The 50,492-nt window shown below is 46.1% G+C and carries 40 protein-coding genes, 2 pseudogenes and 1 CRISPR repeat array (1 of these 43 only partly in view); of the genes and pseudogenes, 26 read left to right on the top strand and 16 right to left on the bottom strand.

Annotated features, from left to right (window positions below):
- From QUB77_RS31800 to nrdJ, 8 genes and pseudogenes are all read left to right on the top strand, one after another.
- Positions 1-885 (top strand): annotated as a pseudogene (locus tag QUB77_RS31800) (leucine-rich repeat domain-containing protein); the annotation flags it as partial.
- Between the two features lie 468 nt (positions 886-1,353).
- Positions 1,354-1,923, top strand: a pseudogene (locus tag QUB77_RS31795) (DUF6745 domain-containing protein); the annotation flags it as partial.
- A gap of 366 nt (positions 1,924-2,289) precedes the next feature.
- Positions 2,290-3,243, top strand: coding sequence for an ABC transporter ATP-binding protein (locus QUB77_RS18160; protein WP_333175479.1), 954 nt, complete (start codon positions 2,290-2,292; stop codon positions 3,241-3,243).
- Between the two features lie 77 nt (positions 3,244-3,320).
- Positions 3,321-5,000: a hypothetical protein gene (locus QUB77_RS18155; protein ID WP_333175482.1), complete on the top strand. Its 1,680-nt coding sequence runs from the start codon at positions 3,321-3,323 to the stop codon at positions 4,998-5,000.
- A gap of 584 nt (positions 5,001-5,584) precedes the next feature.
- Positions 5,585-7,747: a DUF4394 domain-containing protein gene (locus QUB77_RS18150; RefSeq protein ID WP_333175484.1), complete on the top strand. Its 2,163-nt coding sequence runs from the start codon at positions 5,585-5,587 to the stop codon at positions 7,745-7,747.
- 191 nt (positions 7,748-7,938) lie between these two features.
- The gene (locus QUB77_RS18145) at positions 7,939-8,223 is read left to right on the top strand and encodes a hypothetical protein (RefSeq protein ID WP_332996423.1); all 285 of its coding nucleotides are present in this window, start codon (positions 7,939-7,941) and stop codon (positions 8,221-8,223) included.
- Positions 8,224-8,253: 30 nt separating this feature from the next.
- Complete coding sequence (locus QUB77_RS18140) at positions 8,254-8,946, top strand: hypothetical protein (RefSeq protein WP_333175487.1); 693 nt, start codon at positions 8,254-8,256, stop codon at positions 8,944-8,946.
- A 405-nt stretch (positions 8,947-9,351) separates the two neighbouring features.
- Positions 9,352-12,756, top strand: a complete 3,405-nt coding sequence (nrdJ, locus tag QUB77_RS18135) for a ribonucleoside-triphosphate reductase, adenosylcobalamin-dependent (RefSeq protein WP_333175490.1) — start codon at positions 9,352-9,354, stop codon at positions 12,754-12,756.
- A 268-nt stretch (positions 12,757-13,024) separates the two neighbouring features.
- Here the strand turns inward: nrdJ and QUB77_RS18130 are convergent, their stop codons facing one another.
- Entirely contained in the window at positions 13,025-14,503 is a 1,479-nt protein-coding gene (locus QUB77_RS18130; RefSeq protein ID WP_333175492.1) for a bifunctional orotidine-5'-phosphate decarboxylase/orotate phosphoribosyltransferase, read from the bottom strand.
- Positions 14,504-14,772: 269 nt separating this feature from the next.
- Here QUB77_RS18130 and QUB77_RS18125 point away from each other — a divergent pair, with 269 nt between their 5' ends.
- On the top strand, positions 14,773-15,006 hold the full coding sequence (locus QUB77_RS18125) for a pentapeptide repeat-containing protein (protein WP_333175694.1): 234 nt from the start codon (positions 14,773-14,775) through the stop codon (positions 15,004-15,006).
- A 47-nt stretch (positions 15,007-15,053) separates the two neighbouring features.
- Positions 15,054-15,764: a DUF547 domain-containing protein gene (locus QUB77_RS18120; protein WP_333175495.1), complete on the top strand. Its 711-nt coding sequence runs from the start codon at positions 15,054-15,056 to the stop codon at positions 15,762-15,764.
- A gap of 256 nt (positions 15,765-16,020) precedes the next feature.
- Positions 16,021-16,924: direct repeats of the CRISPR family, unit length 28 nt; unit sequence AACCTAAATCCCTATCAGGGATTGAAAC.
- Between the two features lie 86 nt (positions 16,925-17,010).
- Here the strand turns inward: QUB77_RS18120 and QUB77_RS18115 are convergent.
- Positions 17,011-17,604, bottom strand: a complete 594-nt coding sequence (locus QUB77_RS18115) for a Uma2 family endonuclease (RefSeq protein WP_333175498.1) — start codon at positions 17,602-17,604, stop codon at positions 17,011-17,013.
- 320 nt (positions 17,605-17,924) lie between these two features.
- Here QUB77_RS18115 and QUB77_RS18110 point away from each other — a divergent pair, with 320 nt between their 5' ends.
- From QUB77_RS18110 to QUB77_RS18100, 3 genes are all read left to right on the top strand, one after another.
- Complete coding sequence (locus QUB77_RS18110; RefSeq protein WP_333175500.1) at positions 17,925-19,325, top strand: DUF2157 domain-containing protein; 1,401 nt, start codon at positions 17,925-17,927, stop codon at positions 19,323-19,325.
- Between the two features lie 98 nt (positions 19,326-19,423).
- A complete protein-coding gene (locus QUB77_RS18105; RefSeq protein ID WP_333175503.1) occupies positions 19,424-20,122 on the top strand; it encodes a GDYXXLXY domain-containing protein in 699 nt (232 codons plus the stop codon).
- Positions 20,123-20,358: 236 nt separating this feature from the next.
- The gene (locus QUB77_RS18100) at positions 20,359-21,483 is read left to right on the top strand and encodes a hypothetical protein (protein WP_333175506.1); all 1,125 of its coding nucleotides are present in this window, start codon (positions 20,359-20,361) and stop codon (positions 21,481-21,483) included.
- Between the two features lie 218 nt (positions 21,484-21,701).
- Here QUB77_RS18100 and QUB77_RS31790 read toward each other — a convergent pair whose 3' ends face one another.
- Together QUB77_RS31790 and QUB77_RS31785 are read right to left on the bottom strand one after the other, a co-directional pair.
- Positions 21,702-21,983: a hypothetical protein gene (locus tag QUB77_RS31790; RefSeq protein WP_445251758.1), complete on the bottom strand. Its 282-nt coding sequence runs from the start codon at positions 21,981-21,983 to the stop codon at positions 21,702-21,704.
- Positions 21,976-22,200 (bottom strand): hypothetical protein, encoded by a 225-nt coding sequence (locus QUB77_RS31785; RefSeq protein ID WP_445251757.1) that lies wholly within the window; start codon positions 22,198-22,200, stop codon positions 21,976-21,978. The genes QUB77_RS31790 and QUB77_RS31785 overlap by 8 nt, the downstream gene beginning before the upstream one ends.
- A 173-nt stretch (positions 22,201-22,373) precedes the next feature.
- On the opposite strand from QUB77_RS31785, the gene hemH reads away from it, so the two are divergent.
- Complete coding sequence (gene hemH / locus QUB77_RS18090) at positions 22,374-23,537, top strand: ferrochelatase (RefSeq protein WP_333175509.1); 1,164 nt, start codon at positions 22,374-22,376, stop codon at positions 23,535-23,537.
- A gap of 194 nt (positions 23,538-23,731) precedes the next feature.
- On the opposite strand, the gene QUB77_RS18085 is transcribed toward hemH, so the two are convergent.
- Positions 23,732-24,343: a DUF4126 domain-containing protein gene (locus QUB77_RS18085; protein WP_333175512.1), complete on the bottom strand. Its 612-nt coding sequence runs from the start codon at positions 24,341-24,343 to the stop codon at positions 23,732-23,734.
- 408 nt (positions 24,344-24,751) lie between these two features.
- On the opposite strand from QUB77_RS18085, the gene QUB77_RS18080 reads away from it, so the two are divergent.
- Positions 24,752-26,038, top strand: a complete 1,287-nt coding sequence (locus tag QUB77_RS18080; protein WP_333175515.1) for a Glu/Leu/Phe/Val dehydrogenase — start codon at positions 24,752-24,754, stop codon at positions 26,036-26,038.
- Between the two features lie 393 nt (positions 26,039-26,431).
- On the opposite strand, the gene leuB is transcribed toward QUB77_RS18080, so the two are convergent.
- Positions 26,432-27,517, bottom strand: a complete 1,086-nt coding sequence (gene leuB / locus QUB77_RS18075; protein WP_333175517.1) for a 3-isopropylmalate dehydrogenase — start codon at positions 27,515-27,517, stop codon at positions 26,432-26,434.
- A 464-nt stretch (positions 27,518-27,981) separates the two neighbouring features.
- Between leuB and QUB77_RS18070 the strand changes: the two genes are divergently transcribed.
- Positions 27,982-28,803, top strand: a complete 822-nt coding sequence (locus tag QUB77_RS18070) for a Uma2 family endonuclease (RefSeq protein WP_333175520.1) — start codon at positions 27,982-27,984, stop codon at positions 28,801-28,803.
- A 126-nt stretch (positions 28,804-28,929) separates the two neighbouring features.
- Positions 28,930-30,135, top strand: coding sequence for a DUF4336 domain-containing protein (locus QUB77_RS18065; RefSeq protein ID WP_333175522.1), 1,206 nt, complete (start codon positions 28,930-28,932; stop codon positions 30,133-30,135).
- Positions 30,136-30,342: 207 nt separating this feature from the next.
- On the opposite strand, the gene QUB77_RS18060 is transcribed toward QUB77_RS18065, so the two are convergent.
- Positions 30,343-32,127 (bottom strand): metallophosphoesterase family protein, encoded by a 1,785-nt coding sequence (locus tag QUB77_RS18060; protein ID WP_333175525.1) that lies wholly within the window; start codon positions 32,125-32,127, stop codon positions 30,343-30,345.
- A 334-nt stretch (positions 32,128-32,461) separates the two neighbouring features.
- Between QUB77_RS18060 and QUB77_RS18055 the strand changes: the two genes are divergently transcribed.
- Both QUB77_RS18055 and QUB77_RS18050 read left to right on the top strand, forming a co-directional pair.
- Positions 32,462-33,439, top strand: coding sequence for an acetamidase/formamidase family protein (locus QUB77_RS18055; protein ID WP_333175528.1), 978 nt, complete (start codon positions 32,462-32,464; stop codon positions 33,437-33,439).
- A 156-nt stretch (positions 33,440-33,595) separates the two neighbouring features.
- Positions 33,596-33,880, top strand: a complete 285-nt coding sequence (locus tag QUB77_RS18050; RefSeq protein ID WP_333175531.1) for a hypothetical protein — start codon at positions 33,596-33,598, stop codon at positions 33,878-33,880.
- A gap of 236 nt (positions 33,881-34,116) precedes the next feature.
- On the opposite strand, the gene galT is transcribed toward QUB77_RS18050, so the two are convergent.
- Together galT and QUB77_RS18040 are read right to left on the bottom strand one after the other, a co-directional pair.
- Positions 34,117-35,163, bottom strand: coding sequence for a galactose-1-phosphate uridylyltransferase (galT, locus tag QUB77_RS18045; protein WP_333175532.1), 1,047 nt, complete (start codon positions 35,161-35,163; stop codon positions 34,117-34,119).
- Between the two features lie 244 nt (positions 35,164-35,407).
- Complete coding sequence (locus QUB77_RS18040) at positions 35,408-36,076, bottom strand: restriction endonuclease subunit R (RefSeq protein WP_333175534.1); 669 nt, start codon at positions 36,074-36,076, stop codon at positions 35,408-35,410.
- 286 nt (positions 36,077-36,362) lie between these two features.
- On the opposite strand from QUB77_RS18040, the gene acs reads away from it, so the two are divergent.
- From acs to QUB77_RS18025, 3 genes are all read left to right on the top strand, one after another.
- Positions 36,363-38,333: an acetate--CoA ligase gene (gene acs / locus QUB77_RS18035; protein WP_333175537.1), complete on the top strand. Its 1,971-nt coding sequence runs from the start codon at positions 36,363-36,365 to the stop codon at positions 38,331-38,333.
- Between the two features lie 307 nt (positions 38,334-38,640).
- Positions 38,641-38,847, top strand: coding sequence for a hypothetical protein (locus tag QUB77_RS18030; protein WP_333104262.1), 207 nt, complete (start codon positions 38,641-38,643; stop codon positions 38,845-38,847).
- Positions 38,844-39,098, top strand: coding sequence for a hypothetical protein (locus tag QUB77_RS18025; RefSeq protein ID WP_333104263.1), 255 nt, complete (start codon positions 38,844-38,846; stop codon positions 39,096-39,098). The genes QUB77_RS18030 and QUB77_RS18025 overlap by 4 nt, the downstream gene beginning before the upstream one ends.
- Positions 39,099-39,204: 106 nt before the next feature.
- Here QUB77_RS18025 and QUB77_RS18020 read toward each other — a convergent pair whose 3' ends face one another.
- A complete protein-coding gene (locus tag QUB77_RS18020) occupies positions 39,205-39,492 on the bottom strand; it encodes a hypothetical protein (RefSeq protein WP_333175541.1) in 288 nt (95 codons plus the stop codon).
- Positions 39,493-39,803: 311 nt separating this feature from the next.
- Between QUB77_RS18020 and QUB77_RS18015 the strand changes: the two genes are divergently transcribed.
- The 4 genes from QUB77_RS18015 (at position 39,804) to QUB77_RS18000 (ending at position 42,724) form a co-directional block, all read left to right on the top strand.
- Positions 39,804-39,962: a ribbon-helix-helix protein, CopG family gene (locus tag QUB77_RS18015; RefSeq protein WP_332952379.1), complete on the top strand. Its 159-nt coding sequence runs from the start codon at positions 39,804-39,806 to the stop codon at positions 39,960-39,962.
- A 10-nt stretch (positions 39,963-39,972) separates the two neighbouring features.
- Positions 39,973-40,551 carry an ACP phosphodiesterase gene (locus tag QUB77_RS18010; protein WP_333175544.1) on the top strand — a complete coding sequence of 193 codons (579 nt, stop codon included), beginning with the start codon at positions 39,973-39,975 and terminating at the stop codon, positions 40,549-40,551.
- Positions 40,552-40,748: 197 nt separating this feature from the next.
- Positions 40,749-41,645: a thermonuclease family protein gene (locus QUB77_RS18005; RefSeq protein WP_333175546.1), complete on the top strand. Its 897-nt coding sequence runs from the start codon at positions 40,749-40,751 to the stop codon at positions 41,643-41,645.
- A 290-nt stretch (positions 41,646-41,935) separates the two neighbouring features.
- Entirely contained in the window at positions 41,936-42,724 is a 789-nt protein-coding gene (locus QUB77_RS18000) for a class II glutamine amidotransferase (protein ID WP_333175548.1), read from the top strand.
- 23 nt (positions 42,725-42,747) lie between these two features.
- Here the strand turns inward: QUB77_RS18000 and QUB77_RS17995 are convergent, their stop codons facing one another.
- The 6 genes from QUB77_RS17995 to QUB77_RS17970 form a co-directional block, all read right to left on the bottom strand.
- Positions 42,748-42,924 (bottom strand): WG repeat-containing protein, encoded by a 177-nt coding sequence (locus tag QUB77_RS17995; protein WP_333175551.1) that lies wholly within the window; start codon positions 42,922-42,924, stop codon positions 42,748-42,750.
- 182 nt (positions 42,925-43,106) lie between these two features.
- Positions 43,107-46,724 (bottom strand): urea carboxylase, encoded by a 3,618-nt coding sequence (gene uca, locus QUB77_RS17990; RefSeq protein ID WP_333175553.1) that lies wholly within the window; start codon positions 46,722-46,724, stop codon positions 43,107-43,109.
- A 137-nt stretch (positions 46,725-46,861) separates the two neighbouring features.
- Positions 46,862-47,503: an urea amidolyase associated protein UAAP2 gene (locus QUB77_RS17985; protein ID WP_333175555.1), complete on the bottom strand. Its 642-nt coding sequence runs from the start codon at positions 47,501-47,503 to the stop codon at positions 46,862-46,864.
- Between the two features lie 193 nt (positions 47,504-47,696).
- Positions 47,697-48,428: an urea amidolyase associated protein UAAP1 gene (locus tag QUB77_RS17980; protein ID WP_333175558.1), complete on the bottom strand. Its 732-nt coding sequence runs from the start codon at positions 48,426-48,428 to the stop codon at positions 47,697-47,699.
- Positions 48,429-48,720: 292 nt separating this feature from the next.
- Positions 48,721-49,497, bottom strand: coding sequence for an ABC transporter ATP-binding protein (locus QUB77_RS17975; RefSeq protein ID WP_333175561.1), 777 nt, complete (start codon positions 49,495-49,497; stop codon positions 48,721-48,723).
- 177 nt (positions 49,498-49,674) lie between these two features.
- Positions 49,675-50,492, bottom strand: partial view of an ABC transporter permease gene (locus tag QUB77_RS17970; protein WP_333175563.1) — the 3' portion only. The gene runs 34 nt beyond the window's last position; the window shows 818 of its 852 coding nt (coding positions 35-852); the start codon falls outside the window, past its right edge — the gene reads right to left on this strand; its stop codon occupies positions 49,675-49,677.

The following is a 50,492-nucleotide window of genomic DNA, read 5'->3' as shown; positions in this document are numbered from 1 at the left end:
CTGACAACACTGCATCTGTGCAGCAATGAAATTACCGACTTCAGCTTCCTCGGCTCGCTCACCAATCTGACAACACTCGATCTGGGCGACTATCAAATTACCGACATCAGCTCCCTCGGCTCGCTCACCAATCTGACAACACTGCATCTGTGCAGCAATGAAATTACCGACTTCAGCTTCCTCGGCTCGCTCACCAATCTGACAACACTGCATCTTAAGAACAATCAAATTACCGATATCAGCTTCCTCGGCTCGCTTACCAATCTGACAACACTGGATCTGTGCATCAATGAAATTACCGACATCAGCTTCCTCGGCTGGCTCACCAATCTGACAAGACTGGATCTGTGCATCAATGAGATTAGCGACATCAGCTTTCTCGGCTGGCTCACCAACCTGACAACACTGAATCTGTGCAGCAATAGAATTACCGACATCAGCTTCCTCGGCTCGCTCACCAATCTGACAACACTCGATCTCAGCGACAATGAAATTACCGACTTCAACTTCCTCGGCTGGCTCACCAATCTGACAACACTGCATCTTAACAACAATCAAATTACCGATATCAGCTTCCTCGGCTGGCTCACCAATCTGACAACACTGCATCTTAACAACAATCAAATTACCGATATCAGCTTCCTCGGCTGGCTCACCAATCTGACAACACTGAATCTCAACAGCAATCAAATTACCGACATCAGCGCCTTGCGTAAGCTCACCAATCTGACAACACTGGATCTGTGCATCAATGAAATTACCGATATCAGCTTTCTCGGCTCGTTCACCAATCTGACAACACTAAATCTCAACTACAATCAAATTACCGACATCAGCGCCTTGCGTAAGCTCACCAATCTGACAACAGTCGAGCTCTGGGGCAATGAAATTGCCCCTCTGTGCGTGTTAGGCGAACTCGCAGAGAAACGTCTTACTCTCTCGACTAGGCCAATTGATGCTCAAAAAGCCACAGAAGCAGTCAAAGTTGCCTACGCCGCTATTGGCTTAGAAGAACCCTCCGTTATTATTTGCAGCAGTCCCCGCGACGTTTGTCTCCAAATCTTCAACTGGCTCAAACGCGACCATAATAGATTGGACAAAAATCTAGACCGGAAATGGATGTCCCCTGTGGGAGAATTTGCAAGTCCGGCGGTGTGGAAGTATGAGCTCCGTAGCATGACAATCGAGTCCGAAGCAGACAGCACACTGAGTTGGCTAATGAGCGAATTGGTTGACAGCTATGTGCGATCGGAACGAAGGAAGGGGAATGTTTTTCGCGCTCATTTGTTCGGCCTGAGATCCCCTGAAACGCCCACGACTTTGTTTAAAGAAATCTATTTGACCCAATTGTATATATCTTCATTAGGCGTCAATATTTCCCAAAAGGCACAAGAAATACTTCGCTGCCAAAAGCTGCTTTTCGAGCATTGTGGTTTGATAATCCCTTTTGAAAAGTTTTGTTATGTGTGCGATCGCCCCCGCCACCTGCGCTTTGACAGTCAAAACCGCCTGCACGCGGAAGGAGAACCTGCGATCGAGTTTGCGGACGGATGGAATTTTTACTATTATCACGGCGTCGAATTGCCTGAAGAATACGGCGAAGTCCACCCAAATCAATGGCAATCGCAATGGCTCTTAACAGAAGACAATGCCGAGCTGAGGCGAGTGTTAATTGAAGGAATTGGTTACGATCGCATAATTCAAGAGTTGTCAGCAAAACAAATAGATAGTTGGCAGGAATATGCACTATTACAAATAGATGAAGCCGATGATTTCGAGCCGATTTGTTTGTTAAAAATGACTTGTCCGAGTACGGGATTCATTCACGCTTTGAGAGTGCCGCCTTACCTGATATCAGCTAGGGAGGCAATTCGCTGGGTAAATTGGGATATCGATCCAGAGGAATTTTCCGTGCAGACTTAATCTATAACAACTCTCAATCATTCATGAAGATTTGTAGGCGTAGTGTCCCCGTGCCTACCCCATTGGGGGAATTTACGCACGGGCGATCGGAAACGCTTTTTTTTTGGGAATAGTTAGTTATAGCACCTAAAAGCGACAACAACCCGGTTTCTTTGGTGTTGATGCGTAATATCCTGTTCGGTAGATTAGCGATTTGTCGTCGAGCGGGGGCAGGTTTATGAGATTGTCGGTTTTCGGCAATTATTGTCGGTGAACCTGCCCCTACAAGACATGGCATCATGTAAAAAAGGATCGGATCGATCGGACTTGATATAACTTCTGTTCATGCCAGGAATGTACCGATAAAACTTCATTCACCCTCCAAACATGGCAAAACAACTAGCAATAGAAACTCGCGGACTCACAAAACAATTCGATCGCCATATAGCCGTCAATGACATCGATTTGCAAGTAGCAGCAGGCGAAGTATGCGGACTGATCGGCCCCAACGGTGCCGGCAAAACTACTTTGCTGCGGATGTTGGCGGCGGCTGAGGAACCGACTATAGGGGAAATTTACATCAACGGGGATAGGTTATTGCGCGATCGATCGCACCCAATTCTCAAACAGCGCATCGGCTTTCTTCCCGACGACTTTCCCCTCTACGACGACTTGACTGTTTGGGATTATTTAGACTATTTTGCCCGACTCTACAACCTCCAGCAACCGCGCCGCCGAGAGCGAATCAACTCCGTGTTAGAACTCGTGCAACTAACCAACAAGCGCAACAGCTTAATTTCCACCCTGTCGCGGGGGATGAAACAGCGCCTCAGTTTGGGGAGAACTATTATCCACGAACCGCTATTGTTGTTGTTAGACGAACCCGTTTCTGGCTTAGATCCGATCGCCCGAATGCAGTTCCGCGAAATTATCAAAGTTTTGCAAGAAGTCGGCATGACCGTAGTCATATCATCTCATGTTCTCAGCGACTTAGCCGAACTTTGTACCTGGGTAGGCATCATGGAACTCGGATATCTGGTCGAAAGCGCACCGTTACAAGAACTTTACAAACGCCTCAGCCGCCAGCAAATTTTCATGTCGGTTTTAGGAAATAAATTAGAAGCGCTAACATCGGCATTAAAAAACTTTCCTTGGGTGGAAAATTGGGCAATAATCCCGGAAACTCAACAGGTGTGCGTTGATTTTTCAGGAAGCCCGGAAGATGCAGCAAATTTATTACGGGAACTCGTCGCCGCCAACATTCCCCTAACCGAATTCCACTGCACTCAAGAAGACTTAGAAACCATCTTCCTCAAGATGGGACACCAGCAAGCATCCTAAGAAGCTTTTTCCCCCGTTACCAAGATGAACCGTGAGTTATAACTAACTCATCACCCATTCCTCATAACCAATAACCAATGACACTCAACTTACTAGACAAAATAGGCAACTGGAATCCCCAGTTATTTCGAGAAATCAAAGGCCGCTTGAAGATTGGCAATATGGCGATCGCCTCCGCCTTTTCCCTAAGCGGTCAACTGCTGCTATTCATGTATTACAGCGCCCAGATACCCGTTACCCCTGCTAAGGGGGAGTACAATTACCCCATCTTTAACAGATTTTGCGCTTTAGAGACTGGCAATTACTATGATACAAACTGCGTCAGAGATGCCTTGGGCAACTTTGCCATTGACTGGCCCAACTGGTGGCTGGAGATATTCATTTGGCTGAGCATATTGAGCGTGTTAGCTTTATTAGTAGCGGGGACTTATCTGCTGGTCAGCGACTTAGACAAAGAGGAACGCCGCGGCACCCTCAACTTTATTCGCCTCAGTCCCCAGTCAGCAAAAACAATTTTTCTGGGCAAAATTCTCGGCGTCCCAATTTTACTGTATCTAGCAGCAATTCTGACAGTACCGCTGCATTTGTACGCTGGATTAGCCGCTCAAATACCCCTGAATGAAATTTTATGTTTCTACACAGCGGTTGCAGCTAGCTGTGCTTTGTTTTACAGCAGTGCGATGCTATTTGGATTGACAACCAGTTGGTTGGGAGGATTTCAACCTTGGTTGGCTAGCGCTACGGTTTTTGTTGTGTTTGGGATTTCTTGGCTGCCACTCACGCGAGCTGCTTGGGATGTGTTACATTTTTTGTCTCCCGTTGCTATGCTGAGATATCAACTTTTTATAGTTGATAAAACTGATTTCGATTCGTTAATTGAAAACTTAGACAAGTTGCAATGGTTTTACTCGCCAGTGGGTACAAATATTGCGAGTGGTCTTGCTTTGTCTCTCTTGGTTTGTGGTACAGGAACCTACTGGATGTGGCAGGGATGGCAGCGCCGCTTTCCAAATCCCAGTGCTACAGTTTTGAGCAAGCGGCAAAGTTATTTGCTAGTTATCTGCTGTCAGGTAATATTTTTAGGGTTTGCACTCCAATCAGACCCCCCATACAACGCTAATCTCATCTGTTTACTTATCTTGAATTTGGTGATGTTCTTAGCTTTAATTGCAGCTTTAACATCTGACAGACAATCATTGTACGATTGGGCGAGGTATCGGAAACAAATCGTTCCCAGCAATCAGAAGCTGTGGCGGCGCTACCCACTACTCGATTTAATTTGGAGCGATAAAAGTCCGGCTGTAGTTGCGATCGCGATCAATTTCCTCAGCTCAGTAATAATTTTAACACCTTGGGCGCTGTTGGAAAAACCTGAGATAAACGGGTTTTGTGGTGTAATTGGCTGTCTGAATCTCATCCTAATTTACGCAGGGATCGCCCAAATATTCCTATTTACAAAAACCCGAAATCATGAAATTTGGGCCGTCGGGGCAGTCGGCAGCGCTATCTTGTTGCCACCTGCGATCTTATGTATGCTCTTATCTATGCCCTTGCTCACCCTAGTAGAAGCTCCTATTTTCTGGCTGTCTTCAGTATTTGGCGTTGGGTTTTCGTCGTCTCTGACAGCCGCGTCAGGAAATACGATTTTGCTCTCCATACTCAGTCAGTGGAGTGTCTTGGTCTTGTTGAATCTCAAATTGCGATCGCAACTGAGACTCGCAGGGCAATCAGCTTCTAAAGCACTGCTGAAAGCTTGAAAAAGCAGGGGAAGGGATCAAACGTGAAACTCCGATTCAGGCAGGGATTTAAACCCCTGCCTGAAACCTTAAGTCGTATGAAAACGACTGTTTAACTAACTTATTATACTAATTCCGCATTTATAATCCACTTTATATTGAGCGATGGTGGTCGCCGCTACACACACAAAGCCCACCTTCGGAGGCTTTAAGATTAAAGTTGAAAAATAATTTCTGACTGGACAGATCCAAAATTATAGAGTCAGCGTATATTACTAATGAACGCAGTACAAAATTTCATAGGTTCGCACCGCTAAAAATTTCAGCTTGCCTGTTTGCAGTTGAGCTGCGATCGCCCTTGCCGACACAGCAAACTATAAAATACTGCTAAGTGGTCTGTATTTAGGAGTGAGTTTATTTCAATCCGGGGGCGGGTTTATGTATCATTTGATCGACCTGTAATACTTTGATTACAACCCACCCCTACAGCCGAAAATAAGAAAAACTATCCTAAAAGTGCTAATTTGTGATATTTTGACTGAGAATACCGCCGCCGTTAGGCAACAGAAGTATCCAAAGTATCAAATTTAGAGGGTAATTAGATCGTGGCAGACATTAGAGGCAGCGCACAAGCAGACTTGCTAGCAGGAACTCCAGAAAATGACCTAATTTTTGGTTTGATCGGCAATGACACCATTACCGCCAACTCTGGTAATGACAGTATTTATGGAGGAAAACAAAGCGATTTAATTGATGGCAATTTAGGTCAAGATTCGCTGTTTGGAGATTTAGAGAACGACACTATTAACGGCGGAGACGGTAACGATTTTTTAGTGGGCGGAAAAGGCAGCGATTCCATATCGGGCAACTCCGGCAATGATGTTTTGTCGGGCGATCGAGATACTGATGTCCTGATAGGCGGAGACGGGGCAGACGTATTTGTTTTGAGGCGCTACGCGGAGGCAGATCCTGGTCGTACCAGCGGCGGTGTTAGTTTGGCAAATGCGGACGCGATCGCCGATTTTGTACCAGGTACAGATTTAATCGGTTTGGGGGAAGGTCTCAGTTTTAGCGACTTAAATATTCTCGAAGCTGGAAACAATACTGTTATCCAAGACCGCGTAACAGGAGAATTTATCGCTACCCTCCAAGGGGTGAGACAAAGTGCGATTAACCAGGCAAGTTTCACTAATAATATTAGCAGCGTTGTTCCCAATCCCCCGCCTCCAGCGCGGACAACGGCTTATGCTTTAACTCCTGCTAATCGGATTGTCGGTTTTAGTCTTTCCAATCCGGGAAGTGTGATCTCAGATTTGCCCGTGACTGGATTGCAAGCGGGAGAAAGTTTGCTGGGAATTGATTATCGCCCCGCTAACGGTTTGCTTTACGGTGTGGGTTCTAGCAATCGCTTGTATACTGTCAATCCGATGACTGGGGAAGCAAGTCCAGTCGGTAACGGGGAGTTTGCTGTTCCCCTAACTGCGGGGGCTGCGGGTTTTGATTTCAATCCGACAGTCGATCGAATTCGGTTTGTCAATGAAGCCGATCAAAACGCCCGCCTCAACCCAGATAACGGGGCACTTGTGGATTTTGACACGCTGGCGGGGGGAATTCAACTCGACGGGAATTTGACTTATGTTGCGGGCGATCGCAATTTTGGGTCAAATCCGGCTGCTGCTGGGGCTGCGTATGTGAATAATTTTGCAGGGGGAACTTCGACAACGCTGTTTGTAATTGACAGCGATTTGGATGTTTTGGTGCGACAAGATCCGCCGAATAATGGAGGGTTGAATACGATCGGATCTTTGGGAGTTGATGCTACTAGCGTTCTCGGCTTTGATGTCAGGAGTATTGGCGGCCGCGAGGTGGCAGTGGCGGCCCTGGAAGTTGGGGGCGTTTCGGGCTTGTACAATATCAATTTAAGTAGCGGTCAAGCTTCCTTTGTCGGTCAAATTGCCGACGGGAGACAGATTAACGGTTTGGCTTTGCCTTTGCCTACAGCTTACGCTTTAACTGTCAGAAATGGCGCTGAAACAATTGTCGGTTTTAACGAGGCGGCACCGCGGGCAATTCTCAGTGACGTGGCAGTTACAGGGTTGCAGCCGGGAGAAAGTTTGCTGGGAATTGATTTTCGCCCCGCTAACGGTTTGCTTTACGGCGTGGGTTCTAGCAATCGCTTGTACGCGATCAATCCCGTTACTGGGCAAGCAAGTGCAGTCGGTAGCGGACAGTTTGCTGTTCCCCTAACTCCGGGCGCTGCGGGTTTTGATTTCAATCCGACAGTCGATCGAATTCGGTTTGTCAATCAAGCCGGTCAAAACGCCCGCCTCAACCCTGATACTGGGGCACTTGTGGATTTTGACACGCTGACGGGGGGAGTTCAACTCGACGGGAATTTGGCTTATGCTGCGGGCGATCGCAATTTTGGCAATCCCGGCGCGGCTGCTGGGGCGGCGTATGTGAATAACTTTGCAGGGGCCAATTCGACGACACTATTTGCAATTGACACCAATTTAGACGTTTTGGTGCGCCAAGATCCGCCGAATAATGGAGTGTTGAATACGATCGGATCTTTGGGAATTGATGCTGGTACCGTTCTCGGCTTTGATATCAGGAGTGTTAACGGTAACGAGACGGCTTTGGCTGCGATCGAGGTTGGCGGAGTTTCCAGCCTATACAATATCAATTTGACGACCGGTCAAGCTTCGATCGTGGGTCAAATTGGCGACGGCAGGGGATTTAAAGGTTTGGCGCTAACTTTGATTTAGATTGTCGAGTCCGAGCGACGATCGAGTCCGGTTGAGCAGTTATAATTATTTCCCAGTGCAATTGCAGTGCGAGCTAGAAGTTCGCACTGCAATTCCCAATTCCCCATTCCCAATTCCCCATTCCCAATTCCCGATTCCCGATTCCCGATTCTCAATTTGAGTTAATCTATTATTTTGACGAAAAAGATAAAATGTTATCCCAAGTTTTTTACTTGCTGCGTTCTCGTGCTGACGGCAAATATATCAGCGCTTGTCCCAATCCAGATTCGGCGGTGAGTTACCTGCTGATGTTCCGCGAAGACTATGACGCTTTGAGTTATCTCAATGCCCACGCTGCTGATGTTGCCGATCGATTCGGGGTAGAATCGATTTCTGGTTCTTCTGTCAAAAAGCTGCTCGAACGTTGGGGATTTAACGGTGTGGGGGTTGTTCAAGACCCCCTGTTGCCAAATATTGAGTTTTTAACAACTCATTAAAGTTATTTTCCTTAAAATTGAACTCGAATCATGAATCTAAAAAAAAGGTTGCCACACTCTCCCCTTGCGATCGCCGGTTATTGCCTAATTATTGCGATCGGCATCATGTTTTGGGGCGGGCCGATTTCTGTAGCTGGATCAGTTGCAGAATTGAGAATTGGCGAAGGGTCTAGCTCTGAGTTAGCCCTTCGTGAAGGTCATCGAATCACGATCGTGTCCGGACATTCTTTTTCATGCGATTGGAAAGATGCCTCCAATAACATCAATCGATGTAGAACGAACCTGAAAGGTCGATCGCTTGAGATTGAATTTAAGGAAGGATGGATGGAAGTAGTACCGGAGTGTAATATTAGATACAGCGGACAATCGTTTCAATGCGGCGCTTTTTATGACATGCGCCACAAATCCAATCAAGCCGATCTCTGGATAGAAAATTCTCTGGGCTTAACAGACTTCGATCGAATTTGGCTTTTTTTAACCAATCCATTAGCCAATCTCTTCGGAAATATTACCGAAATGGATTGGAATAATATAACACCTATTTTGAGTTGGGTAGTAGCCATTCTAATTGCAGCGGCACTCGGTTTGCACTTTATGCAAACACCCAGGGTTGGGTCGAGATTTGCAGGTTTCATTCTAATCGTGCCGATATCAATATTAATCAGACCGATCGTTGGGTGGTTTACACTATTAGTCTTGATACTAACCAGACACGTTGATTGATAAAGTAATAATAAGTAATAGACATCTCCCATAATTATTGTGGAACAGGCCGTCCAGCCTGTTCTTCACAGCCTTTTTGGAAGATGTCTAATAAGTGATAAGTGATAAGTGATTAACTCTCGAATTATAATTTCCATTTTCAAGCGCGGAAGCAAAGAGAGTAGTCATGCGATAAAGCCGTTTCCCGAATTCTCGGATGAGATTCAAAATAGCGTTATCGATCGCCTCGCCTTAAACGGAACTTACACCGTGTAATGGCTGTAGCGATCGCCCGATCGACCTTCCCGAGTCCGAAGCCCCATATTTAGTGCAAATTGTCAAATTTATCAAGCTTTCACCCTAAATCTGAATCCTGTTGTATATTCATAGTCTGTTGATATATTCCGACACGTCAGTACACAACCTATGGTTCGAGAATTAGAGCGATCGAGTGCCAGCGAGAAACGCAACCCGTCCGATTTCCCCGAAACAGCACCCGCAGCCAATCCAGTATTTTTTAGGACTTACAGCCGCCGTACCGAGACGGGAAGGGAGACTTGGGCCCAAGTGTGCGATCGAACAGTCAAGGGGTTGGCATCGCTGGGAAACCTCACCCCCGAAGAAACACAACTGCTGCACCGGATGCAAAACCAGCTCAAAACCCTCGCTTCAGGCCGCTGGCTGTGGGTAGGTGGCAGCAAATGGATCGAGCAACCAGAGAATTTTTCCGGCGCATATAATTGCTCCTCAACAAATATTCTCGACTGGCGTTCCTTTGGTTTGTTGATGGATTTGGCAATGATGGGCTGCGGCACTGGGGCAGTATTGGAACCACAATATATCAACCAACTGCCGCCGATTCGCAACCGTTTAACTCTAACCATGCAAGGCGAAATCGGCTCTACACCCGCCCAGTCGCGCCGTCAAGAAACCGAAGTAAAAATAGCCGAAAAAACCGCAATTATTTATGTCGGAGATTCTCGCCAAGGTTGGGTAAACTCCTATCAAACTTTGCTGGAATTATCCACAGATGAAAGATTTGCAGGAGAAGTTCAAGTATTCATCGATTTGAGCGACGTTCGCCCGGTGGGAGAACCTTTAAAAGGTTTTGGCGGAGTAGCAAATCCGGTGAAATTGCCCGACCTTTATCAGCGCTGCGCCGCAATTTTGAATAAAGCTTTAGGGCGGCAGTTAAATTCAGTTGAATGCTGCGTGCTGATAGATGAAGCTGCAGTGACAATTGTGGCTGGCAATATTAGGCGCAGCGCGGGGATTCGGCAATTTGATTCTAGTGATGAACTGGGCGCAAATGCTAAAAATAATCTGTGGCAGCAAGATGAAAATGGCAACTGGAAAATCGACCCAGATCGAGATGCTTTGAGAATGGCAAATCACTCTCGCGTTTTTCATCATAAACCGACGCGGGAAGAGTGTATTGATGCCGTTCGCCAACAGTATTATAGCGGAGAAGGTGCGATTCAATGGTCTGGGGAAGCCATAGCAAGATCTAACTGTGATATCTTAACAAGTCCTGAACTCAAGGATGAATTTCTCAAAGCCTACGCTCTTGGCAACAGTAAGCATTGGTTGCAAAAGCATTATCCTCACATTTCTGAAACTGAAATCAATCACCGTTTGGCTCGCTATGGTTTAAACCCTTGTCATTCGGGCGACACATTAGTTTCGACTGACCAAGGATTAGTCCCTATCAAAGATTTAGTTGGCAAGCATTTTAAAGCCTTAGTTGATTTGCGGTCTGTGGGACTAGATGGGTTGAAATTAACTGATGCGATCGCCTTCTCTACTGGTGTACAGAATACCTACTCTATCACACTAGAAAATGGGCTTCAGATGAGATGTACTGCTGACCATCAACATTTTACCGATCTAGGTTGGGTAGCAACCAAAGACTTAACCCCCGATCGCGCTATCTTCATCCAGAGAGGGGAAGGGAGTTTTGGGCAAAGTACGATCGGAGTCACTCAAGCTCAAATGTTAGGTTGGTTGTATGGAGATGGTTCAATTTACCAAGGAGCTAAAGGCTTAGACGCAGTATTCTACATGAATCAAAACGAATATTCAACTGTATTTCCTGTTCTATTTGAAGCCGTTGAATCTTTGACAGGCTATCGCCACAAGCCCAGTATAGTTAAAGGAGTCTATACTTTTCACAGCGGCTCACCTTTGATGCACTCATTCCTTGAAGAATTAGGGATTCAGTCTAAAGACTGTTTGCCGAATACATTTCTATCTCAATCAAAAGAGGTAATCATTGGTTTCCTTCAGGGATTGTTTTGTTCCGACGGTAGCGTGAGTATTAAAGCAAAGCACATAGAACTTCGCAACCGTTCTCAGGAATTACTGAAACAAGTTCAACTATTGCTGCTCAACTTGGGAATCAAAAGCAGTTTAAAAATCAAGGCAAAACCAGGTGGTAAAGGAGTTCCATATACTTTAAAGGATGGCACTGAGAAAGTCAGTAATAACCGAGGGAGTTGGCGAATCATAATTTACTCAGGAGATGGAGCCAAAAACTTCTGTAAATTGATTGGTTTCCCACTTGTGCCAGAAAAACAACAGCGTTTAGAGCAACTTGCTCTCAAACTGCCAACCAGGAATTACAGCGAAGCAGTTGTCAAACAGCGCTATACTTCAAAAGTGAAAAGTGTAGAAGAGTTCGGAGAAGAACCAGTCTATGACCTCCATGTTCCCTTAACTCACTCTTTCATTGCTAATGGTTGTATTACTCACAATTGTGGGGAAATCATCGGCTCGAATTTTCATTGCAACCTTTCGGAGGTTCACCTCAATCAACTTGACCCTTACAACTTCAAAGAACAGGAGGAAGCTTTCAGGGCTGCGGCTCTATCTGTTGCGGTACTTCTCAATCACAAGTTTCTCGAACCGCGCTATCAATACAGCCGCGAACTAGACCCGATTGTCGGCGTATCTTTCACGGGATTGTTCGATTTCTTCGTTCACGCTTTCGGCGTTGAGTGGCTGCGCTGGTGGGTGGAAGGCCGCCCGCAAACTCCGCAAGGAATCGCTTTTAAACAGCGGGAAGAAGAGTATTTGAGTGGTTGGCGGGAGATTGTGAATCGGGTAGTATGGGATTATTGCGATCGCCATTCCTTAAAACGCCCAAATCGCTGCACAACCGTTCAACCATCGGGTACTAAATCTCTGCTGACAGGTGCTTCGCCGGGGTGGCATCCGCCGAAAGCGCAGCGTTTCATTCGCCGAATCACTTTCGGCAAAAATGACCCCGTAGCCCTCGCCTGCATCGACTACGGATACAATGTGATTCCGTCTCAATCTGACAAGGATGAAAACGGCAATTTGCTGAACAATCCCTTTGATGAACGCTGCACGGAATGGCTGGTAGAAATACCTGTTGCGGTAAGTTGGGCTGATTTACCCGGTGCTGATGAAATTGACATTAACAAGTTCTCAGCGGCGGCACAAATGGACTTTTATATGCAGGTGCAAAAGTTCTATGTCCGACACAACACTTCGGCCACAATTGAACTGCGCGAAAATGAAGTAGAAAGTTTGGGCACTCGGATTTATGAAGCGATTCGCGATGATGAAGGCTACATTTCTGCAGCGCTTTTAGCTCGGTTTGATGCTCTTGAAACTTTCCCGCGTCTGCCCTTTGAACCGATAAACAAAGAAACTTACACCAAGATGGTGGAAGAGACTTTAGCGCGCCGCGAAATTGATGTTTTTCACGCGGCTTTGAGTCGCTATGACTTAGGTGAAATGATGGATTCGGGGCCGGCGGGTTGCGATTCTGATAAGTGTCTGATGCCGGAGACTAAGGCTATGTAATAGCCTTGAAGGAAATCCCCCAAATGGGGGATTTTTTTATGTTTAATTGCAGATAAACGATAAAATCGTAGATACTGTCTTGGTCGGTCAAGGGGTAGCGTTCAAATAATTAGGATCGAAAGGCTTTTGGGATTTTAAAATCCCAAAAGCCAAATGCACTAACTTCCGATATCAAGGAAAAAACGTAAATTGAGTGGGGGCGGGTCGATCAGATTATTAATTTTTGGCGATTATGGTTGGTAAAAGTCTGCCCTAGAGGAATTGGGGTTTAATGTTCCGCTGTCAAAAGATGGAATTGCTCGGTATCAATGCGATTTGCTCGATACAAAACTTCAGCTATTTCCGAAAGCGCTAACACTGAATGTGCGCGATAACCGTTGGCCTGCATCTTATCTTTGACTCCCTGTTCGTGGTCGATCAATACCACGATATCTTCCACGTTCAATCCAGCCGATTTTAACTTGGTCGCGCCTTCCATCACGCTTTTGCCGCTAATCAAAATATCATCGACTACGACAATCATTTCTCCTGGATGAAAATGCCCCTCGATTAATTTGCCCGCACCGTAAGTTTTCACCTCCTTGCGCGGGAAAATCATCGGGCGTTCCATCCGCAAGGCTAAACCGGTTGCTGTGGGTAAAGAACCGTAGGGAATTCCGGCAATGCGATCGAATTTTAAGTTTTTAAGAATGTCTGCATAAGCGCTGACAATTTGGTGGAAAATCTGCGGAATTGAGATTATTTTCCGCAAGTCGATGTAATATGGAAATACGGCGCCCGATGCTTGTACGTGGTCGCCAAAAACTACGCAGCCGATGTCATAAAGTTGCAAGATTAAATCGCGGTGAGGTTCCGGTTGCAAAAAGCAAACATCCGGCAGCCACAATTCGCAAGTGGGGCTACCTTCGATCGCCCGCAGCCTCTGTTGATTAATATTATCCCGCAATTTCTCAATTTCTTGGCGCGGCTCTTTCCCCGCTAATAAAATCGGGGGGACTGGCAGCAATAAACCTTCACCATTCTTGCTTAAACCGGCCGCCAGCAGTTGTGCGAGGTCGTTTTCTTCTGTCAGGTCATTTTCTTCGGCGATGTCTCCCTCGACTAAAATTAGGCGTTCAGGAGCAGCTTGGCGGATGCGCGCTAACATATCCGGCATTACTCCTACTTCTAAACCAACTTTTTCGGGAGTTCCCCAAGTTTGAGAGAGTCGGACTAAGTGCAAGTACAAAGGATTTTCGGGCGTCGGGTATTCTTGCACAGCCTCGGCTGAGGGGTTGGCGGTGGCACAGAGTACAAAAACAGTTTTTCCGGCGTATAACAAAAAAGGCGCTACTTGGTCGAATCCGGCATAGGGACTTAAGGTAATAGCGTCAACTCGCCAGTCTTGAAATACAATTTTGGCAAAGACTGTGCTGGTATTTAAATCGCAGTGTTTGGCATCTAAAATTACTGGCAGGTGAGGGGGAATAATGTTTAAAATTTGTTGCAGCAATGCCCAACCGGGAATACCGAGAGATTGGTAAAAACCGAGGGTGATTTTGCAGGCACAAATTAAATCTGCTGTTTTGTCGATCGCACTTTTTAGCTTTGCAAACAAATCAGTTACAAAACTTTGAGTTTCCTCCCCTGTCATGGAAACCAGCGGGGGCAAGGTTTCCGGGTCGGGATCGAGGGCTAAATACAGCAAACTTTGATTGGTTTCAACAGCCGCTAACAGTTTATCGAAAAAGTCGGTTCGTTCCGTCATAATTTGTTAGGAAGGTAAGGGGAATTAAAAAAATTGCAGATCAAAGTGAAAGGGGTGTTGTGCCGGAAGAAACCGATCCCCGTTGAAATTCAAATTAAGAATCTTTTAAGATTGTAGAATGTAAAGAGCAGGAAATCTGTAACTTTGGGAGCAGTTTCATGGGGAAGGATTTTCTGGTTGGCTACACCGGTGATTGCACCTAAGCCAGAGCAAGTCAATTAGTTGTGGTAAACTAACCAGCGTCCGGGCGGGGATTTTATCGGCATTCCCTGGGGCAGGCGAGTTTAGCAAATGCGGATTTGCCAGGGGCAGATTTGAGAGAAGCAAATTTTAGGAAAGCTAATTTATCGGGGTCAAATTTGAGCGGCGCTTTTTTGTGGCAAGCTAATTTACAAGGCGCTAATTTGACTCAACTTAATTTAATCCAGAGCCCGTTTGATGGGGTTAATTTAAAAAATACTACCGTTGTAGGTGTTATTTCGGTTGACGGTAGTATTAAATAGAAGCAGAAGCTAAAGCAATGCCCGCCTTATATTATGGATAGTAATAAATGATCGGTACGATCGACTTTAGGATTTGGGACGAGTTGCTGCAACGCTACGTTGATGATTTCGGCCGCGTCAATTATCGGGGCTGGAAAGCTGAGGGGGCCGATGTTTTGAGGGGGTGGCTGGAAAGTTTGGCCGATGTGGATTTGGCGGAATGTACTGATGCGGATGCGCGGCTGGCGTTGTGGCTGAATGCGTACAATGCGATCGCAATTTCTCAAGTTCTGGAAGTATATCCGATCGCGTCGATCCGTCCCAAAGTTTTGGGAATTCCCAACTGGCTGAGTTTTTTGGATTTTTTCACTCGTTCAAATTCGATTATTGGCGGCAAAAAGTACAGTCTCAATCAAATCGAACACGCAATTTTGCGGCCGGAATTTGCGGAACCGCGCATCCATTTTGCATTAGTTTGCGCTTCTGTCGGGTGCCCGCTGCTGCGCCGGGGGGCTTATTTCCCCGAGTCGGTACGGACTCAACTAGAAGCGGATGCCAGCCGTTTTATTCACAATCCTGATAAGGTGCGATATGATGCCGAGAAAAAGACGCTTTATTTGAGCAAGATTTTTAAGTGGTACGGGGAGGATTTTGTAAAGGCGGCGGGTTCGGTGGCTGAGTATGTGGGCGGTTATTTGGGGCCGGAGGCTGCTGTGGGTGATGGATGGGCGATCGTTTTTTTGCCCTATGACTGGAATTTGAATCGGGTTGATGGATGAAATTTGCGCCTAGGGGTAGGTGTTTTTTTGCGGGTGGTTTTTTTTCGGCTGTATCAGTTGCGTAGTATGGGTTTTAGGCTTTTTATGAAAAATCCGACGCAAATGCTGTATTCCTTGCTGTCAAAGGTTTTGAGGTTTGTTGAAAATTTTGCCTCTTGACAGGTCGGTATTGAAATGGTACTTTTAATAGCTAGAGACGCAAACGAACCTTGAAAACTAAATACAGTAAGGGTTTCAGAAACCAACTTTTGCAATCAACCTAAATCCCTATCAGGGATTGAAACTCTCAGTAACTCAATGCACCATTCCTCACCTGATTTTGCAATCAACCTAAATCCCTATCAGGGATTGAAACACTCGGACGAATCCGCAAGCGTTGGCTTTGGTGGTGATGTATTGCAATAAACCTAAATCCCTATCAGGGATTGAAACCTATGCAAGGATGGGGTATTCGACCAGGGGTACATTTTGCAATCAACCTAAATCCCTATCAGGGATTGAAACGTGAACATCCCAGCCTCAGCCGCGATCCGAGTGTCAAGAGTTGCGATCAATCTAAATCCCTATCAGGGATTGAAACAGGTAAGGAATTGTAAAAGGAATGGTTGTTTCCCGCGTTGCAATCAACCTAAATCCCTATCAGGGATTGAAACAATTAGGCTCAATGCGGCCTTTGGGTGATTCATAAGTTGCAATCAACCTAAATCCCTATCAGGGATTGAAACACCATGAACCCCATAGGAGCCAGAGCGACTCCAAAAGCTGGTTCCAATCAACCTAAATCCCTATCAGGGATTGAAACACCATGAATCCCATCGGGGCAAGAGCCACCCCGAAGGTTGCAATCAACCTAAATCCCTATCAGGGATTGAAACCAGGCTTATCTAGAGCCGACTACTTATGTTGAATGTTGCAATCAACCTAAATCCCTATCAGGGATTGAAACGAATTCTGCTACAAATTGCTCGACGCCGCCAACAGTTGCAATCAACCTAAATCCCTATCAGGGATTGAAACACAATCCGCTTACAATATTTCATTGCATGATTGAGTTGCAATCAACCTAAATCCCTATCAGGGATTGAAACTCTATATAATTAAAACAAGGAATGCGCGCGCGCGTGTTGCAATCAACCTAAATCCCTATCAGGGATGGAAACATGGCCTCAATCAACTGGAGGGTGGAGATTTTCACTAATCGGTAGGTGGTTAGATGAATGCTAACCAATTAGCTATTGATCCGCGCTTAAACCTCTCCACTCAAAATCTGTTGAACCGTCAAACTTAGCTGTGGAAACATCGGAGATACCATCGCCTCCCCATCCCGAAATACCCCAACCTCAACATATTGCCCATCCTGAAGCCGCAAAACCGTCACGACTTGTTCAATTGGATCGATAACCCAATACTCTGCAATGCCCCGCGCTGCGTACTGAGCTCGTTTGCGCTCGTAATCCCGATCCCTACCCAGTCTACCCGGACTGACTACCTCCACAACAAACCGAGGAGGCAACATATCGAAAGTGATAGTTAGCCTAGTTGCTGTCAGCGGAATGTGTTCAGGTTCCAGAATTATCAAATCGGGGTAGCGGTTGGCCGCATCTCCCGATCGCAAAACAGCAACTTGAACCTCGCAATTATGCGTTTTAATCAGTCTAAGTGGCACTAGCCCGCTGCTAGCCAGATAGAAAAATAGATAGTTAGCAATGAAATTATTAGGTTCAGATTCTGGCGGCAAAGCGATTAACTCCCCATCAATTAACTCATAGCGTTGATCCGTCTCATTTGAGTAATTAAGGTACTCGTCAAAAGTTAATTTTTTAGATTGAGCTTGTACCATAAACTTACATTCCTTAATTTATTCGTCCCTTTCTGCTGGGAGTTTGTTTATATATAGCAATCCTAAATGATTTGCGTAATTATTGTAGGGGCAATCCCCCCGTGGTTGCCCCGATAGATAGATAGGGGTAGGCACGGGGGCACTACCCCTACAAATTTATCTGAATGATTTAGGATTGCTATAGAAACGGTTTCAACTGCCGAAAGATATCAATCAAATCTGCTGTGCAAGTTAGACAGGTGTCCCAGCCTCCATCGACAATCAACCCACAAGTGACATATTAAAAACTATCACAGTTCCAATCCTCTGGAATATTAAAAATGATTTCAGATAAATTTCGACGCGAGTTGCGCGAACAAGCCAAACTCTGGCAAGCAGAAGGACTCATCGACACTTCATTCTACCAACAACTTTCCGAACGCTACCAATTCAACACACTCGAAACCGCCTCCCGCAACCGTTTCCTCAGCATTCTGATGAGTCTCGGCGGCATTCTCCTCGGTATAGGAGTCATCACCTTTGTAGCCGCAAACTGGCAAGTTTGGTCGCGAGAAGTGAGAGTTGCACTGCTGCTAAGTCTTTTCGTAGCAGTCAATGCAGCAGGTTTCTATCTGTGGCGCATTCCCCCATCCCGAAGCCAAAACTCCAATCAAAATATGCCCCTAACAAAAGGGCGAAACAAACTCCTAGGTGAAGGATTGTTGCTGTTAGGAGCTCTGATTTTAGGAGCAAATATGGCATTGATGGCGCAAATGTTCCACATAGGCGGTTCTTCCTACGGACTTTTCCTCACTTGGGGAATCGGCGTGCTCGGAATGGCTTACAGTTTGCGGTTGACTTCGTTGGGCGTTTTGTCCGCACTTTTAGTCGGTTTAGGCTATTGGATTGCCGTGTTAGATTGGTCTTCCAAAGTCGAGTTTTCTGGGCTGGAAGTTTTGGTGCGGCAAATGCCGATCGCAGCCAGTATAATGTTTGTGCCGCTGGCTTATTGGTGTCGATCGCGTGCTATTTTTGCCATAAGTGCGATCGCGATAATTTTTTCCCTAGAAGTTTCTATCCTCCAAGGGTTAAATCCAACCTGGGGTACAGCAATTTTTTGTGCTTTACCGCCCGCTTTGCTGTGGGGATACGACGATGCAATGTGGCCGAATATAGACAGCAGGCGGTTTCAAGCCACTTCCCGCAGTTTAGCACTGCTGTTTCTCGCCGGTGTGTTTTATGTTCTTTCTTTCCACTGGTTTTGGCAATATCCGCCGATTGGGGCGCAAATTCAGCCGGATTGGGTTTTGCTGGCAAATGTGGCTGTTTTGGGCGGTTTAACGGTGTTTGAGTGGCTGCGTTTGGGACGTTTGGAACTGCGGCGACCAAAACAAAAAGCAGTGGATTTGACCACAAGTGCGATCGCAGTTTTGATAGTCATCACCGCTTTAATACCGCTTTACCACTTGAATTTTACTCCCATTTCTCAATTAGCGACTTTTCTGTTCAATGTTTTATCATTTCTGCTCGCTGTCGGCTTAATCCGAGAAGGCTTACCATTAGGAAACCGCCAGACTTTTTGGGGAGGCATGGTATTAATCACCCTGCAAATTATCAGCCGAGTATTTGAATATAACACAGAATTATTGCTCAAATCTTTTGTCTTTGTTTTGTGCGGAATTGGCGTAATTGCTGCGGGTTTGTGGTTCGAGCGCCACTTCGCAAAAATCCCCGATGAATAGAAATTATTCATCTCTCTCTTCTCTAACTCAGCGCCCTCTGCGTTCTCTGTGGTTCAATCATTCCGAAACAACCCTAAACAATATAACCCATACCTAACATGAACACAAACAACATTGACTTATTAGTTGAAAATCCAGATACAACAAATCTGTTTCAGATTCCCCCCGAAGCAAAACGCCTTCCCGCGTGGCGGCTGTGGGTTCCTTTACTCTTGCAAATCGGACTAATTGCCGCCGTACCCGCCACCGCCGTTTACACTTTGATTACTGGCAAAACAGTTGTCCTGCAAACAGTACCAGTAGACCCTTACGACTTTTTGCGCGGATATTACCAAGTTTTGAGCTATGATATTTCCGATAGCACAAATCTCCAAAAACTCCCCGGCTGGAAAGATTTACCTGCCGAAAAAACACCTTGTCCGCCCGGAATAGTTTGTCCGAAAAATACCCACGATGTGAAGCCAGAAACCAGTTTTTATGTAATCTTAGAAGCGCCAAAAGCCGCGACTAATCCCGGCCGCCCCCAAGCTTGGAAACCCGTCCGCGTCAGTCTAGAAAATCCCACCAAGTTGCCCGCCAACCAAATCGCAATTAAAGGCAAATCTAAGGGTTGGCAGATACAATACGGCTTAGAAACTTATTATATGCCAGAGAATGAAAGGGAAAAAGTCAATCAGGAGATTAGCGAAGCTCAAAGGAAGCAGCGACAATCTTTTGTGGTAGAAGTAAAGGTTGACAAAACAGGCCATGCTGTGCCTGTGAGTTTGTGGGTGCGCGATCGCAATTATCGATTTTAGCCAAAAAGAGCCAAAGGTCGATCGGTCTTTTGGCCTTGTTTTGAGTATTTTTGCTTAGATAGAGGCGGAGGTTGGGCGATTCCCTACCCTTCACCGAACGCACGCGCGTTCGGGATAGCTTCGCTCACGCAGACAGTTCAATTGCCGACAACCCAGGAGAATCTATTAAGATAGATAAGACTTGTGCAAATCTTGCCAATTCAAGGGCGCAAGTCATGACTCTACTGGAGCTTCTCATGTTAGCCGAGCTAATCTCAGCCAGACGAATACTCAAGACCAAACTCCTCGACTTCTTAGGACTTCCCGACAATTGCCAAGACAAAACAGATCATCTCGTCAACCGAATTGTATCCCTGGTGGAAGCAAATCCAGCCGAACAAGAAAGATTTTGGGAGACATTCAAAAGTGAATTAGCCGTCGATCCTGCTGAATTAGAAGCAATGCTCAAGTGTTCACCAGCAGAACGCCAGCAGTGGATTGAACAAGACAAACTCCCTATTTTAGAATACCGCTCTTTCCGCAAATCAGGAATCCATTTAGAGTATCCCGTTCACGACAGAAGATTAATCTTAAGTCTAACGCCAACCGATATTAATAATTGGCGCAAAGAACCCAAAGGGCTAATTAAAAATAATCGCCAAATACCCACCCCACTCAATACAGAAAGCCCTGAAGAAAACGAACAATTCCGAGTAGCTTTTAGTTCCGAATGGGAAAAAATCATTGCCGGCTGGAAAGAACAAGGTTCGGCAGAAATTTCAGCAACATTCCAGCTAGCTTACTGGACAGTGTGGGCGTCGCGGTGGGCAAAAGAAAATCAGCTCAACAGCTTTAAAGCAATTAATAAATATAAGGAAATCTACGAAACTCACCAGCACGAATGGTACGAGCGAAAAAATCAAGCAGTCAAGTTACTGATTGAAATGCCTTACGCCATGCTTTACTTCTACCGTCCGGCGGATGCTGACAAATTATATCTCGAACTGTGCGACGACCACCAGGAAATGATGAAAGATGGCTACTATTGGGATAAGTGGGATTTTTTCTATCAGAACCGCAAACTTGTAAATAAGTGTCGCGAATGTGTGTACTGCGAAACTAAAGATTATTACTCGCTTTACTACCTGGAAATCAAGAGCGATAAGTTTCCCGATTTTAGTTTTTCTTTCCACACGCCGTACACCATCGGCAGAAAATTTTTGCCGCATCCAGAAACGCTGCCTTATGTAGACCACGTAGAACAGGACGGCATTTTTCGCTTTGGTCGCCCGCTGCTGGAACAAGAGAAAGCTATTCACACAGAAAAGGATGTATTGCTCAAGTTTGAAGCTGCTTTGGCAGCAGCGAAAAAGTTTGTTTAGTTAGGAGTCATGAGTCATTAGTAGACTTATTGCAATTTTTTTTGATTGATAGGAAAACCGCAGATAAACGCAGATAAACGCCGATGCTTTTCCAGATTGTTTGCAAGGAAAGGCAATCTTGTCTACTAATGACTCGTGACTAATGACTTTTGAACTCGGATTACTTGAATGCTGCCGCCAGCATAAAGTTTTGGTTGTTGAGCTTCTTTGGAATTTTACTATCGCCATTCCACCTCTGCCAACAAACTTTCCAAGTCTGTTTCGCTCAACTTCCATGCAGTTTCAGTCTCAAACAACCACAAAAATACAGTCAACCCTGGCAAAAATACCGGATTTGTATGCCGATGAAAATCTACCAAAATGAATAGACCACCGGGCGCGATCGCGCGGTATACTTCCTGAAAGATTTGTCGCAATTGCGCGCGTTGCATTTCGTGCATCGCAACGCTGCTGTGTACTCCTGTCAAACTGACTGTCGGGAAAAGGCATCGACTAGGCAAAAGCTTCTAAATAATAATTGGCTGATGGTACATTTTTCCTTGCCCGTTGCAGAGATAATGGCGCAGCGTCAAGTCCTGTGACATCCGGGAAATATGGCACCAGAAATTGCGTAGTTTGACAGCTACCGCAGCAACGGTCTAAAACTTTAGTTTCGGCGCTGACGGTCAAATTTTCCCAGGCTAGTTGACCCAAACGAGTATTGCCGCCTACGCTCACTCGCAGCCAGACGCGCGATCGTATCGTACAGCGACTGATACCGATAACTTAAATCTCTAAAAATTGTTGCCACAGTCAAAATTATGTATACCTTGCTATCGACTTAAGATATTATTAAGTAATATGATAAAGATAAGTAACAGAACTGAGATATTGGGAGAGCTGTAACCGCTATGGGTCGTGTGGGAGTATTGCTATTAAACTTGGGCGGGCCAGATCAAATCGAGGATGTCCGTCCTTTCCTGTTCAACTTGTTTGCTGACCCGGAAATCATTCGCATCCCGTTTCCGTGGATGCAAAAACCGCTCGCCTGGTTGATTTCGACCCTGCGCTTTCAAAAATCCCAGGAAAACTACCGCCAAATCGGGGGCGGCTCTCCTTTGCGGCGAATTACCGAGGAACAAGCCCTAGCCCTGCAAGAACTCTTGCAAGAAAAGGGACAGGATGCTCGAGTGTACGTGGGGATGCGCTACTGGCATCCTTTTACCGAAGAGGCACTCGCCAAAATTAAGCGCGATCGCATCGAACACTTGACAATCTTGCCGCTGTACCCTCAATTTTCCATCAGCACCAGCGGTTCGAGCTTCCGGCAACTAGAAGAAATGTGGGGCAAAGATCCTGCCCTCAAGGATATCGAGTATACCGCGATTCCTTCTTGGTATAAGCGGCCAGGCTACATTCAGGCAATGTCAGAACTGATAGCCCAAGAACTAGACCACAATCCTGAGCCCGATCGAGTTCACATCTTTTTCAGCGCCCACGGCGTCCCCCTCAGCTACGTAGAAGAGGCTGGAGACCCCTATCAGCGCGAGATTGAAGATTGCACTCGTCTGATTATGGAACATTTGGATCGATCGAACGAACACACTCTAGCTTATCAAAGTCGGGTTGGCCCGGTGGAATGGCTCAAGCCTTACACCGAAGACGCCATTACCGAATTGGCAGAAAATGGAGTCCAAGATTTGTTGGTAGTTCCGATTAGTTTTGTTTCCGAACACATCGAGACTCTGCAAGAAATTGACATGGAGTATCGAGAATTAGCAGAAGAATCGGGGATTAAAAATTTCTACCGAGTGCCAGCCCTGAATACTCATCCGGTGTTTATTGAAGCTTTGGCCGATTTAGTCATCGAGTCGATAGAATCTCCCAACGTTAAATTCTCTGATGTGATACGCCCTTCCAAGAGAGTGAAAATGTACCCTCAAGAGCAGTGGGAGTGGGGTTTGACCACGGGGGCAGAAGTCTGGAACGGTCGTGTGGCGATGATTGGTTTTGTGGCACTATTGCTGGAGTTAATTACGGGTCAGGGCCCACTACACTCGATCGGACTGCTTTAAATTGACAGTTGACAGTTGGCAGTTGACTGTTGACTGTTGACTGTTGTTATAAATGACTAATGATATCAAATTGGTTGGTATCGGAATTATTCATCTCTCTCTTCTCTTCCTGGGCGCCCTCTGCGGTCTCTGCGGTTAAATTATTCCGAAACAACCGTAAACGATATAACTAATCACCAATAACTAATCAATAATTAATCAGGATCGCGCTTGCGGCGGCGGGGATTTCCCCTATCGCCCGGTATTCCCTGACTTTTGTACCAGCGATACCACTCTTTAGAACTGCGAATTGCCAGCCACAGCAGGATCATAGCAACTAACCCTCCCTGCCGCGGGGCGTCAAAGGCAAACAAAACCAAGGAAATGCACAGAACATCTTGGAGGAAAATCACCCAAATCGGCAAACCCCGCAGCCGGTAAAACCATCCAGCTTGTACCAGTTGCAGCACTAAAGCCAACAAACCTCCGACAATACCAATTATCCACAGCATCCAAGGATGAGCAATAATTTCCTCGATCGAACTTACTTGAGCGATCGCAATTCCCATAATTGCTCCTACAATGGGGCTGAAAATAATTTGCACAATTTGCAGTACCCGCTGTCCTACAAAGGTTTTAGAAGCAAATAATTCTAACAGCGACCAACTCACCAAGATGGTGATAGCCACCTGGGGGGGAACCCCCGACAATAGAGGTATTTCCGACCACAGTTTGTCAATCCGCAACAAACCAATTAACAGCAGGGGCAGGGCAATTCTCATACCCCCTGCCGCAGACCCAGAGAGTGCGGCTAGGAGTCCAACCATAATAATAATTCAGTTTCTAACGTCAGCTACAGCCTCGATCTATTTCAGAATTTAATTCCCCTGATGGCTGCCAGTGATTTGAGCGATCGAACTCAAATTGCGGCTTGAGCTTAAATATCACCCTCTATTGTAAGTGTATCTGCTTAATGCCTGCTTGGCACTGCGATATTGTCGATCGACACAAGGCAGTTTGTGAAGAGTTTACCGTTGACAGTTGACAAAATTCCACCTAGATTGTGATTAAATTAAAATGTATAGGAACACCAGTAGATCAGCCGAGATACTTAAAATTAAGATGTCAGCTATTCTTCCTTCTTCCCTCTGACTTAAAAATCTGCCGGACACTAAATAATTAATCCGTGTATCCGTGTCAAAATCCGTGTCGTGCTTTCCTTCTTCCTTCCAATTATGTCTGAATCATTATTTGCCGATGCCAGCCGCCGATTAGAACGAGCCTTAAAATATGTGTCGCTTTCCGAGGATACGATTGAAAGGCTGAAACACCCCAAATCCAGTTTAATTGTATCGATTCCCGTGCGGATGGACGACGGTTCCCTGCGAATTTTTCAAGGTTATCGAGTGCGCTACGACAATACCAGAGGCCCGTCTAAAGGAGGAGTGCGCTATCATCCGGGAGTATCCCTTGATGAAGTGCAATCCTTAGCATTTTGGATGACTTTTAAATGTGCAGTTTTGAACTTGCCTTTTGGAGGAGCCAAGGGCGGAATTACTCTCAATCCCAAGGAATTGTCCAAACTGGAATTGGAACGGTTGAGCCGGGGCTATGTCGATGCGATCGCAGATTTCATCGGCCCCGATGTCGATATTCCCGCACCGGATGTCTACACCAACCCCATGATTATGGGTTGGATGATGGATCAGTATAATATTATTAAGCGGCAGCTTTCTCCAGCGGTAGTGACTGGTAAACCAGTGACAATCGGCGGCAGTTTGGGCAGAGATACCGCAACAGCAATGGGTGCTTTTTTTGTAGTACAAACTATCTTACCCAAATTTGAGCTAAATCCTCAAGATACAACTGTAGCAGTACAAGGTTTTGGTAATGCCGGTGCCGAAATAGCAGAACTGCTCTGGAAAGCCGGTTACAAAGTAGTGGCTGTCAGCGATTCCCAAGGCGGAATTTATGCTAAACAAGGGCTGGACATCCCCAGTATTCGAGGCTTTAAAGACTCTAACAAAGGTATCAAAGCTCTTTACTGCGAAGGTTCAGTTTGCAATATTATAGAACACGAAATCTTGACAAATGAACAGCTTTTAGCATTAGATGTAGACGTGCTGGTTCCAGCAGCTTTGGAGAATCAAATAACGGAAGCGAATGTTAATGATGTTAAGGCTAAGTTTATTTTTGAAGTAGCTAACGGGCCGATTGATTCGGCTGCTGATTTGATGTTAGAAGCGAGGGGAATTCAAGTAATCCCTGATATTTTAGTCAATGCCGGAGGTGTAACGGTTAGTTATTTTGAGTGGGTGCAAAACCGCAGCGGGCTTTATTGGACGCTGGAGGAAGTCAACCAGCGGTTGAAGCATAAAATGGTCGAAGAAACTGAAGCAATTTGGAAAAAATCTCAGGAATTGTCAGTTTCCATGAGAACTGCTGCTTACGTGTACGGGTTAAATCGACTCGGAGAAGCGATGAATGCGAAGGGAACGCGGGATTATTATGTGAACGGTTGAGGGAAGCGCGGTAAGATGGTGCGATCGCACCATCTTACCGCAGTTATTCGAGAAGAGTGCAGTCTACGAACCGACTTGGCAAAACTTGGCTTTGAATTATTGGCGAATTTTAAGCATCCACGCAGCAGTTTATTTGAAAGCCACTTTAGTGCTACCAAAGACGAAAGATGTTTTTAAATAGAGATTTTGCATAGAGAGAAATGTGTTAATTTATACGAACTACTTCATGGTACAATACCCGCAGTTATGATGTAGGGACAACCACCTGATGCAATGATATCGGAAGTTGCTGCATTTGGCCTTTGGGATTTTAAAATCCCAAAAGCCTTTCGATCTCAATTATTTGAACGCTACCCCTTGACAGGTCAAGACAGTATCTAAAAAATAAATAGATCAACCTTGCAAAACTTCAATTAAAGCATCGCCCATTGCCCGACAGCCGACGAGTTTCATGCCTTCCGACATGATATCACCAGTGCGATAACCTCGCTCCAAAACTTCGACAACTGCTTGCTCAATTTTATTAGCAGCTTCCGGCTGATTTAAGGCGTAGCGCAACATCATTGCCGCACTCAAAACTTGGGCGATGGGATTTGCTTTATCTTGTCCGGCGATGTCGGGTGCGGAACCGTGCACGGGTTCAAAAACTCCCGGCCCGCTTGCTCCCAAACTAGCAGAAGGCAGCATCCCAATGCTACCAGTTAGCATCGCCGCAGCATCGGAAAGAATGTCGCCGAATAAATTGCCCGTGACAATTGTATCGAACTGTTTCGGCCAGCGAATTAACTGCATTGCTGCATTGTCAACATAGAGGTGAGAAAGTTCGACATCAGGGTATTCTGAAGAAAGGGCAATAATACGATCGCGCCACAGTTGCGAAACATCCAAAACATTCGCTTTATCAACGGAACACAGCCTTTTCCCGCGCTTCCTGGCCGTCTCAAAAGCCACTCGCCCGATTCTGTCAATTTCCGACTCGGTGTAAGCCATCGTATTAACACCGCGTTTTTCGCCTGTTTCCGTCTCAAAAATGCCTTTCGGTTTGCCGAAATAAATGCCGCCTGTGAGTTCGCGGATGACCATAATATCCACGCCTTCAACAACTTCCCGTTTCAAACTAGAAGCATCAACCAATTGCGGTAAAATAGTCGCCGGACGCAAATTTGCAAACAATCCCAATCCGGCGCGCAGTCCTAATAATCCCGTTTCCGGGCGCTGTTCGCGGGGCAAATTATCCCACTTGTAACCGCCAATTGCTGCTAACAATACTGCATCACAGTTGCGGCATTTTTCCAGTGTTTCTTCGGGTAGCGGATTGCCTGTTGCGTCAATAGCAGCGCCGCCCATTAAAGCTTCTTGAAATTCAAAGCCGATGTCCAATTGTTGGCCGACAAGTTTCAGGACATCTACCGCCACAGCGATAATTTCAGGGCCGATTCCGTCTCCTGGTAAAAGAGTGATGCGGTAGTTTTGAGTCATATCGATTTTGGAGTTTTGATTTGAGATTTGAGATTGAGAGTTAATGGGAATTCTTTGGAAATGCAAGACATTCTCACAAGGTTATAATCATATCAGGATAAGCAACCTCAGAATTCATTGTCAGGAACCTCAGCCTGAAGGCATGAGGCTTGAAAGAGAAATCTGACAAGCCGTTCTGACGGGCCTAAGTCTTAACTGACTACGTTTTTTGAGTCACGACACCCTGGAATGCGTAGCTAGTTCCTTGCTCTGTCGCTGAAGGTTAAACAGTTCTAAGGTCACTGGGACAGTGCTTTCAGCCTAACAAGCTCTTAAAACATTGGCGAAGCTAACTTTACCCCAGAAATGGGAGATTGAGGCAACCATACCTCGCCGGAGGGGCAACCATACCCCTCCACCCCACAAAAGTTTTAACTCAATGTAAAGCCGTCCTAAAAGGACGGGGTTTCTAACCCATATTTCTGATGACATTCCCGACTTACCCGCCTGCTCAAGCTGAACCGCCTTTAGACCCCCGGCAGAGTTTGCCAACAATGTATGATTTACCTAGCCAAGACCCAAAGGAACCCGGTTTGCCTGATACGTTTCATTTAGATCAGCCGCAACTCTTGGAATTCACGTTTTTGCCGCCGGGATGGGATGCGGAACAAGTCTTTACAGCCAGTGACCTAAATTTGTATTACGATGCAACACAACCGCGCTGGCATAAACGCCCGGATTGGTTTGCTGCGGTGGGTGTGCCAAGGCTTTATCAAGGGCGCGATATGCGTTTGAGTTATGTAGTTTGGCAAGAACGGGTAAATCCGTTTGTGGTGGTGGAATTGCTATCGCCGGGAACTGAAGATGAAGATTTAGGGCGGACTGTTCAGCAAGCTGGGGAACCGCCGACTAAGTGGCAAGTTTATGAACAAATTTTGCGGATTCCTTACTATTTTGTGTTCAGTCGCTACACGGATGAATTGCGAGCTTTTCATCTTGTAGGAGGCCACTATGAACCTACAGAATTAATTGATGGGCGGTTATTTATTCCTGAGTTGCAGTTGAGTTTAGGTTGGTGGCAAGGCAGTTATAAGAGTATGAATCGGTTGTGGTTGCGCTGGTTTACGGCCGAAGGAGGGTTGATTTTGAGTCCGGGTGAAAGAGCAACGGCGGCGGAACGGCAACTGATAGAATCTCAACAGCAACTCATAGCATCTCAACAGCAACTGACAGAATCTCAACAGCGAGAGGAAAGACTAGCGGCGCGGTTGCGGGAACTAGGCATCAATCCTGAACAGTTGGTTTAATAGTTCTCGCACCCAGGCCTGGTGAAACCCCTTTTCAACTCCTCGAATCCGCGCAACACGATTGAAATAAGATAAAAATAGTTCGATCGCACGCACGTACAAAAAAATCGGCAAGGAGTCGCACCAGTGGCAGAGGGCGAAGGCATACCAACATCAGCACAGATTGACAATCGGGACTATTCTTGGGCCTTTTGGCCAGTCGTCCCCCTCTATCCCTACAGCAAGCGGCGCACCATCCGCAAGGAAATAGTCAAGGACACAATCTGGACTTTTGACCAAATACAAGGCATTTTCTACGTAGTCGTCCCGATTCGGATGACTGTAATTAAATTAGAACCCGAAGGCCTTCTCGTCTACGCCCCCGTTGCACCGACTCCTGAGTGCATCCGCTTGGTAAAAGAGTTAGTAGCAGAGCACGGCGAGGTTAAGTACATCCTGCTGACAACGGTTTCGGGCATCGAGCACAAAGTTTTTGTCGGCCCCTTTGCGAGGTGTTTTCCCCAAGCGCAGGTGTTTGTCGCCCCGCAACAGTGGAGTTTCCCCGTGAATTTGCCGCTGAGTTGGCTGGGTTTGCCGGCGAAACGCACCTCTGTACTGCCCCTTGACAGCACCAACACCCCGTTAGCCGAGCAATTTGACTGGGCAATTCTCGGCCCCCTCGACCTCGGTTTGGGCAGATTTGCTGAAGTTGCGTTATTTCACAGACGATCGCGCACGCTGATGTTAACAGATTCCGTGGTTTCAATTCCCGAAAATCCGCCCGCGATCGTCCAACTCGACTCCTACCCGCTGCTATTTCACGCCAAAGAAAGCGCCTCGGACATTGTGGCAGACACCCACGAAAATCGGCGCAAAGGGTGGCAGAGAATCGCCTTATTTGCCATGTATTTTAGCCCCAGCGTGCTGGAAGTGCCGCCGTGGTCGGAGGTATTTGCCAGGGCCCGCCAAGCGCCAGAACGCTCTAGGAAAGCTTATTTCGGGTTGTATCCGTTCAAGTGGAAAACAGATTGGGTGCGCTCGTTTGAGGCTTTGCGGGGAGGAGGGCGGTTGTTTGTGGCGCCGATTTTGCAGACTTTGATTCTCAACCGCGCCCCGAGGGAAACTCTCGATTGGGTGGATAAAGTCGCGAGTTGGGACTTTCAAAGGATTGTACCTTGTCACTTCGATAGTGCGATCGACTCCCGGCCGCGTGAATTTCGCCAAGCATTCTCGTTTCTGGAAAAACACTCGCCTGTTAATTCCTTACCCGAAGATGATTTTAAATTGCTCAGGCAGATTGATGCGGGTTTGAATAAAACCGGTTTGGTTCCGCCTGCGAAAGAAAAGGTTTAATCATTTGAGTTCACAATCTTTTCGATTTCCACTAACCTCCTGATACCCCCTAACCCCCCTTAACAAGGGGGGGACTAGAGTCTTCAAAGTCCCCCAACAACCAGGGGGATTTAGGGGGATCGAGACTTGGATATAAACGAGAGAAATAGAGGGTTTTAGTCTTAAGTTGAGACGCTTTGAACACGGCCCTGTCTCTACTAAATCAATTTACGAATTTTTCAACTTAAACTCATCAAACTTCACCACTTCCGACTCCGGTTTCCGCGTATCAAAATAGTAGCTGCTAACCGTACCCTCCCCCGTATCAAAAATAGTAAAAGCCGTGAGATCATTGCTATCAATATAAGGCAGCGGCCGCCCGTCTTCTCCCAACAAAGGCGCAACAGTCGGCACCACAGGTTCCAATCCGTTCGGGTCTCCAATAGCACTGTAATCTTCCCGATATCCCGGCGGCACAAATCGGCGCTTTTCCCCCACAAAAGCACCGTAACTGTTGCCCACATTAGAAGTCTCCAAAAAGTGCATTCCGCTGGAACTGACAAATCGATTCCACAAGTGCGAATGTCCGTAAAATACCAACTGCACCCCCGCTGTTTCTAGTAGTGGCACTACATCCCGAATCAGATAATCTTGCTGTTTCGGATACTCGTAACGCACCATTTTAATCTCGCCATCGAGAGCGCGATCGACTATTTGCACTGGATCAGTATAAGCAGGTACAATATTGTCACCCAGAGAATGCGGCGGGTGGTGAAACATCACAATTTTATATTTTGCCTGCTGGAAATCCGCACTCTTTAACTCTTGTTGCAGCCAAGTATATTGAGCGCTGCCCTTGACAATTGGCTCAAAAATATGCTGTCCGTATCCCCATTTTTCGGGATTATTAAAATCTTTGTCCCGTTCCCGATACCTGCCTCTGGCATCCGGATCTAAATTCGGAGTCCGCCAGATATTCGTAACATACAAAGTTACTAACCGCACGTCCCCAAAAGTCACAGCATAGTAATTTTTGCCTCCCGGTAAATTGAAAATCTCGTCATAGGTATCGCTATTAAAACTATTGTTTTTTAGCCAAACATCTTTATCTGTCACCACAGATTTTTGAGTTGAGTATGGGTATATTTTCTCCGCAGCAGCGCGGGGAAAAGGATCGTTAAATTGGTCATCGAGTTTGCTGTTGGTTGAAAACCTACCCATAATTTCGTGATTGCCAATGGCGGGGAATAGAGGCGCGTGTTGGATCAGTTCGCCGCCGCTGTAAACGGTTTTGATGCCGTTTTTGTCGAGTTCGGAAAAGGCGCGACCTTGCAGAGAGGGAAAGAAGGCGCGGCCCCGGTAGTCGTCAAACCATTCAGAAGCGCGATCGGGTATATTAATTAAATCCCCTGCCATAAGAACTGCGTCAACTCTCCCAATTGTTTCGGCTACTTTCTGGAGATTTGCTGCTGTCATAGGCATCAATTGATGGTCGGAAGTGAGGAGAATTTTGAGCGGAATTCCTGCTGCTGGTGTCGGAGAAAGAGTGAAAAGTTTGCTGCTGACAGATGCGCCGTCTTCTCTTTCGCTGGTGACTCGATAAGGAATGCGAACACCGGGCTTTAAATTGGGGACTTCTGCTTCGTGGCGCCAGATGTCGCGGACAATTGGATTACTGTCAATGATGCTTTGTTTCATTTCCTCGGAGATGCGCGAGTCTTTGTCTTCGCGAGTGCGGCTTAGCTTAGTAGTATTTGCCGTCACAAGTTGATTCAAATTTTCGCCGTAAGCAACACTGTTGCGAGTACCAGCAAACTCGGTAAACCAAACAACTCGCACCGAGTTTGCTGTTGGGAGTTGCAAAAACGGATCGCTTAAAAGCTGAGGTTTGTTAATGTAAAATTGCATAATGAAACCTAGCAAGACGACAATCAACATCAAAACAGCAAAAAACCAGGGATTGCGGGGTAAATCTCTATGATTTTCTAATTTATCGGGCAATGGTGTCCACATAAGTCATTAGCCATTAGTTTGTAGGGGCGGGTTTCACCAGCCAAAGAGAACTCCCCATCCAAATACATATAAAACCGCCCCCGCCCACTTTAAATTTTAAACTACCAAAGTTATCAAAAAGTTAAGAAATTAGTAAAATATCTCACATCTAACAAACTTCAACCATTTTTTCACATTTTCTGAACTCTCCATTCTCTTTCTCTTTCTGTGCGCCCTCTGCGCCCTCTGCGGTTCATTAAAAAAAATCTTTCTCAAAAATGCTTGAAACTTGCGATATAACATTCTTAACACCCTTCCTTCAATCTAAAATCTAAAATCTAAAATCCAAAATCCCATGACTCGCCACCTTCTCAAGGCTAACTGCAAAACCGTACATTTGGGCGGTTTCTCTCCGAATATCGAACCTGCTTTAATCGTCGATTCGGGCGATCGCATCGACATCGAAACCTATTCAGGATATTATGTTGCTGACAAAGCCCCGCCGGAATTTCTCACCCCCGAATTTTTAGATATTTGTCAGAATTTGCCTCCCAACCGCAAAGTTGGCCCAGGGCCCCACTTGCTGACAGGCCCGATTTATGTTAACAATGCCGAACCGGGAGACGTTTTAGAAATTCACATTGAGGATGTTTACCCAAGTTTGCCAGTAGGATTTAATGCAATTCGCGCCGGATGGGGAGCATTACCTGAGTATTTTCCCGAACCTAAATTGCGGTTTATTCCGCTAGATTTAGAGCAAAAAACTGGGGAATTTCCCCCAGGTAGCCGCCTTGGGATTCCTCTGCATCCTTTTTTTGGAATTATCGGCGTGGCTAATGCAGAAATCAACCGTTCTTCTATTCCTCCAGAGCGCTACGGCGGCAATATGGACAATCAGGAACTCCAAGCAGGAACGCGGTTATTTTTACCTGTTTTTCTGCGCGGCGGTTTACTGTCCATCGGCGATGGACATTCGGCACAAGGAGATGGTGAAGTTGACGGTACTGCCATTGAAACTTCGATGAACGGGACTATTAAAATTATCTTACGCAAGGATTTTTTTCTGATATTTCCGTTTGCAGAAACGCCGACTCATATTGTGATTATGGGATTCGGTAGAACATTAGATGAAGCGTTTGAGATGGCGGTTAAACAGACGGTTTATTGGCTGCAAAAGTTTGCAGGTTTCAAAGAAGAAGAGGCTTATGTTTTGTGTTCCATCGCGGTAAATTTTAGGATTACGCAGGCTGTCAACAATCCCCAAAAAGGAGTTCACGGAATGATGCCCAAGTGTATTTTACCAGAGGTGAAAATTATTGGTCACGGAGTGTGATGTAAAATGATAACACGCGATCAACAAAAAGATGAGGATCGCGATCGCACAAACTACACAAATTTGTCACTGCTGTGGTCGATCCGGATCGCCATCCTGTTGACAATTAAGCTTAAAATAGGATAAGTTACCAGTTCTACCTAAATCGAACTCAACATGAAAAACCAGACTGACGATGTTGCAAAAAAAGATTTAGTCGATCGAGCTTTTGGGAGTCCAGAAATACCAGATCCGACAGCGTGGGTGCACGAACATTATTTTCTGGCTAATTTCGCTCATACTCTGGCCCACATCCAAGAACATATGTCTGAAGACAGTTGCGAAATCGGTGAGAATGGTGACTCTGGTGAGGGGATATTATCGATCGATGCCAAAATTAGAGATATGTTGAGAGCTACTTTTAGCGACGACGGCTGGCAGTATGTCGAAAGTTTATTGTGAGTTTGGTACAAGCCCTAAGTATTTGTACCTTCATAAGTTGAGCTCGTAAATGATACCAGTTTCACAAAAGAATGCAACTTTAGGCAGATGATCTAAATCATTAGATGATTCCTTATTCCCCATTCTTTAATCTCAAATATCAGTTTCCTCCCTCAACGCAGACTCGCAACTCAGAGTAGCGGTGTGCATTTCCACCAGAATTTGAAGTAACTTTGACTATTGTGATGTAGGATACTTTAGATGGGGGGGAAGTTACTGTCGCTAGGAATTTCGATCGATCGCAAAAACGCCGCACTTTCTTCCGGCAAAGCAGTATTGATAAACATCCCGCTGCCCAACTCAAACCCTGCTTGCTTGGTGACTCTGGGAATAATTGCGATATACCAGTGAAAGTATTTTGTTGCCCGTTGGGCGATCGGCACCGATCGAATATTATAGTTGTAATCGGGATTGTTCAATCCGTAATAAAGCTTAGCCAGTACAGTTTTCAAAGTATAAGCAAGATCGGTAAGTTCCGCATCAGTAATTTCATCAAACGAAGAGGAATGCCGACGCGGAAAAATCCAAGTGTGAAACGGTGAAAGTGCAGCGTAAGGGATAAAAGCCACAAAATGTTCACTCTCACAAATCACTCTTTCCTTCGCCGCTAATTCATCTTCCAAAGTGCGGCAAAACAGACATTCTCCCGTGTCGTCAAAATATCTAATAGCTTCGTCGATGCGACTGCGAAATTGGCTGGGTACAACGGGCGTCGCTGCTATCTGCGAGTGGGGGTGTTCCAGAGAAGTTCCGGCAGTTTCCCCGTGATTTTTGAAGATAATAATTGTTTCAATGTGGGGATTTTTTCTAATTTCTACATAGCGCTGGCGGTATACTAAAAGTATGTTTGCAACTTCTTCCACACTCAACAAAGCTGTAGTCAAATCGTGCCGCGGGTGTTCGACAATTACCTCGTGAACGCCGATTCCCGCCATCGTGCGGTGAATTCCCGATGATATCCTCATCCATTCTGCTGTCGGGGAGAGGGCGGGATATTTGTTATAAATTGCCCGCACTTTCCAGCCCGTGCGTGAAGCGAAGCTATCCCGTAGGGAATCGCCCAAACGGCAAGTTTCTAAAGTTGCGTCTTCCTCATTTCCCACGCAAAACGGGCAATCGGCACGGTGCGGTGGCACTACTGCTGCCCACTTTTTTTTGTTTGCGAATTGATCCGGCCTGGTCGCCCGTTCCGTGGCGATGATTACCCAATCTCTGGTAATTAGATTTTGTCTAAGTTCAGACATTTTCTTACCTTCAGTTTCCGGGTCAAATTGTCTCTTATTTTAGAGAAAAACTTGTATTTTGTCACTCGCTAAATCAAAATTTTTAACAAATCTTAATTTATAATTAAAGCGGCAGTTTTTAAACAGAAATTAACAACAGTTGAAACCAGCGATAGAGGACGATTAGCGACTAAAGGTTTTTCCCCCGATGTTACAGAATACTTGTCTAAGCAGTACGGGTAAGCACAGATTTTAAGCGCCGAGATTAAGCCAACTTTAACTGCACATTCTGCAACTTGCAAATAGCTTTAAAGACTTGCGCCAACAAGAGCGATCGCTCTGTGTCAGTCAAACTCAAGTCTGGTAAAATCTGATAAGTGCAAGGATTGCCCCGCGTCAGATACACAAACTGATAGTTGCGTCCATTCGTTGTCAATCCCCAAACAGACGATTGCTGCTGCAAACTTTTATAAGCATAAGTCAGCAATTGCGGCAAACCGGCCCAAGGATCGATCGCACTATTTTTCGCCTCAACGACCAAAATCCAAAACTGTGCAGCCGCCAGCTCTGCATCCGGCTGATTTACGGCTAAAACATCCAACCGCCCTTTAATTAAAATATCCCGATCTTCAACCTCGATCGGGATGCTATCTTCCATTGTCAGCACCACAGGAACTTTAAAAAAACCCGTTAATCTCATTAACGGTGAAAGTGCTAAAAACTTAACCAATTCTTCAGAAACTTTACCTGCTTCTAGATACCGCCAAAAGTCATTACTGATTTCCAACAGTTGCTGCTGTTCAAAATCCGTCAGAGGTTCTAGAGAAAAAAAATCCGTAAAACCTCCTCCTGTTTGTCTTTCCAATTTGAGAAGGCGGCGAACGTCGTTTAGAGAAAGTTGGCTTGCTTCTAAATTTTGGGTCATAGCTTTCATTTAATTAAATTTAACTGCCTACCTAATAATAGCTGATTTTATTTATAATAAAGTACAAGTTTAAATTTTTATTTAGTCCCAATAATTTCCAAGAATAATCAAGCCTTAAATAGGTTAAAAAATCCTCTTCATGTGCGTTAATCGGCCTTCATCTGCGAGCCAAACAAAGAACAACCTCTCAACCTAATACAAAATTTCCCAAAGTCTTAAGGAAAATAAACATACTTTTGCCCCAACTTATGCAAACAATAGTTAAAAAGACTAACCGAAATTAAAGTTAAGAACGATGTCACAAGATACGATCGAATCAATTCTGCATGAAAAACGGCTATTTCAGCCGCCCGCTGAATTCTCTCAAAAAGCTCACATTAAAAGCCTAGAAGAGTACCAAGCCCTCTACGACAAAGCCAAAGCTGACCCCCAAGCATTCTGGGCAGAACTCGCTGCCCAAGAATTGCACTGGTTCCAAAACTGGGATACCGTGCTCGACTGGCAGCCGCCTTTTGCTAAATGGTTTGTCAACGGTAAAATTAATATTTCTTACAATTGTCTCGATCGCCACTTAACCACTTGGCGCAAAAATAAAGCCGCCCTGATTTGGGAAGGCGAACCCGGAGACTCCCGCACCCTCACCTACGCGCAACTCCACCGGGAAGTCTGCCAAATGGCGAACGTCATCAAAGAATTGGGAGTCCAAAAGGGCGATCGCGTCGGCATTTATATGCCCATGATTCCCGAAGCTGCGATCGCCATGCTAGCCTGCGCCAGAATCGGTGCAGTACACAGCGTTGTTTTTGGCGGATTTAGTGCAGAAGCTTTGCGCGATCGGCTCAACGACGGCCAAGCAAAACTCGTCATTACCGCTGACGGAGGCTTCCGCAAAGATGCAGCAGTTGGCCTCAAAACACAAGTAGACAAAGCACTAGCAAATAATGCCGTACCCAGCGTTACCAACGTTCTGGTAGTTCAGCGCACCAAACAGCAAATTGACATGGAACCGGGGCGCGATCTTTGGTGGCACGATTTGCAAAAAACTGCATCCGCCGACTGCCCTGCCGAACCGATGGATAGCGAAGATTTGCTGTTCATTCTTTACACTTCTGGAAGTACCGGAAAACCCAAAGGAGTCGTCCATACAACGGGCGGTTATAACCTTTATACCCACATGACAACCAAGTGGATCTTCGACCTCCAAGATACCGATGTCTACTGGTGTACTGCTGATGTCGGCTGGATTACTGGACACAGTTATATTGTCTACGGGCCGCTATCCAACGGCGCGACAACTTTAATGTATGAAGGTGCTCCTCGCCCTTCTAATCCCGGCTGTTTTTGGGATGTAATTGAAAAATACGGCGTCACCGTTTTCTACACTGCACCCACCGCAATTCGCACGTTTATGAAAATGGGCGAACACTTGCCGAATGCCAGAGATTTGTCATCTTTACGCTTGTTAGGAACCGTCGGCGAACCGATTAATCCTGAAGCTTGGATGTGGTATCAGCGCGTAATTGGCAACTCGAATTGTCCGATCGTCGATACTTGGTGGCAAACAGAAACCGGGGGAATTATGATTACCGCTTTGCCCGGTGCAATTCCTACAAAACCCGGTTCTGCAACCCTACCCTTCCCTGGAATTGTGGTCGATGTTGTTGACCAAGATGGCGAACCAGTCACTAACGAAAGCGGCGGTTATTTAGTGGTGAAACATCCTTGGCCGGGAATGATGCGGACACTTTACAACGATCCCGATCGCTTCCGCCGCACTTATTGGGAATATTTGCACCCGAAAGATGGCGAATTTGTGTACTTTGCAGGGGACGGCGCGCACAAAGACAAAGACGGTTATTTCTGGGTAATGGGCCGCGTTGACGATGTAATTAATGTGGCCGGACATCGACTCGGCACAATGGAAGTTGAGTCAGCTTTGGTATCGCATCCAGCGGTGGCGGAAGCTGCGGTTGTTGGTAAACCGGATGAGATTAAAGGTGAGGACATTGTGGCTTTTGTCACGCTGGACAACTCGCAGAAACCTAGCGATGAATTGGCTAAGGAATTGAAGCAGCACGTTGTTAAGGAAATTGGGGCGATCGCCCGTCCCGGTGAAATTCGATTTACCGATGCTTTGCCGAAGACTCGAAGCGGGAAGATTATGCGGCGTTTGCTGCGTTCTTTGGCTGCGGGACAAGAGGTTTCTGGGGATACTTCGACTTTGGAAGACCGGACGGTTTTGGATAAGTTGCGGGGCGGTGCGTAGGGGTGTGCAACCGCAGATTTTAGCTGATTAACGCGGATGAACGCAGATATAATTACATTAGCGTTCATCTGTGATTTAATTGTTCGGTCTAATTGAAATCGGGTGCATCCCAATTTTGTAAGCGTTCTCGCATTCCGGGAGATAATTTATTAGTTATAAGCACAGACTTACTGCGGGAATGCGAGAGCCACTACGAATATTGCAAAAATGAGATACACCAATTGAAATCTTGCACAATAGCCAGAAACCGGGTTTCTTTGGGTTTATTGACAATGATGCAATATTTACGGCAATGTAGAGTGTAGGAATGTTAGAAAACCCTGAAAATAAAGTTTGGCTTGATGCAGACACAATCGTTGCTACTAGCGATCGGCAAGCTGCTATTCGTCGCTGCCGTGAGTTGGCAGAGTATAATGAATTAAGAGGCGAGGGGCGCTGCACTTTCTGCGGTGTCATTCTCAATAAGAGTGGTAAGTCATACCGCTGTATTTTTGAACGGGAGATAGAGGAATGAGTCAGATGTGGACTGAAGAGCAAATCAGACAAATAATCCCAGATATTGATTCACAGTTAGACGACAGCGATATTCCAACGGTGATTATTAAGGGTGAAGGTAGCAGTATTTTTCTCCAGTTTGAGAACCGTCGCGAGATTGAATTTTTGATTGCCCAATTATCTAACCTACTTATTCATCACGAGGAATTAGATATGGGAGTTACTGTTAAGGGGTATGTGACAACATTTGGTGAGTATAGCTCTCAATAGGCTGCAACACTACTTCTGAAATAAATTTGTGATGCGATCGCCCGCATACTACAGTTAGGCGATCGCTCTTTTGTTATCCCAGATTCACGGATATACCAAAAACAGCTTATTTGCCGCGCCACAGATGAACGGCATCGGCCTTAATTTCAGACCTTACCTGTAGCCAATCCTCCAGCAAGTAGTCATCATCAACTGCTTGCTTGTGCTGTTCGTCTTTGAGAATTGCCAAGACGTGAACTCCAGACGGATAGTTGACATGACGAATTTCTGGGTGATATCCCAAGTCTTGAATTTTGGCCAAAACGCGATCGACAGCACCGGCAACAGTAAGATCGACGGCAAGAATAATTTGACCGAGTTTAGCACCCGGTTTTACACATTCCAGAACAGCCATTACTCTTTCTCCTTGTAGTTGCAACGGTAGACTTGAGGGCGATTTTCAACTTTTCGGGGTTGAGTTACAGATTCTAATTCAACTCGGTAGCGGCTCGTTTTTGGCACTCCTGTTTCGCTTGCCTGGGGTTATCCGCTAAAATCGGCTCGTCCCAGCGTTCTGGTTCTTTTTCTGGATCTTGAATCATAATTAAATTGCTCCTTTGTTGGACGTTCAACTTCGGGGAAGTCGTCTTGGCATGGTGCGGCAACATTCTGCCAAGGCGCATTTATCTGCTATAATTGTACTGCATTTTTCAGTATAATTGCAGTATGAGTAACAATGTTAAAGTTCTAACCATTCGACTGCCTGAAATCGAAATGCTTCGGCTGGAAGCTTATTGCGCGAACAGCGGTCGAACAAAAACCGATGTGATTCGCGAATATATCAGGAGCTTGGAAGGTGAAACTCGATCGCTCCACAAAAATTAATTGATAATCGATGAATTATTTGGCTCATCTATTCTTATCAGAAGGCACGCCAGAATCCTTGATTGGCAACCTCTTAGGAGATTTTGTCAAAGGAACGGCCGTCAACGTTTATCCCGAGGAAATTAGAAAGGGCATCGATTTGCACCGCAAAGTAGATAGCTACACGGATTCTCACGCCATAGTGCGATCGAGTAAAAGCCTTGTTTCTTCCCACAGACGAAGGTTTGCTGGAGTTTTGATTGACGTGTTTTACGACCACTTCTTAGCTAAAAATTGGCTGGAATATTCAGAAATTCCGCTCCCAGATTTTTCTCGCCATGTCTATAAAGTCCTGCAAGACAACCGCGATATATTGCCTGAATCTCTCCAGCGGGTGCTGCCCACAATAATTGCCCGCGACTTGCTTTCATCTTATCAGGAAATTCCCGAAATCGGCATCACTCTTACAAGAATGTCGGCGCGACTCAAACGGACAAATAACTTGGCAAGCGGCATAGAAGATTTGACAGCTAACTATCAACGCTTAGAATCTGATTTTAGGGATTTTTTTCCCGATTTAATCAAATACGCGACTGTTGGCAAGTTTTAATATAAAAAACACAAATTCCAGTTGCTATAGCAATCCTTGCAGGAGTCGTAAAGGTTTGACCCCACCCCAACCCTCCCCTTATCAAGGGGAGGGAGTAAGAACTTCACAAATAATTTAGGATGGCTATAGTGATAACGAACTCGTGTATAATCCAAGCGATACCTGCATGAAATCTCAAGTGCAACAGGGTTGAAAATATGGCAACCAGAATTCCGAACCTGCAAATAACTAAAGTAGTTGATGGCGACAGCATCAAAATTTTTCTCAACGGCAAAACCGAGTCTCTGCGCCTGATTTGCGTCGATACAGAAGAAAGCCATTCGGGAGGCTCTAAACCTGTAACTGCGGCGGGGAAAGCAGCTTCAGAAATGGCTAAAAAATACTTCGCCACAGCAGATGGCGGACTTGCTCAAATTGACATAGAATTTGATACAGACGATTCGGTTGAAGTGGCTCTCGAAAAACACCGCGACAACTACGGGCGTCTCCTCTGTTACGTACATAAAGACGCAGAAAATTACAATCTTAAACTGATTGCAGAAGGCTGGAGTCCCTACTTTGTGAAATACGGGCGATCGAGATTGTATCACCGCCAGATGACTGAGGCAGAATCGGCAGCAAAAGCTTACAATCTGATGATTTGGAATCCGATTATCAATGCCAAAATTCCCTCTCGCAACTATGCTAATTTACTGCCTTGGTGGTCGATGCGAGGCTCGATTGTTGAAGAGTTTCGGTTGTCGGAAGCAACAGGAGGAGCGCTTTCTTTGAGGTTGCACTACCCGAAAATATTAGCGGCTTCTGAGAGAGCTAAATCTATTACTATTTTCTGCGATTTGCAGGCGGGAATTAGTAAATGGATTGGCGACAGCGCTCTGATTTATGCGGGTTCAGTTTATCATAAATTAGATTTGTGGATACCGGATGCTGAAACTGATGAAATGGCTCCATTGAAGCGGCTAATCGAGAAGCGTTATGCGGGGCTGGGACGCGGATATGTCTATGTCAGTGGGAAGGTAGAACAATACAAAGGGAAGCCTCAAATAGTTTTAAAGAATATCAAGCAATTTTCTGATTTCCCCCCAGAAAATTGAATTTTACCTGAATTTAACTAAAAAAATTCCAGGACAAATGGAACGATGAGGACTGTTTTGGCGGGAACGCGATTGAATTTTGGGCGATTCCCTAGCGCAACGGGCCCGCTTAACGAACGGGATAGCTTGGCTTCACGCATTTTTTTTAATTTAAGTAGCCTTACGGTTGACAATCCAAAATTATTCGTTTTTTTATTAGGCTAAATCAATTCATACTATAATACTATCATCGCAAATCTGTAGCTGCCAAGAGCTGCGACATCCATTCAAACTCCAGAGATTTAAAAGCTATGTGCCAATTACTGGGAATGAACTGCAATGTTCCAACAGATATTTGCTTTTCTTTTGAGGGTTTTTCTGCAAGAGGTGGCCGAACAGACGTTCATCAAGACGGTTGGGGAATTGCTTTCTTTGAAGGTTTGGGATGTCGCCTTTTTATAGACTCTAAACCTGCGATTGCTTCTCCGGTTGCAGAAGTAGTGCGTCGCTATCCCATTCATTCAACTAACGTTATTGCTCACATCCGCAAAGCTACGCAAGGCGAAATTGCTCTGGAAAACTGCCACCCTTTTATTCGGGAACTTTGGGGACGTTATTGGGTGTTTGCTCACAACGGAAATCTGGAAAACTTTGATCCAGAATGTGCCGGGGTTTACAAACCGGTTGGCAAAACTGACAGCGAAAAAGCATTCTGTTTGATATTAGAAAAGCTGCGCTCCACTTTTCCTCAAAGTAAGCCTGCTTTAGCGGAAATTTACCCAGCACTGGAGGAAATTACTAAAAGTTTGGCCGAATACGGAATTTTTAATTATTTACTTTCCGATGGAGAACACTTGTTCACCCACTGTTCTACTAATCTGCATTATATTGTGCGACAAGCACCTTTTGCTAGCGCTCACTCGATCGACGAAGATGTAACAGTCGATTTTCGGGAATTGACCAACGAGGACGATCGCGTGGCTGTTATTGCGACTTTTCCGCTGACAGATAACGAAGTTTGGACGCAAATTCAGCCGGGAGAATTGCTGGTATTTCAGGATGGTTGGCCGCTCAATTCTGGGCTGCTGGAGTTAAGTTAACGAGACTTAAACAAATTTAAACCCTAAACAAAGCATCGAACCTGCAAAATGACTGGCTTTCCAGTTTGATTGATGAAGCCAGACTTGCCATCGCGCTTGACAGCGGCTAAGCCTTCCGAAAAACTGCCCGCCACCGAAAATTGCGGGGCGATCGCCCACTGGCCTGCTTGATTGATGTATCCCCACCTTTTTGAAGCCATAACTGCTGCTAAACCTTCATTAAATGAGCGGGGGTTGCACAATTAGAGGATGATTCTTGTGGGGTGTCCCGCCTGCGATGAAAATATATCGGACGAGCTGAGGAACTCATCCCACAAAACAATCAAAATCATCCCGCAATTATCCAACGGCTTCCACTTTCCCCGAACTGACAACAGAGGGATTAATTCGGTTGAACCGCCACGAGAATTTGTCCGGCTGTCACCGTTTGCCCCTTTTCACAAAACAACTCGGCAACAGTGCCTGCAACATCAGCAGTAATAGCAATTTCCATTTTCATCGCTTCCAAAATTAACAGCCGAGATCCCTCAGCAACCGCATCTCCAACATTAACCAGCACCTGCCAAACATTGGCCGAAACGTGAGCGACAACTGCCTCACAGCCGATCGGCAAAGTAACCTCCGCCGCCGTTTCAGAACCCAAATCCGCCGAGGCTTCTGCGGCAGATTCAGCTTCAAATTCCCCGGATGCGGCCCAGCGATCGCGCTCTGCATTAAATGCGGCCTGCTGCTGCGCTTTAAACTCAGCAGCACTGCCCGCAATAGAATGCAAAAACTCATTGTATTCTCTCAAATTAAAAGTGATTTCCTCAACCTTTAATTTAAACTTCCCTTCAATAAATTCTTCCCGACAGCGGTGCAATTCCTCATGAGAAACCGGATAAAATCGGATTTGGTCAAAAAAGCGCAAAAGCCAAGGTTTACCAGACTGGAAATCCGCCGTTTGTTTGAACCGATTCCACATTTGCACCGTGCGGCCGACAAATTGATAACCTCCGGGCCCTTCCATCCCGTAAACGCACAAATACGCGCCGCCAATGCCCACTGCATTTTCAGGAGTCCAAGTGCGGGCGGGATTGTATTTAGTAGTAACCAAACGGTGGCGCGGATCGAGGGGAGTTGCGACGGGCGCCCCTAAATAAACGTCTCCCAAACCCATCACTAAATAGCTAGCATTAAATACAATTTCTCTGACTTGTTCGATGCTGTCAAGCCCGTTGATGCGGCGAATAAACTCTATATTGCTGGGACACCAAGGTGCATCCGATCGCACAGACTGCATATATTTTTCAATGGCCAACAGCGTCGATTCATCTTCCCAAGATAAAGGCAAGTGCACAATTCGCGCTGGCACTTCCAAATCCTCGATCGCCGGAAGTTCCGCCTCCGCCGCAATCAGCGCCTGCATTAGCTGCTGTTGCGAAATCTGGCGGCCCTCAAAATGAATTTGCAGCGATCGCATTCCCGGCACTAATTCGATAACACCCGGCAACGGATTTGCTTTCAGCTTTTCCATCAATGCGTGCGCCCGAAAACGCAAATTTAAATCCAGCACCAACGGGCCGTATTCAACTAGAATATATTTATCCCCAGCTTGACGGTACGTAACAGCAACCTGTGCCGGAGATTCGGGAATTTCGTGCAAAATTGGAGAGGCGGGAACTGCGGGCAATTCCTCCGCATTTTCCCCAAAAACAGGCAAACAAAAAGTAGCAATTTGCCTATTTTGTGCTAACTCCCGCTGCAAAGCTTCAGCAAAACTCAAACAGTGAAAGCGAATGCTGTCCCCCGGTTTCAGTTGCCCGATTTTCCACAATTCCGACTGCACAATAGTAGCAGGACACACAAAACCTCCCAAACTCGGGCCGTCAAGACCGAGAATTACAGGCATATCGCCCGTAAAATCGATCGTGCCGATCGCGTAAGCATTATCGTGAATGTTAGACGGGTGCAAACCCGCTTCTCCTCCGTCTTGACGCGCCCAGGCGGGCTTCGGCCCGATCAGCCGAATGCCCGTCCGCGTCGAGTTGTAATGCACCTGCCATTCTGTAGAGAAAAACATTTCGATGTCTGACTCAGTAAAGAAATCCGGCGCGCCGTGAGGCCCGTACAAAACGCCGATTTCCCAATTATTGCTGTAGGTGGGAATTAGTTCGGGAGGCAAAGATATTTCCGCTTCCAGAGTTGCAGTTTGAACCAGTTTAAGCACATCTCCCGGACGCAGCGTGCGGCCCGCGTGTCCGCCAAATTTGCCCAGTACAAAAGTTGATTTGCTGCCCAAATAATCGGGGACATTAAAGCCGTGCTTTACCGCTAAATAAGTGCGGTAGCCGCCGCCTTGAATGGCTTTTAACTTGAGAATGCTGCCAGATTTTACGGGAATTGCTGTCCAAAACGGCACCGGTTCGCCGTTTAGCGTTCCCTTCATAATTGCACCAGTCAAACTAATAACTGTATCGGCATTAAAGCGCAGAGTTGGACCTGTAGCTGTGAATTCCAATCCTGCTGTCGATTCGGGATTTCCTACTAAACGATTTGCCGATCGAAATGCCAGATGATCCATCGGCCCAGAAGGCGGCACGCCCACATCCCAATAGCCGATCCGCCCGGGATAATCCTGAATGCTGCTGTAGGTTCCCCCATCCAATACATCGATCGTTAAAGGTGCGTATTCAAAAGAGTTTAAAAAGCGCGTGCTCAGTTCGCCCCGGCTGAATCTGGAATCGTCCAAAATCTGGCGGAGGTAATCTAAATTAGTTTCAATTCCCGCTATTTCACTGGCATCTAAAGCAGCTTTTAGTTTTACGATCGCCTGGGTTCGATTATCGCCGCAAACGATTACTTTGGCTAGCAGCGGATCGTAAAAAGGAGTAACCTCCGTTCCGGTTTCTATCCAACTGTCGCAGCGGGCGTTTTCGGGAAACGCAACTTGATTCAGCAACCCGGAACTCGGCTGGAAATTCTTGCCGGCATCTTCGGCATAAATTCGCACCTCAATTGAGTGTCCCTGCGGCCGATAGCGGTACTCTTCCAGGGGGAACAAATCTCCCGAAGCCTGTTTGACCATCCACTCAACAAGGTCGATGTTGTTGACAGCTTCAGTAACGCCGTGTTCGACTTGCAAGCGCGTGTTGACTTCCAAAAAATAAAACTGTTTCGCATCGACATCAAACACAAATTCAACAGTACCGGCTGACTGGTAATTTACCGCTTTTCCCAACCGCACGGCTGCACTGTACAACTGATTTCGCTGTTCGTCGCTAATAGCCGGGGCGGGGGTTTCTTCTATTACTTTTTGATTGCGCCGCTGCACTGAACAATCTCGCTCGCCCAAGGCTATGACATTTCCTTTGCCATCTCCAAAGATTTGGACTTCTATGTGCCTGGCTGTTTGAATGTATTTCTCTAAAAAAACGCCGCTTTGTTTAAAATTGCTTTGACTCAAACGCTGTACTTTTTCAAATGCTTCTGCCAAATCTCGATCGCCAAAACAAGCCTGCAAACCGATGCCGCCACCGCCTGCGGTACTTTTGAGCATCACCGGATAGCCGATCGCCCCAGCGGCTTTTTGGGCATCATCTAAACTTGCTAAAAGTTCGCTTCCGGGAGTTAGCGGCACTTGATTTGCAGCGGCTATTTCCCGCGCGGTGTGCTTCAATCCAAAGCAGCGCAACTGACTCGGAGTCGGGCCGATAAATGCAATATTTTCGCTGGCACAAGCTTGGGCAAATTCAGCATTTTCGCTCAAAAAGCCGTAACCGGGATGGATAGCTTGAGCTTTTGTTTGGCGCGCAACTTCGAGAATGCGATCGAACCGCAAATAACTCTCTGCTGCTGCGGCTGCACCGATACAAACGGCTTCGCTGGCGGCGAAAACGTGCTTGGCGCGGGCGTCGGCTTCAGAATATACTGCTACTGAAGCAATTCCGAGGCGATCGAGCGTGCGGATAATTCGGCAGGCAATTTCACCGCGATTTGCAATCAAAACTTTGTTAAACATTTAGGTAATTGCTAATTGATAATTGATAATTGATAATTGCTAATGGGCAATCGATTCTTCAGTCCTCTAAAGAGGACTTTAGCTATTAGCCAGGGGTTTAAACCCCTGGCAGTTTCTGGCGAATATTCAGCTACAACCTATACCGCATCCCAAACAATCAACTGAATCGGCGTAGGATTGTAAGCATTGCAAGGATTGTTCATTTGCGGGCAGTTAGAAATAGCAACTAGCGCGTTCATTTCGGCTCGCAAATCAACTGTACTTCCCGGATCGGAGATGCCGTCAACAATTTCAAGCGTGCCATCTTCGCTAACGGGAACATTCATAAAGAAGTTGATATTGCTGACTAAATCTCGCTTGCCCAAACCGTAGGGAAGAATTGCGGCGAGGAAATTTTCAACACAGGCGTGCTGGTATTTTTTATCTAGCCCAAACCGCACCGAATTGCTTTCGCAGCTACAGGCGCCGCCGGAGGTATCGTGCCGCCCGCAGGAGTCAGCAATTATTGTCATCATGGCTCGCCCTTCGTTGGAGATGAGTTGGCTGTTTGTTGTGACGAAGATGTTGCCTTGATTGACGATCGTATCGGGGGCGCTGTAGCGTTCGGAAGGGTCATCGGCATTGTAAACTAAAAAATCTACTGCTTGATTTCCGCCTAAATCTACAATGCGGAGAATCTGTCCTTTTTTGATGACGCGAGACCAGGGATGTCTGGCTGGTAAGACTTCGTTGTAAATTGCTGTTGCTGGATCGAGAATTTGTTGGGTGGTTGCAGTCATGGTTCACTTTTTGTGATGGAATTGCAGATTTTTTTACCGCCGATTGGTGCGGATTAGATATAGTTTTCAAATCTGGTTTATTAGGTGTTTTGCCTCAGTTTTTGATGGCTCTTTTAACCGCAGATGTTAGGCAGATAAACACTGATAAACGCAGATGATGGCGGGAATTGGAGCCGATTAAATGCAGTGCTGTCTATTGCAGGAACAAAGCATCGGTGTTGGTGAAGCCGCGCACAACTTCTGGGTTGGCGGTGCGGCACAAGTCGTCTGGTGCGGGTGCGGGGGTTTTTACAATCTGAATTTGGATGGGTTTGGGAGCGTAAGTTGAACTCGGATGCAGGATGTGGGGGCAGTTAGAGATAATGGTCAATACGTTCATTTCGGCTCGCAAATCGATAAAACTACCCGGTTTTTCGCAGCCTTCGCGAAACTCCATCGTGCCGTCTGGTTTGACGGCAATTCGAGTAAATAAGTTGAGGTTGGGCATGAGATCTTTTTTGCCCAACCCCCACCGGCTTAGGGCTTTGAGGAAGTTGTCGCGGGAGTTTTTCCAGTCTCCTTCGCCGTATTTTTTGGCATTGCTAATGGCGTTGCTGCATCCTCCTAGCAAATCGTGACAGCCGGAGGTATCTTGGGTGATGGAAAATAGGATGCGCCCCATGTCTGTGTAGATCACCATGCCTTGTTTGAGAAAGGCGTTGAATTGAATTTTGGCGGTGTCTGCTGCGTTGAAACGTTCGATCGCATTGTCGGCGTTGTAGCACAGCATGGAAACGCCGCGAGAGCCTTCTAAATCGGTGATTCGCAGGGTGTTTCCCCGCTTGATGACTCCCGACCAGTACGCGCCGCCCGGTACGGTTTCTTGCATTAATACGAGGCTTGAATCGATTTCTGAGTTTGTGTCGATCGATGATAGTTGCACCATAAGTTCCTCTTGATGTATTTGGGGGGTCAGCGAAACCAAACAATAGTATTCTGTAGTGGCAAAACTCACCCTCTCCCAAAGTAATATTTATCTCCACTGATATCTTGCACGATTCTAAAGAACGGGCAAGATGCCCGTTCCACAATAAAATTGAGTTTTGTGGAACGGGCATCTTGCCCGTTCCTAAATAGGTAATTGAAAAGGGTGCAAGATGTTAAGTTTCCACTTACTTAGGTTGGCCGTTGTACTGTTGGCGCGGGTGCAAAAAGTGCAACTACAAACCTATTTCTATTTAAGCAGCCATTGCAACTGCTTCCTGTCCGTGTTTCCGCATCAAATCCATGAGTTCGTCGCGGTAATCGTGGAATTTGGCGTGGCGTTTAACGCTGGGAGTGCGATCGGGCAAATTAATCGACATTTCCTTTCTCACTGTACCGGGACGAGCGCCCAAAGCATAAATCCGATTGGAAAGAAACACTGCTTCTTCGACATCGTGGGTAATCATAAAGATTGTAATCTGAGTGCGGCGCCACAAATCGAGCATGAATTCGTGCATCGATTCTTTAGTGTGGATATCCAAGGCGCCGAAAGGTTCATCCATTAATAACACCTTAGGTTCAGAAGCGAGGGCGCGGGCGATCGCCACCCGCTGTTTCATCCCGCCCGACAATTCCTTCGGCAGCGACGAAGCAAACTGCGTCAATCCTACCACACTCAAATAATAGCTCGCTTGTTCGCGCCGCTTTTTCTTGGAAACGCCTTGAAGTTTGAGGCCAAACTCGGCATTTTCCTGCACGTTCATCCAAGGATAAAGAGTGTAATGCTGAAATACCATACCTCGATCCGGCCCAGGCGCAACAACTTCCTTGCCGTCAATTTTCACTTCCCCTGTTGTCGGCTTGTCCAATCCCGCAATCTGCCTCAATAGAGTAGATTTGCCCGAACCGGATGCGCCTACCGCGCAGATAAATTCGCCTTGCTTGATGCTCATGTTGATGTCTTTGAGGACAACTAATTTACCCTTTTTCGTTTCAAAGTTTTTGTGCAGATTGTTAATTTGTAGAAACATGAGTTTATCCTCTGTATTGTAAGTAAAAAATTGGTTTGTTTATTCCCAAAATCTGGAACTTTTAGGATAAAAAACGATATCTAGCGGGGGTTTTAATTTGATTATAAACCACTGCCTTCTTCCTTCTTCCTTCTTCCCTCTTCCTTCTTCCCTCTTCCTTCTTCCTTCAAAATCAGCTTACTGTTTCTGACTTGACCATTTACAAGAAACCCGCAGCAGATATTGAAAAAGCAAGTCAAAAGTCAGTCCTATCACCCCAATGACAATCAGCCCCACAAAAATTTCATCGGTTCGGAGAAATCGACCGGCGACACTAATCCGGCGGCCTAAGCCTTCGGTTGCAGCAATCAATTCCGAGACGATTACCAATTGCCAAGCCGCAGCTAAGTTGATGCGGCTAGCATCTAAAATTCCCGGCAAAACGTGGGGAAAAATAACTTGAGTTAGGATTTCCCAGCGATTGCCACCCAACATATAAGTAGATTCAATCAAGTCTTTTGGAACAAACTTGACTGTATCCATCACCATCAGCGAATTGAAGAAAAAGACGCCGATAAATATCAGCATTATTTTTGGTTCTTCGCCGATGCCCCTGTAGAGAATTAATAGGGGGATAAATGCTGGTGCGGGCATATATCGCATCAAGCCAAACATTGGTTCCAGCAAGGCGCGAATACTGGGAAAACTGCCCATCAGCACGCCAATTGGTATGGAAAAAACTAAGGCGAACAGAAAGCCCACTCCCACCCGCCACAAACTCGCTACTGTGTCTTTCAAAAGTTCGCGAGTGTTCCAAAGCCGACCAAATGCCTCTAAAACTTTGCCGGGTGAAGGCAAAAATTTGGGGTCTACGTTGGCGAAGGTTGTTACTAGCCACCACAGCAGCAGCGGCAGTGCGATCGATGTTACCGTTAACCCAATATTGAGGGGTTGTGGTATCTCTTCCGCAATCCGCCAGAAAACGGTGGGATTTAGGCTTTTTTGCTTGAGGTGGG

Origin of the sequence: Microcoleus sp. AT9b-C3, from assembly GCF_036705485.1 — a bacterium.
Taxonomy (GTDB): Bacteria; Cyanobacteriota; Cyanobacteriia; order Cyanobacteriales; family Microcoleaceae; genus Microcoleus.
This window is presented reverse-complemented; position numbering and strand designations above follow the sequence as displayed.

What these genes read in the sequence shown, in the direction of transcription:
- QUB77_RS17995 (WP_333175551.1), bottom strand. Translation starts at nt 42,924, where the DNA reads ATGGCTTCAAAAAGGTGGGGATACATCAATCAAGCAGGCCAGTGGGCG.
- QUB77_RS18030 (WP_333104262.1), top strand. Translation starts at nt 38,641, where the DNA reads ATGTTAGAAAACCCTGAAAATAAAGTTTGGCTTGATGCAGACACAATC.
- QUB77_RS17980 (WP_333175558.1), bottom strand. Translation starts at nt 48,428, where the DNA reads ATGGTGCAACTATCATCGATCGACACAAACTCAGAAATCGATTCAAGC.
- QUB77_RS18085 (WP_333175512.1), bottom strand. Translation starts at nt 24,343, where the DNA reads ATGGTTGGACTCCTAGCCGCACTCTCTGGGTCTGCGGCAGGGGGTATG.
- QUB77_RS17985 (WP_333175555.1), bottom strand. Translation starts at nt 47,503, where the DNA reads ATGACTGCAACCACCCAACAAATTCTCGATCCAGCAACAGCAATTTAC.
- QUB77_RS18015 (WP_332952379.1), top strand. Translation starts at nt 39,804, where the DNA reads ATGAGTAACAATGTTAAAGTTCTAACCATTCGACTGCCTGAAATCGAA.
- QUB77_RS17975 (WP_333175561.1), bottom strand. Translation starts at nt 49,497, where the DNA reads ATGTTTCTACAAATTAACAATCTGCACAAAAACTTTGAAACGAAAAAG.
- QUB77_RS18100 (WP_333175506.1), top strand. Translation starts at nt 20,359, where the DNA reads ATGTTAGCCGAGCTAATCTCAGCCAGACGAATACTCAAGACCAAACTC.
- QUB77_RS18120 (WP_333175495.1), top strand. Translation starts at nt 15,054, where the DNA reads ATGATCGGTACGATCGACTTTAGGATTTGGGACGAGTTGCTGCAACGC.
- QUB77_RS18130 (WP_333175492.1), bottom strand. Translation starts at nt 14,503, where the DNA reads ATGACGGAACGAACCGACTTTTTCGATAAACTGTTAGCGGCTGTTGAA.
- QUB77_RS18140 (WP_333175487.1), top strand. Translation starts at nt 8,254, where the DNA reads ATGAATCTAAAAAAAAGGTTGCCACACTCTCCCCTTGCGATCGCCGGT.
- QUB77_RS18115 (WP_333175498.1), bottom strand. Translation starts at nt 17,604, where the DNA reads ATGGTACAAGCTCAATCTAAAAAATTAACTTTTGACGAGTACCTTAAT.
- QUB77_RS18060 (WP_333175525.1), bottom strand. Translation starts at nt 32,127, where the DNA reads ATGTGGACACCATTGCCCGATAAATTAGAAAATCATAGAGATTTACCC.
- QUB77_RS18070 (WP_333175520.1), top strand. Translation starts at nt 27,982, where the DNA reads ATGACATTCCCGACTTACCCGCCTGCTCAAGCTGAACCGCCTTTAGAC.
- QUB77_RS18010 (WP_333175544.1), top strand. Translation starts at nt 39,973, where the DNA reads ATGAATTATTTGGCTCATCTATTCTTATCAGAAGGCACGCCAGAATCC.
- QUB77_RS18080 (WP_333175515.1), top strand. Translation starts at nt 24,752, where the DNA reads ATGTCTGAATCATTATTTGCCGATGCCAGCCGCCGATTAGAACGAGCC.
- QUB77_RS18145 (WP_332996423.1), top strand. Translation starts at nt 7,939, where the DNA reads ATGTTATCCCAAGTTTTTTACTTGCTGCGTTCTCGTGCTGACGGCAAA.
- leuB (WP_333175517.1), bottom strand. Translation starts at nt 27,517, where the DNA reads ATGACTCAAAACTACCGCATCACTCTTTTACCAGGAGACGGAATCGGC.
- uca (WP_333175553.1), bottom strand. Translation starts at nt 46,724, where the DNA reads ATGTTTAACAAAGTTTTGATTGCAAATCGCGGTGAAATTGCCTGCCGA.
- QUB77_RS18105 (WP_333175503.1), top strand. Translation starts at nt 19,424, where the DNA reads ATGAACACAAACAACATTGACTTATTAGTTGAAAATCCAGATACAACA.
- QUB77_RS18050 (WP_333175531.1), top strand. Translation starts at nt 33,596, where the DNA reads ATGAAAAACCAGACTGACGATGTTGCAAAAAAAGATTTAGTCGATCGA.
- QUB77_RS18160 (WP_333175479.1), top strand. Translation starts at nt 2,290, where the DNA reads ATGGCAAAACAACTAGCAATAGAAACTCGCGGACTCACAAAACAATTC.
- QUB77_RS18110 (WP_333175500.1), top strand. Translation starts at nt 17,925, where the DNA reads ATGATTTCAGATAAATTTCGACGCGAGTTGCGCGAACAAGCCAAACTC.
- QUB77_RS18000 (WP_333175548.1), top strand. Translation starts at nt 41,936, where the DNA reads ATGTGCCAATTACTGGGAATGAACTGCAATGTTCCAACAGATATTTGC.
- QUB77_RS18005 (WP_333175546.1), top strand. Translation starts at nt 40,749, where the DNA reads ATGGCAACCAGAATTCCGAACCTGCAAATAACTAAAGTAGTTGATGGC.
- galT (WP_333175532.1), bottom strand. Translation starts at nt 35,163, where the DNA reads ATGTCTGAACTTAGACAAAATCTAATTACCAGAGATTGGGTAATCATC.
- QUB77_RS18055 (WP_333175528.1), top strand. Translation starts at nt 32,462, where the DNA reads ATGACTCGCCACCTTCTCAAGGCTAACTGCAAAACCGTACATTTGGGC.
- nrdJ (WP_333175490.1), top strand. Translation starts at nt 9,352, where the DNA reads ATGGTTCGAGAATTAGAGCGATCGAGTGCCAGCGAGAAACGCAACCCG.
- QUB77_RS18040 (WP_333175534.1), bottom strand. Translation starts at nt 36,076, where the DNA reads ATGAAAGCTATGACCCAAAATTTAGAAGCAAGCCAACTTTCTCTAAAC.
- QUB77_RS18155 (WP_333175482.1), top strand. Translation starts at nt 3,321, where the DNA reads ATGACACTCAACTTACTAGACAAAATAGGCAACTGGAATCCCCAGTTA.
- QUB77_RS18025 (WP_333104263.1), top strand. Translation starts at nt 38,844, where the DNA reads ATGAGTCAGATGTGGACTGAAGAGCAAATCAGACAAATAATCCCAGAT.
- acs (WP_333175537.1), top strand. Translation starts at nt 36,363, where the DNA reads ATGTCACAAGATACGATCGAATCAATTCTGCATGAAAAACGGCTATTT.
- hemH (WP_333175509.1), top strand. Translation starts at nt 22,374, where the DNA reads ATGGGTCGTGTGGGAGTATTGCTATTAAACTTGGGCGGGCCAGATCAA.
- QUB77_RS18020 (WP_333175541.1), bottom strand. Translation starts at nt 39,492, where the DNA reads ATGGCTGTTCTGGAATGTGTAAAACCGGGTGCTAAACTCGGTCAAATT.